50 protein-coding genes and 1 tRNA gene (2 of these 51 running past the window's edge) are annotated in these 57,671 nt (G+C 65.7%); 26 read left to right on the top strand and 25 right to left on the bottom strand.

All coding sequences use genetic code 11. The features are described from left to right. The 3 genes from KF715_01950 to KF715_01940 all read right to left on the bottom strand — a co-directional run. Positions 1-120, bottom strand: the beginning of a protein-coding gene (locus KF715_01950; GenBank protein ID MBX3735426.1) for a hypothetical protein. 519 nt of this gene lie to the left of the window's left edge; the window shows 120 of its 639 coding nt (coding positions 1-120); it begins with the start codon at positions 118-120; its stop codon lies beyond the left edge, outside the window. Between the two features lie 126 nt (positions 121-246). Continuing rightward, positions 247-912 carry a response regulator transcription factor gene (locus KF715_01945; protein ID MBX3735425.1) on the bottom strand — a complete coding sequence of 222 codons (666 nt, stop codon included), beginning with the start codon at positions 910-912 and terminating at the stop codon, positions 247-249. Further along, entirely contained in the window at positions 909-2,144 is a 1,236-nt protein-coding gene (locus KF715_01940; protein ID MBX3735424.1) for a sensor histidine kinase, read from the bottom strand. Before KF715_01940 ends, KF715_01945 begins: the two co-directional genes overlap by 4 nt. 93 nt (positions 2,145-2,237) lie before the next feature. Here KF715_01940 and metG point away from each other — a divergent pair, with 93 nt between their 5' ends. The 3 genes from metG to menD all read left to right on the top strand — a co-directional run bounded on the left by metG (position 2,238) and on the right by menD (position 7,131). Next, a complete protein-coding gene (gene metG / locus KF715_01935; GenBank protein MBX3735423.1) occupies positions 2,238-3,767 on the top strand; it encodes a methionine--tRNA ligase in 1,530 nt (509 codons plus the stop codon). 134 nt (positions 3,768-3,901) lie between these two features. Beyond that, positions 3,902-5,326: an isochorismate synthase gene (locus tag KF715_01930; protein ID MBX3735422.1), complete on the top strand. Its 1,425-nt coding sequence runs from the start codon at positions 3,902-3,904 to the stop codon at positions 5,324-5,326. A 26-nt stretch (positions 5,327-5,352) separates the two neighbouring features. After that, positions 5,353-7,131 (top strand): 2-succinyl-5-enolpyruvyl-6-hydroxy-3-cyclohexene-1-carboxylic-acid synthase, encoded by a 1,779-nt coding sequence (gene menD, locus KF715_01925; GenBank protein MBX3735421.1) that lies wholly within the window; start codon positions 5,353-5,355, stop codon positions 7,129-7,131. 210 nt (positions 7,132-7,341) lie between these two features. On the opposite strand, the gene KF715_01920 is transcribed toward menD, so the two are convergent. Further along, a complete protein-coding gene (locus KF715_01920; protein MBX3735420.1) occupies positions 7,342-8,610 on the bottom strand; it encodes a Glu/Leu/Phe/Val dehydrogenase in 1,269 nt (422 codons plus the stop codon). Positions 8,611-8,783: 173 nt separating this feature from the next. Between KF715_01920 and KF715_01915 the strand changes: the two genes are divergently transcribed. After that, positions 8,784-10,163 (top strand): hypothetical protein, encoded by a 1,380-nt coding sequence (locus KF715_01915; GenBank protein ID MBX3735419.1) that lies wholly within the window; start codon positions 8,784-8,786, stop codon positions 10,161-10,163. Between the two features lie 39 nt (positions 10,164-10,202). Beyond that, positions 10,203-12,230, top strand: coding sequence for an excinuclease ABC subunit UvrB (gene uvrB, locus KF715_01910; protein ID MBX3735418.1), 2,028 nt, complete (start codon positions 10,203-10,205; stop codon positions 12,228-12,230). 231 nt (positions 12,231-12,461) lie between these two features. Here uvrB and KF715_01905 read toward each other — a convergent pair whose 3' ends face one another. Further along, positions 12,462-13,133 (bottom strand): hypothetical protein, encoded by a 672-nt coding sequence (locus KF715_01905; GenBank protein MBX3735417.1) that lies wholly within the window; start codon positions 13,131-13,133, stop codon positions 12,462-12,464. Positions 13,134-13,262: 129 nt separating this feature from the next. Here KF715_01905 and KF715_01900 point away from each other — a divergent pair, with 129 nt between their 5' ends. The 6 genes from KF715_01900 to KF715_01875 all read left to right on the top strand — a co-directional run bounded on the left by KF715_01900 (position 13,263) and on the right by KF715_01875 (position 17,244). Beyond that, on the top strand, positions 13,263-13,538 hold the full coding sequence (locus KF715_01900; protein ID MBX3735416.1) for an acylphosphatase: 276 nt from the start codon (positions 13,263-13,265) through the stop codon (positions 13,536-13,538). Between the two features lie 2 nt (positions 13,539-13,540). Beyond that, positions 13,541-14,278, top strand: coding sequence for an ABC transporter ATP-binding protein (locus KF715_01895; GenBank protein MBX3735415.1), 738 nt, complete (start codon positions 13,541-13,543; stop codon positions 14,276-14,278). Positions 14,279-14,376: 98 nt separating this feature from the next. Next, the gene (locus KF715_01890) at positions 14,377-15,018 is read left to right on the top strand and encodes a hypothetical protein (protein MBX3735414.1); all 642 of its coding nucleotides are present in this window, start codon (positions 14,377-14,379) and stop codon (positions 15,016-15,018) included. Then, complete coding sequence (locus KF715_01885; protein ID MBX3735413.1) at positions 15,008-15,664, top strand: hypothetical protein; 657 nt, start codon at positions 15,008-15,010, stop codon at positions 15,662-15,664. Before KF715_01890 ends, KF715_01885 begins: the two co-directional genes overlap by 11 nt. A gap of 49 nt (positions 15,665-15,713) precedes the next feature. After that, positions 15,714-16,355 carry a hypothetical protein gene (locus tag KF715_01880; protein ID MBX3735412.1) on the top strand — a complete coding sequence of 214 codons (642 nt, stop codon included), beginning with the start codon at positions 15,714-15,716 and terminating at the stop codon, positions 16,353-16,355. Between the two features lies 1 nt (position 16,356). After that, complete coding sequence (locus KF715_01875) at positions 16,357-17,244, top strand: 1,4-dihydroxy-2-naphthoate polyprenyltransferase (GenBank protein MBX3735411.1); 888 nt, start codon at positions 16,357-16,359, stop codon at positions 17,242-17,244. A gap of 3 nt (positions 17,245-17,247) precedes the next feature. On the opposite strand, the gene KF715_01870 is transcribed toward KF715_01875, so the two are convergent. The 10 genes from KF715_01870 to KF715_01825 all read right to left on the bottom strand — a co-directional run bounded on the left by KF715_01870 (position 17,248) and on the right by KF715_01825 (position 29,859). Continuing rightward, positions 17,248-19,539 (bottom strand): xanthine dehydrogenase family protein molybdopterin-binding subunit, encoded by a 2,292-nt coding sequence (locus tag KF715_01870; GenBank protein MBX3735410.1) that lies wholly within the window; start codon positions 19,537-19,539, stop codon positions 17,248-17,250. After that, entirely contained in the window at positions 19,536-20,012 is a 477-nt protein-coding gene (locus tag KF715_01865) for a (2Fe-2S)-binding protein (protein MBX3735409.1), read from the bottom strand. The genes KF715_01870 and KF715_01865 overlap by 4 nt, the downstream gene beginning before the upstream one ends. Positions 20,013-20,166: 154 nt before the next feature. After that, positions 20,167-20,694 carry a DUF5069 domain-containing protein gene (locus KF715_01860; protein MBX3735408.1) on the bottom strand — a complete coding sequence of 176 codons (528 nt, stop codon included), beginning with the start codon at positions 20,692-20,694 and terminating at the stop codon, positions 20,167-20,169. A gap of 21 nt (positions 20,695-20,715) precedes the next feature. Then, the gene (locus tag KF715_01855) at positions 20,716-22,095 is read right to left on the bottom strand and encodes a sensor histidine kinase (GenBank protein MBX3735407.1); all 1,380 of its coding nucleotides are present in this window, start codon (positions 22,093-22,095) and stop codon (positions 20,716-20,718) included. Next, positions 22,092-23,618 carry a hypothetical protein gene (locus tag KF715_01850; protein MBX3735406.1) on the bottom strand — a complete coding sequence of 509 codons (1,527 nt, stop codon included), beginning with the start codon at positions 23,616-23,618 and terminating at the stop codon, positions 22,092-22,094. Before KF715_01850 ends, KF715_01855 begins: the two co-directional genes overlap by 4 nt. Positions 23,619-23,762: 144 nt before the next feature. Further along, entirely contained in the window at positions 23,763-24,404 is a 642-nt protein-coding gene (locus KF715_01845) for an outer membrane beta-barrel protein (GenBank protein MBX3735405.1), read from the bottom strand. A 292-nt stretch (positions 24,405-24,696) separates the two neighbouring features. Continuing rightward, on the bottom strand, positions 24,697-25,338 hold the full coding sequence (locus tag KF715_01840) for an outer membrane beta-barrel protein (GenBank protein MBX3735404.1): 642 nt from the start codon (positions 25,336-25,338) through the stop codon (positions 24,697-24,699). Positions 25,339-25,528: 190 nt separating this feature from the next. Beyond that, the gene (locus KF715_01835; GenBank protein ID MBX3735403.1) at positions 25,529-26,965 is read right to left on the bottom strand and encodes a sigma-54-dependent Fis family transcriptional regulator; all 1,437 of its coding nucleotides are present in this window, start codon (positions 26,963-26,965) and stop codon (positions 25,529-25,531) included. Positions 26,966-27,019: 54 nt separating this feature from the next. Continuing rightward, a complete protein-coding gene (locus KF715_01830) occupies positions 27,020-27,550 on the bottom strand; it encodes a hypothetical protein (protein ID MBX3735402.1) in 531 nt (176 codons plus the stop codon). Positions 27,551-27,609: 59 nt separating this feature from the next. Beyond that, positions 27,610-29,859: an RNB domain-containing ribonuclease gene (locus tag KF715_01825; protein ID MBX3735401.1), complete on the bottom strand. Its 2,250-nt coding sequence runs from the start codon at positions 29,857-29,859 to the stop codon at positions 27,610-27,612. A 150-nt stretch (positions 29,860-30,009) separates the two neighbouring features. On the opposite strand from KF715_01825, the gene KF715_01820 reads away from it, so the two are divergent. The 3 genes from KF715_01820 (at position 30,010) to KF715_01810 (ending at position 32,093) form a co-directional block, all read left to right on the top strand. Then, positions 30,010-31,449 carry a deoxyribodipyrimidine photo-lyase gene (locus tag KF715_01820; protein MBX3735400.1) on the top strand — a complete coding sequence of 480 codons (1,440 nt, stop codon included), beginning with the start codon at positions 30,010-30,012 and terminating at the stop codon, positions 31,447-31,449. 82 nt (positions 31,450-31,531) lie between these two features. Continuing rightward, positions 31,532-31,948 carry a nucleoside-diphosphate kinase gene (ndk, locus tag KF715_01815; GenBank protein MBX3735399.1) on the top strand — a complete coding sequence of 139 codons (417 nt, stop codon included), beginning with the start codon at positions 31,532-31,534 and terminating at the stop codon, positions 31,946-31,948. Between the two features lie 70 nt (positions 31,949-32,018). Next, positions 32,019-32,093 (top strand) — tRNA-Glu (locus tag KF715_01810). A 35-nt stretch (positions 32,094-32,128) separates the two neighbouring features. Here the strand turns inward: KF715_01810 and KF715_01805 are convergent. Then, entirely contained in the window at positions 32,129-34,375 is a 2,247-nt protein-coding gene (locus KF715_01805) for a hypothetical protein (protein ID MBX3735398.1), read from the bottom strand. A gap of 100 nt (positions 34,376-34,475) precedes the next feature. Between KF715_01805 and KF715_01800 the strand changes: the two genes are divergently transcribed. Further along, positions 34,476-35,285, top strand: coding sequence for a hypothetical protein (locus tag KF715_01800; GenBank protein ID MBX3735397.1), 810 nt, complete (start codon positions 34,476-34,478; stop codon positions 35,283-35,285). A 24-nt stretch (positions 35,286-35,309) separates the two neighbouring features. Here the strand turns inward: KF715_01800 and KF715_01795 are convergent, their stop codons facing one another. The 4 genes from KF715_01795 to KF715_01780 are packed head-to-tail and all read right to left on the bottom strand — an operon-like array spanning position 35,310 to position 39,169. Then, on the bottom strand, positions 35,310-36,338 hold the full coding sequence (locus KF715_01795) for a hypothetical protein (GenBank protein MBX3735396.1): 1,029 nt from the start codon (positions 36,336-36,338) through the stop codon (positions 35,310-35,312). Between the two features lie 43 nt (positions 36,339-36,381). After that, positions 36,382-36,729, bottom strand: a complete 348-nt coding sequence (locus KF715_01790; protein MBX3735395.1) for a hypothetical protein — start codon at positions 36,727-36,729, stop codon at positions 36,382-36,384. A 24-nt stretch (positions 36,730-36,753) separates the two neighbouring features. Then, a complete protein-coding gene (locus KF715_01785) occupies positions 36,754-38,286 on the bottom strand; it encodes a YifB family Mg chelatase-like AAA ATPase (GenBank protein MBX3735394.1) in 1,533 nt (510 codons plus the stop codon). A gap of 22 nt (positions 38,287-38,308) precedes the next feature. Next, positions 38,309-39,169, bottom strand: coding sequence for a hypothetical protein (locus tag KF715_01780; GenBank protein MBX3735393.1), 861 nt, complete (start codon positions 39,167-39,169; stop codon positions 38,309-38,311). Positions 39,170-39,251: 82 nt separating this feature from the next. Between KF715_01780 and coaE the strand changes: the two genes are divergently transcribed. The 6 genes from coaE to KF715_01750 are packed head-to-tail and all read left to right on the top strand — an operon-like array spanning position 39,252 to position 47,676. Further along, a complete protein-coding gene (gene coaE / locus KF715_01775; protein MBX3735392.1) occupies positions 39,252-39,842 on the top strand; it encodes a dephospho-CoA kinase in 591 nt (196 codons plus the stop codon). Between the two features lie 14 nt (positions 39,843-39,856). Next, positions 39,857-41,803 carry a transcription termination factor Rho gene (gene rho / locus KF715_01770; GenBank protein MBX3735391.1) on the top strand — a complete coding sequence of 649 codons (1,947 nt, stop codon included), beginning with the start codon at positions 39,857-39,859 and terminating at the stop codon, positions 41,801-41,803. Between the two features lie 30 nt (positions 41,804-41,833). Next, complete coding sequence (tadA, locus tag KF715_01765) at positions 41,834-43,549, top strand: Flp pilus assembly complex ATPase component TadA (protein ID MBX3735390.1); 1,716 nt, start codon at positions 41,834-41,836, stop codon at positions 43,547-43,549. A gap of 15 nt (positions 43,550-43,564) precedes the next feature. Further along, on the top strand, positions 43,565-44,647 hold the full coding sequence (locus KF715_01760; protein MBX3735389.1) for a type IV pilus twitching motility protein PilT: 1,083 nt from the start codon (positions 43,565-43,567) through the stop codon (positions 44,645-44,647). A 13-nt stretch (positions 44,648-44,660) separates the two neighbouring features. Then, complete coding sequence (gene gspE, locus KF715_01755) at positions 44,661-46,358, top strand: type II secretion system ATPase GspE (GenBank protein MBX3735388.1); 1,698 nt, start codon at positions 44,661-44,663, stop codon at positions 46,356-46,358. A gap of 1 nt (position 46,359) precedes the next feature. Next, positions 46,360-47,676 carry a type II secretion system F family protein gene (locus KF715_01750; GenBank protein ID MBX3735387.1) on the top strand — a complete coding sequence of 439 codons (1,317 nt, stop codon included), beginning with the start codon at positions 46,360-46,362 and terminating at the stop codon, positions 47,674-47,676. A gap of 22 nt (positions 47,677-47,698) precedes the next feature. On the opposite strand, the gene KF715_01745 is transcribed toward KF715_01750, so the two are convergent. Together KF715_01745 and KF715_01740 are read right to left on the bottom strand one after the other, a co-directional pair. Next, the gene (locus KF715_01745) at positions 47,699-48,343 is read right to left on the bottom strand and encodes a PEP-CTERM sorting domain-containing protein (GenBank protein ID MBX3735386.1); all 645 of its coding nucleotides are present in this window, start codon (positions 48,341-48,343) and stop codon (positions 47,699-47,701) included. Between the two features lie 109 nt (positions 48,344-48,452). Next, a complete protein-coding gene (locus KF715_01740) occupies positions 48,453-49,448 on the bottom strand; it encodes an HD domain-containing protein (GenBank protein MBX3735385.1) in 996 nt (331 codons plus the stop codon). 111 nt (positions 49,449-49,559) lie between these two features. Here KF715_01740 and KF715_01735 point away from each other — a divergent pair, with 111 nt between their 5' ends. Then, complete coding sequence (locus KF715_01735; protein ID MBX3735384.1) at positions 49,560-50,135, top strand: hypothetical protein; 576 nt, start codon at positions 49,560-49,562, stop codon at positions 50,133-50,135. Between the two features lie 45 nt (positions 50,136-50,180). On the opposite strand, the gene KF715_01730 is transcribed toward KF715_01735, so the two are convergent. The 3 genes from KF715_01730 to rho (KF715_01720) form a co-directional block, all read right to left on the bottom strand. Further along, positions 50,181-50,870: a trypsin-like peptidase domain-containing protein gene (locus KF715_01730; protein MBX3735383.1), complete on the bottom strand. Its 690-nt coding sequence runs from the start codon at positions 50,868-50,870 to the stop codon at positions 50,181-50,183. Between the two features lie 202 nt (positions 50,871-51,072). Continuing rightward, the gene (locus KF715_01725; GenBank protein ID MBX3735382.1) at positions 51,073-52,803 is read right to left on the bottom strand and encodes a hypothetical protein; all 1,731 of its coding nucleotides are present in this window, start codon (positions 52,801-52,803) and stop codon (positions 51,073-51,075) included. A 109-nt stretch (positions 52,804-52,912) separates the two neighbouring features. Beyond that, positions 52,913-54,100, bottom strand: a complete 1,188-nt coding sequence (gene rho, locus KF715_01720; GenBank protein ID MBX3735381.1) for a transcription termination factor Rho — start codon at positions 54,098-54,100, stop codon at positions 52,913-52,915. Between the two features lie 98 nt (positions 54,101-54,198). Between rho (KF715_01720) and acs the strand changes: the two genes are divergently transcribed. The 4 genes from acs to KF715_01700 form a co-directional block, all read left to right on the top strand. Next, positions 54,199-56,160 (top strand): acetate--CoA ligase, encoded by a 1,962-nt coding sequence (gene acs, locus KF715_01715; protein MBX3735380.1) that lies wholly within the window; start codon positions 54,199-54,201, stop codon positions 56,158-56,160. Positions 56,161-56,281: 121 nt separating this feature from the next. Next, positions 56,282-56,938 (top strand): type II secretion system protein GspG, encoded by a 657-nt coding sequence (locus KF715_01710; protein ID MBX3735379.1) that lies wholly within the window; start codon positions 56,282-56,284, stop codon positions 56,936-56,938. Beyond that, entirely contained in the window at positions 56,938-57,618 is a 681-nt protein-coding gene (locus KF715_01705; protein MBX3735378.1) for a prepilin-type N-terminal cleavage/methylation domain-containing protein, read from the top strand. The genes KF715_01710 and KF715_01705 overlap by 1 nt, the downstream gene beginning before the upstream one ends. Then, on the top strand, positions 57,615-57,671 hold the 5' end (the start) of the coding sequence (locus KF715_01700; protein ID MBX3735377.1) for a prepilin-type N-terminal cleavage/methylation domain-containing protein. 639 nt of this gene lie beyond the right edge of the window; 57 of the gene's 696 nt are visible here — the first part of the coding sequence; its start codon is at positions 57,615-57,617; the stop codon falls past the right edge of the window. Before KF715_01705 ends, KF715_01700 begins: the two co-directional genes overlap by 4 nt.

The following is a 57,671-nucleotide window of genomic DNA, read 5'->3' as shown; positions in this document are numbered from 1 at the left end:
GAACGCCCCGAGAAAGCCGAGAAGCGTGGTGGCCATGAGAGTCATGGCGAACATCGTCTCAACCAGCGTCAGGCCGCGGCGGCTGCGGTGGCGGGCGACGGACAAAGGCTTTGTTGGCATGCGGCCATTATGCCTGCACCGGCATGAAGCCGATATGGCCTTAGGCTCACGGCAGAAGACTCCCGTCCGGCTAGAGGCTAACGCCTCTCTGGGTGTAAAATGCCTGCTGCCGTGGGCAGCGACAGGTCAGAGCTGCTCGCGCTGCGCTTCGGTAAAAAGCGCGGCGGCTTGCGCGCGGCGCTGGATGCCGAGCTTGTCGAAAATCGTTGCGAGGTAGTTCTTCACGGTCTTCTCCGTGAGATTGAGGGCGTCGCCGATTTCCTTGTTGGTTTTGCCTTCGGTGAGGAGGGCCACGACTCGCTGCTCCTGGAACGAGAGCAACTTGATCTTGTCGGCGGCGCTGAGCTCGGGGCCGCGGCGCACGAGGCTCACGACTTGGCCCGCGAGGGTCGGGTCGAGGACGGAGCGACCGGAGGCGACTTGGAGAATTGCGGCCGCGAGCGTGGCGCTGTCGTTGTCCTTGAGCAGGTAACCGTAGGCGCCCGCCGCGATGGCTTGCTGGACGTTTCGCTCATCGGTCGCGGAGGTAAGGATGAGCACGCGCACGGTCGGCAGGCGGTCGGAAATCTCGCGACAGGCGGCGAAGCCCGGTTTGTCGGGCAGGCGCAAGTCGAGCAGCACGAGGTCGGGCTTCAGCCGCTCGGCGGCGGCGACCCCGGCGGTGGCCGTGCCTTCCTCGCCCACGATCTCGATGTCGGCACGGTCTTCGAGCGCGGCGCGCAGGCCGAGGCGAATCAACGGGCTGTCGTCGACGAGCAGGACGCGGATGCGGCGGACAGGGGCGGCGTTCATGCGGAGGGAGGGGAGGCGAGGGGCAACGTGAGGAGGACGCGAGTGCCTTTTCCGGGAGCGGACTCGACGTGCAACGTGCCGCCGAGCGCGGCGGCGCGCGCGCGCATGTTGGCGAGGCCGTGGCCGCCGGAGCCGGTTTGGCTGGCGGCGAAGCCGGCGCCGTCATCGGCGATTGCGAGGGCGAGCGCTCCGGCGTCGTGCGCGGCGCGGAGGGTGATGCGCTGAGCGCGGCCGTGGCGCACGCTGTTGCTCACGGCTTCGCGGACGATGTTGACGAGTTCAGAGGCGTGCTCGGCGGGGATCAGTTCGAGCGCCGCGGGATCAAAGCGCTGCTCGACCGAGACATGGTCGGGCACGATGCCTTTGAGCGTGGAGGCGAGCGCGATCGGGAAAGACTCGCGGCGGAGATTGTCCGGCTCGAGCTCGCGGATGTAGGCGCGGACTTCCTGATTCAGCCGGCGCAACTCGACGACGCACTGATCGAGCCGCTCTTCGATGGCGGGGGCCGCGGTCATTTTCTTGCGCACGCTTTCGAGGGCGAGACTCACGGCGTAGAGCGTCTGGCTCATGTTGTCGTGGAGTTCGCGGCCGAGTTTGATGCGCTCCTCGAGCGAGCGGTCGAGCAGCGTGCGGCTGACTTGCAGGTCCTCCTCGGCGCGCCGGCGGGCGTCGTGCTCCTTTTCCAGAGCCGTGCCGCGCTCGACGGTGAGACGGGCGAATTGCTCGAGGCCCGCCGCGTCGCGGCGCCACGGCGCGCGGGTGTCGCGCTCGGGTGACTGTCGCGAGTTCAGCACAGCCAGCGCGAGCGGGATCGAGCCGAGGAGCAAGGCCAGCAGGATCGTGGTCGCCAGAATCCAACGGTGAAAGCGGCGGAGTTTCTCAAATGCCGGCGGACTGCCAGTCGCACTCACGTGCCAGCCTGGATAGGCACCGAGGCTCGTGGAGTAGAAAGGCACATCACGCCCGACGGGCGGTCCGATCGGGCGCTGGTGCAGTTGGACGTCTGCCTGCACCAGTGCGCTGAGATTCTTGCGATAGACTTCATCCCATTGTTCCGGCGGACGTGGCGATAGGCTCAGCACTGAAATCAATGCGGTGCCCAGTCGATCACCTGCCTCACTTCTCGCAGCAGCTTCTTCTCGCAGCCACCACGCCTGCAACGAAAACGCCGCGACGAGGAACACTCCGACGAGGGTGATTGAAAGCAGCAGCGCGCGGGCGAGGGGACTCATGAAGGCGTTTGCGAAGCTGTCTTAGCCCGGTCCGCGAGTCCCGTCAAAATCTTCGACAAACGGGTCCCGACCACTACTTTGACCGTTCTTTGCATGAAGTCGTTCTACCTGACCACCGCCATTGACTACGTCAACGGCTCGCCGCATCTCGGCCACGCCTACGAAAAGGTGCTGTCCGACGTCATCGCGCGCACCAAGCGAATGCAGGGTCAGGACGTCTTCTTCCTCACCGGCACCGACGAACACGGCCAAAAAATCCAGCAAAGCGCACGCGCCAAGGGCGTGCCGACGCAGCAGTTCGTCGACGAGACCGCGGCGGAATTCGTCCAGCTCGCGAAGCTTCTCAATCTCTCCAACAACGACTTCATCCGCACCACCGAACCGCGCCACAAGCAGGTCGTGCGCGATTGCCTGCAGCAGCTCTTCGACAAGGGCGAGATCTACAAACACGAATACCAGGGCTTCTATTCGACCCGTCAGGAGCAGTTCCTGCAAGAGAAGGACCGCGGCCCCGACGGCAAGTGGCCGGAAATTTTCGGGGAAGTCACCGAGATCACCGAGAGCAATTACTTCTTCAAGCTGCGCTCCTATCAGCAGTGGCTGATCGACTACATCACGGCGCACGAGGACTTCGTGTTCCCGGCGCACCGTCGCAAGTCGCTCCTCGAGTTCCTCAGCGAGCCGCTGAACGACCTCTGCATCTCGCGCCCGAAGGAACGCCTCGAGTGGGGCATCCCGCTGCCGTTCGACGAGAACTACGTCACCTACGTGTGGTTCGACGCTCTGCTCAACTACTACACCGCGGTGAAGGACAACGGTCACTGGCCCGCCGACTACAACGTCATCGGCAAGGACATCCTCATCCCGGCCCACGGCATCTACTGGCCGATCATGCTGCACGCGCTCGGCCTGCCGCCGCCGAAGGGCCTGCTAGTGCACGGCTGGTGGTCGATCAATGGCGCCAAGATGTCCAAGAGCACCGGCAATTTCGTCGACCCGGTCGAGTTCACCAAAGCCTGGAACGTCGACTCGCTCCGCTACTTCCTCGTGCGCGAGATGACGGTCGGCATGGATGCGGACTTCTCGCAGGAGCAATTTCTCGTCCGCTACAACAGCGAGCTCGCGAACAGTCTCGGCAATCTCGTCAACCGCACGCTGAACATGACGACGCGCTTCGCCGCGGGCGTCGTGCCGACATTCGAAGTCACCGAGGACCCCGAGCGCGAGTTGCAGGCGCTGTGGCCGAAGACGCGCGACGAGTTCCTCACGCTGTGCGACGGCTTCCAGTTCCATATCGCTCTGGAACGCGCGATGCAGTTCATCACCGCGACGAATGCCTACATCGAGAAGCGCGCGCCGTGGAAGCTCGCCAAGGATCCGTCGCCTGCGGCGCAAGCGCAGCTCCGCACGACGCTCGCGACCATCGCCGAGGCGCTCCGCCTCGGCTCGGCGCTGCTCTGGCCGGTGATGCCGTCCGCGGTCGACAAGATCCGCACCGGTCTTGCCCTGCCGCCGCTCGCGCAGTGGGAAGGTGAACTGGAGTGGGGCGGTCGCCTCGCCGGCGCGAAGCTCGGTGCGGTGGACATCCTGTTCCCGAAGCCGGCGACAGAGAAGAAGGGCTGACACGTTCGCATGAATGTCGATCGCGCGCGCGTGAGGTGGTCGCCGTCGTCCCCGACGGCGACTTGCAGCGCGAATGATGGCCGCAACGTGTCGTCGCCGGGGACGTCGACGACCACCTCGGAATTAGCGGCGTCATGACTATTCTCCCGATTAACCCCACGACGAACTCCACCCCGGAGGCGCTGCGGGCTTTCTTGGGCGACTGTGCCGAGCGCGCGCGCGTCGCCGGTCGGCCGCAGCTCGTGAGCATCAGCGTGGCGGTCGAGAGCCTCGATCCGCTCGCTGTGCTCGAATCGATCTTCGAGGAGAGCGAGCCGCATTTCTACATCGAGCGCCCCGGCTCGGGTTTCGCCGTGGCCGGTGCGGAGGCGGTGCTGTCGTTCGAAGCGCACGGCCCGTCGCGTTTCGCGGCGGCCAAGGAATTCATTGCGCAAACGCTCTCGCAGACGATTGCCGTTGGCCCGCTCGATGAGGTGTTCGCGGGACCGCATTTCTTCGTCGCGGCCGGTTTCGCCGACGAGGCGGCGGGCGGGGCGCCGTTTCCGGCCTTGCGGGTGTTCGTGCCGCGCTGGCAGGTGTCGCGGCGTGGGGATGGCTCGGTCGCGGTGGCCAACCTCGTCATCACACCCGAGCTGCCGCTCGACCTCGTCACGGCCAAGGTTGCGAAGGCGCACGCGAAGTTCCGGTCGTTCGACTATTCCTCGGCCCGCAACCGCGAACGTCCGTCCGCGCCGAAACAGATCGAGGAAATTGGCGGCGCCGGCGCTTATCAGCGCGCGGTCGCGGCCGGGCTCGAAGGCATCGCGCGCGGCGACTACGAGAAGATCGTGCTGGCGCGCGCGCAGCGGCTGACGACCGCCGAGCCGTTTCATCCGCTCGGCGTATTGAATCATCTGCGCCAGCGTTATGCGGGCTGCTACGCCTTCTCGGTCGCGAATGGCCGTGGGCAAAGTTTCATCGGCGCCTCGCCGGAGCGGCTCGTGCGCGTGACCGAGGGCCGCATGCACACCGAAGCGCTCGCGGGCTCGGCACCGCGCGGTAAATCCGCCAGCGAAGATGCCGCGCTGGCCCGGGCGCTGGCGCAGGACGACAAGGAGCTGCGCGAGCACCGCTTCGTCATCGCCGCGATCGGACGCCGCTTGGCCGACCTTGGCATCCAGCTGGAACATGCCGCGCAGCCGCGCCTGCTCGGCCTGGCCAACGTCCAGCACCTGCACACGCCGATCAGCGCGACGCTGCCCGCAGAGGTGCACATTCTCGATCTCGTGGCTCGCCTGCATCCGACGCCGGCGGTCGGAGGCACGCCGCGCGAGCGCGCCGTGCCGGCCATCGCGCAGCTGGAGCCGTTCGCGCGCGGGCTCTACGCGGGCACCTGCGGCTGGGTCGATCATCGCGGCGGCGGCGAGTTCTTCGTCGGCCTGCGCTCGGCGCTGGTCGATGGCTGCACAGCGACGGCTTATGCCGGTGCCGGCATCGTGGCTGGTTCCGATCCGGAGAAGGAGTTCGCCGAAACCGAGCTGAAGTTCCGCGCCCTGATCGAGGCTCTGACGGAAAGTTAACCACGAATGAACACGAATAGACACGAATGCTCGGCCTCGTGAATTATTGGTGTTCATTCGTGTCCATTCGTGGTTTCAAAACAGTCGTGCAGAAGCTCGCTCTCGATTTCCGCAATGTGAATTCGCTCTGGGGCAGCGTGCTGGTCGAGACGCTGGCGCGGCTCGGCGTGCGGCAGGCGGTGATCTCGCCCGGCTCGCGCTCGACGCCGCTTACGGTGCAATTCGCGGCGCATCCCGCGTTCGAGGCGATCCCGGTGCTCGACGAGCGCTCGGCGGCGTTCTTCGCCCTGGGGCTGGCGCGGCAATCGCATCGTCCGGTCGTGCTCCTGTGCACGAGCGGCACGGCGGGCGCCAACTACTTCCCGGCGATCATCGAGGCGCGCGAGAGCGGCGTGCCACTCATCGTGATCACGGCGGATCGTCCGCCGGAGATGCGCGAGTGTCGCTCAGGGCAGACGATTGACCAGCAGAAGTTGTTCGGCGGCTACGTGAATTTCTACCACGAGCTGTGCGTGCCGGAGGCGAGCGTGGCGATGCTGCGCTACTTGCGGCAGACGGTGACGCACGCTGTCGAACGTTCGCAGTGGCCGGTAGGTGGGCCGGTGCACTTGAACGCGCCGTTCCGCGATCCGTTGCCGCCGGTCAAGGATGAAAGCGCGGAAGCACTGAAGGGCGGAATCGGGGAGAAGTTTTTCGCGCATCTCGAGGCGCCGGCGGCAGCCGCGACGGCCGACAAGGCGGTCTCGCTTGGTGGACGCGGCGTGATCGTCGCCGGGCAGTTGCGTGTGACGGACGCGGCGGCTTACGCGCGAGTGGTCGGCAAGCTGGCGAAGCGACTGGGCTGGCCGGTGCTGGCGGACGCGCTGTCGCCGCTGCGGAATTTCGCGGCGCTGGTGCCCGGATTGATCACGCGCTACGACGTCATCGCGCGCTCGGCGGAATGGGCGAAGGAATTGCAACCATCGCACGTGGTCTGCCTGCACGACTGGCCGACGAGCAAACCGCTGCGGCAATGGCTGCAGGCGGGCGATGTGCCCGTGACCTTCGTGACGACGCGCACCGACAATCCCGATGCTCTGCACAGTGCGACCCGCGTGGTTCGCTCGGACGTGGCGAGCTTCGTGGCGAAGGTGCGGGCTCGGCCGGCGTCGCGCGATTGGGCGCGCCGTTGGAGCGAGCTCGAGCGTCGGGTCGAGGGTCGGTTGCGTCGCGGTCTGGCGGAGGCCGAGGGGATTTTTGAAGGGCAGGCGATGGCGCTGTTGCCGCGCGCGCTGCCGAAGGACGCGACGGTGATGTTTGCCAATTCGATGCCGGTGCGTGATGCGGAATATCTCTGGCCGGCCAACGATTGCGGCCACGCTGTGCACTGCAATCGCGGCGCGAATGGAATCGACGGCACGCTGTCGACGGCGATTGGCCTGGCGCATCGTGGCGCGCCGACCGTGCTCGTGACGGGCGATCTCGCGCTGTTGCACGACACGAACGGCTTTCTGCTCGCGCGTGAGCTGCGCGGCAGCCTGACGGTGGTGCTGATCAACAACGACGGCGGTGGCATTTTCGGACATTTGCCGGTGGCGCAATTCGAGCCGCCGTTCGAGCGGTTCTTCGCGACGCCGCAGTCGGTCGATTTCGCCAAGCTGTGTGCGACGTATGGTGTCGGTCACACGCTGGTGCGCGACTGGCGGCATTTCGAACGGTTGCTTGCGAAGCTGCCGTCGCGCGGCGTGCGCGTGCTCGAGGTGCGCACGGACCGGAAGCGGGACGCGGCGACGCGCAAGGCGCTGTTCGCGGCGGCGGCGCGGTGAGGGCGCGGCTTTGCTTTGCTGTGGGAGCCTGCTTGCAGGCGATAGGCACGTGAACGGTTGGCGGGCGTCTCGAATCGCCTGCCAGGAGGTTCCCACAGCTGGGGCGCGCGCAAGCGCGCTGCCTACAGATCATGAAAAGCCCGCGGCTTTTGACCGCGGGCGGAATGGCTTTCGCCGGTCGGAGACCGGCGCTACTTGGCGAACGGCTGCTTACGGGAACAGGCCGCGCTTGGCCTTGGCTTCGGCGACGCGGGCGATGCCGAGCACGAGGGCGGCGGTGCGGCGCGAGCACTTGTATTTGGCCTTCGTCTCGTCGACGGACGCCTTCGCCTTGGCGAGCATGCGGTGGAGTTTCTCGAAGACTTCCTCCTTCGACCAGTAATAGGCGGACTGGTTTTGCAGCCACTCGAAGTAGGAGACGATGACACCGCCGGAGTTGCAGAGCACGTCGGGGATGAGCTCGATGTCGCCGCGCTCGGCGAGGATCTTGTCGGCTTCGTTGGTCGTCGGGCCGTTGGCGCCTTCGGCGATGACGCGGCACTTGAGCTGGCCGGCGTTCTTTTCGGTGATGACGCGTTCGAGGGCGGCGGGGATGAGGACGGTGCAGGGCTGCACGAGGAGTTCGTCGTTCGTGAGCGAGGCGCCGCCCTTGTAGCCTTGGAGGGATTTGTTGGTGGCGGCGTAGGCGAGGGCGTCCTTCAGGTTGATGCCGGCCTGGTTGTAGATGCCGCCGGTGAAGTCGGAGATGCCGATGACTTTCGCACCCCATGCGGCGAGGGCGAGGGCGGTCTCGCTGCCGACGTTGCCGAAGCCCTGGATGATCACGGTGGTGTCGGCGGGCTTGATGCCGAGGTCGGTGAGGTAGGCCTTGGTGAACCAGGCGACGCCTTCGCCGGTGGCCTCGCGCCGGCCGAGGGAGCCGCCGAGCGCGATGGGTTTGCCGGTGATGACGCCCGGGTCGTAGTGGCCGACGTGGTTGGAATAGGTGTCCATCATCCACGCCATGACCTGTTCGTTGGTGCCGACGTCGGGTGCCGGGATGTCGAGGTTCGGTCCGATGAAGGTCGCGATTTCCTGCATGTAACGGCGGGACAGGCGCTCGAGTTCGCCGGTGGACATGTCGCGGGCATTGACGACCACGCCGCCCTTGGCGCCGCCGAAGGGCAGGCCGACGAGGGAGCATTTCCAGCTCATCCACATGGCGAGGGCGGCGACTTCGCCGAGCGAGACGTCCTGGTGGAAGCGGATGCCGCCTTTGGCGGGACCGGTGGAGATGTTGTGCTGCACGCGGTAACCTTCGAAGGTCATCACGCGGCCGTCGTCCATGCGGACGGGGAGGCTGACGGTCAGCGTGCGGCGCGGCACTTTGGTGCGCTCGCGCACGCCCGCTTCCATGCCGAGGATGTCGGCGGCAGCGTCGAATTGATTACAGGCCTGGAGAAAGACAGGCGAGGTGTAGATGCTTTTGGCAAGGGACATTGGATAACAGGATTCTGGCCGGAGGGCCGGGGTTCGAATGGACGAGACAATGGTCGGCGGGGTTCCCTTTAGCAATTGGCTTCCCGCCGGGCGGCCCCTTCAATGAAAAGGCCTTATTACGAGAGTAATGGCCGTGATTTATGGGAGCGCTGGCGAGATTTTTGTCGTGGTGCGTGCAGAAGCTGACCTTCGGCTTGCTGCTGTTGGTGCTTGGCCTGACGGGGTTTGGGTTGTGGCTCTACCTGCGGGACAACGTCGATTTCGATCTGCGCCGGCAGGACCTCATCCGGGTGTTGACCGGTGAGGCCGGCAAGCTGCGCGAGGCTCTCCACGATGTGCAGGTGCGCACGGATGGCATGAAAGCCGACGTGGCGCGCAACGAGCAACGGGCCGCCGAAGCGAGCCGTCTTGCGGCCGAACTCGACGCGCTGAACAGCGGCTTCGCGCGGCTGGGCACTTCCACCGAGCAGGTGAAGCTCAACGACGAACGTCTCGCCCGCCTCCGCCAGACCGAGAAGGAGGCGCGCGATCAGGTCGCGGCGCTGCGCGAGGCGCTGAAGCGCGCGCAATGGGAAAAGGACGGCCTCGAAATCGCGCTCGGCAAACTCGAGGTGCAGCGGCAGGCGGCGGAGCGTCAGAAGTCGCGCGTGATGCACTACGCGCACGCGGCGTGGGATCGGTTCGGCAAACATGTGCTGCTGGTCATCGCGATTTGGTTTTTCGGACCGCCGCTGGGGCGGGCGGTGGCATATTTCGTGGTCGCGCCGTTCATTTCCAGCCGGGCGCCGGTGCGGCTCGGCGAGCCGGCGGCGGAGGCGGTCGTCGTGCGTGGCAGCGACGCATCGATCGATGTCGTGCTGGAACCGGGCGACGTGTTGTGGGTGAAGGAGAAATTCCTCCAGGCCTCCGACGAAGGACTGCTCAAGCGCACGCGCTGGCTGCTCGACTGGAGCATGCCGTTCACTTGTCTCGCGGCGGGGTTGAAGGAATTGATCGAGATGCGCAATGCCGCGCCCGAGGCCAAGCTGCGCGCGACGTTTTCGAGTCAGGACGACGCGCATGTGGAGCTCGCGGTCGTCACCGTGCCGGCGGGGGCAAGCCTGGTTCTGCGACCGAGCTATCTTGCCGGCTTGATCGGACCGCTCGGGCGCAAGGCGACGGCGATTCGGCGGCACTGGCGGTTGTTCACGCTGCAATCGTGGGCGACTGGCCAGTTTCGGTATTTCGAGTTCGTCGGCCCGTGCACGTTGCTGCTCGCCGGCAGTCGCGGCGTGCGCGCGGAAGCGCTCGCGGCGCAACCCGGGATGCCGGTGCCGGGACGGCGGGCGAATCAGGACGCGACGATCGGTTTCACGCCGGGGCTGGCCTACCGGCCGGTGCGCGCGGAGACGTTTTGGGCGTATTTCCGCGGTCAGAATCCGCTGTTCGACGACCTCTTCGAGGGGACCGGCGTGTTCCTCTGCCAGCAAACTTCCGCCAAGGGCGAGGCGGCGGAACAACGGAAGTGGATGGCGAGCCTGCGCGATGGACTGTTGCGCATCTTCGGTCTTTGAGCGTTTGCCGCGCGCCTGAGTTTGGTTAGCCCTGTTCCGATGCCCTTGTTCAAACTGCACGCCGAATACCAACCGACCGGCGACCAGCCGCAGGCGATCGAGAAGCTCGTCGCGTCGCTGCGCGCGGGCAATCGCGATCAGACGCTGCTCGGCGTCACGGGCTCGGGCAAGACGTTCACGATGGCGAACGTCATCGCGCAGCTCGACCGACCGACACTGATCATCTCGCACAACAAGACGCTGGCGGCGCAGCTCTACTCGGAATTCAAGAATTTCTTCCCGGAGAACGCGGTCGAATACTTCGTCAGCTACTACGATTACTACCAGCCCGAGGCCTACGTGCCGTCGAGCGACACCTACATCGAAAAGGATTCGTCGATCAACGAGGAGATCGAGCGCATGCGCATCGCGACGACGAGTTCGCTCGTGAGCCGGCGCGATGTGATCGTGGTGGCGAGCGTCTCGTGCATCTACGGCCTCGGTTCGCCCGAGGAGTTTTCGGAGATGCGCATCCAGATCCGGCGCGGCGAGGAAATGGGGCGGCAGAAATTCCTCGAGCGACTGGTGGACAATCTCTACGAGCGGAACGACTACGAGCTGAAGCGCGGCATGTTTCGCGTGCGCGGCGACGTGGTGGACGTCATGCCCGCCTATCTCGAGCACGGTTTGCGCGTGGAGTTCTTCGGCGACGAGATCGAGGCGCTGACGGAATTCGAGCCGGTGAGCGGCGCCGTGCTGCGCAAGATCGACCAATTCGATCTCTACCCGGCCAACCAATACGTCACCTCGCGCGGCCGGCTCGAGGGCGCGATCAGCGGCATCAAGCGCGAGCTGACGGAGCGCGTGGCGCTCTTCGAGCGCGAACAGAAATTCCTCGAGGCGCAGCGCATCAAGATGCGCACGACCTACGACCTCGAGATGCTGCAGGAAATGGGGTTTTGCAACGGCATCGAAAACTACTCGCTGCACCTCACCGGCCGAAAGCCCGGCGAGCGGCCGTTCTGCCTGATCGACTTTTTCCCGAAGGATTTTCTGACGTTCATCGACGAGAGCCACGTGACCGTCTCACAGATCGGCGGCATGTATGCGGGTGACATCGCGCGCAAGCAGACGCTGGTGAACTTCGGTTTCCGCCTGCCATCGGCCCTCGACAACCGGCCGCAGGCTTTCCCGGAGTTTCAGCAGATCACCGGGCAGACGCTCTACGTGTCGGCGACGCCGGCGAAGTTTGAGATGGAGCGCTCCGCGGTCGTCGCGGAGCAGGTGATTCGTCCGACCGGCCTGCTCGATCCGGAAATTTCGCTCCGCTCGACGAAAGGGCAGGTCGAGGACCTGATCGGCGAAATCCGCCGCGCGGTGGAGCAGGGTGAGCGCGTGCTCGTCACCACGCTGACCAAGCGGCTCTCCGAGGACATCACGAGCTACCTGCGCGATGCGAAGATCCGCGTGGAGTATCTGCACTCCGACATCGACGCCCTCGAACGCGTGGAAATCCTGCGCAATCTCCGCCAGGGCAACTTCGACGTGCTCGTCGGCATCAATTTGCTCCGCGAGGGGCTCGACCTCCCGGAGGTCGCGCTGGTCGCGATCCTCGACGCCGACAAGGAAGGCTTCCTGCGCAGCGAAACGAGCCTGCTCCAAACCGCCGGCCGTGCCGCGCGCCACGAGAAGGGGCGGGTGATCTTCTACGCCGACGTCATCACGGAATCGATTCGCCGCACGATCGACGAGACGAAGCGCCGCCGCGAAAAACAGATGGCCTACAACGCCGTGCACGGCATCACGCCGCGCAGCGTGAAACGCGCCGCGCAGGCCAGTTTGCACGTCTACGACGGCACTGGAGCGGATCGCAACGCGGCCGCCGTGGCCGAGAGCGTCGACGATGTCGCGGCGGTCATCGCGGAGCTCGAGGACGAGATGCAGGAAGCGGCGAACCGACTCGAGTTCGAGCGGGCGGCGTTGCTGCGCGATCAGATCGCGACGTTGAAGTCGGGCGGCGCGGTGAAGGTTGCGCCGTCATCAACGCGCGGTGGCTACGGAAAACCGAAGAGGAAGTCGCTGCGCTAGGGTGGGCCATGGCGCGCGTCTGGGACAGGACGGTGCGCGTCGCGCGCCTCGGCACGTTCGCGGTTTCTTAGGCTGAGGAGTCCGGCTTCGGTCGAGCCGAAGAAATTCATCGCGCAAGCGAGTCTCCCGGCGCGGCGGTAGCCGCGCCCTCCGGCATTCGAATGCGGTCAATAAAAAGGCCTCACGTGCGGTGAGGCCTGCGGGAAAGATGCGGGCGGAACGGTGGCGCGGTTACTCGCCCTTGTCGGCGTGGCGGCACTCGGCCATGACCCGCAGCCAGATCTCGCGGAGATCGAACAGGCGCGGCATGGCGTATTCGCGGTAACGCTGCAGCAGGCCGCCGTCGGAGTCGGTCGTGACGCCGAGGCGGGCGAGCGTGTCGTTGAGTTCGCGGAGGGCGCGTTTGAAGAAGCAGATGGCGAGCGCGTAGTCGCCCATGTCGAGCGATTGGACCGCCTGCAGTGCGTGCTCGCGGCCGCGGTAGAGCGAGCCGGCCACCGCCAGGCTGACCGCGGGGTGGATGCGCTCGGGGTGGGAGGCGACACGTTCCCAGTTGGCGACGAGGCTCACGTAGATGGCCTTGGTGGCGATGTGCACCGGGTTGCGGTGGACGGTGTAGAGATCGAAATCCTCGTCGAATGCCGGTTCGTCGTTTTCGGTGGCGTTGGCGGCGTCGATCTCGCCCTCGGTCGCTTCCTCCGGCTGCATGTCCCAGCCCATGCGGCGGGCGACTTCATCGATGCGATCCGTGGCGGCGGGCAGTTGCTCGTAGTGTTTCAGGTAGTCGCGCACCGCGGTTTCGTGCTCGGCCAGATACTGTTCCCAATCGGCTTCGGTCCACGAGAGCTCCCGGCGTTCTTCCCAGTCGTTCTCGAACATCCCGTCGGAATCTTGATTGGTCATTGAAAAAAAGGAGCGTCTGGAAGGACGCTGGCGGGAGTGTGCGCAGCGACCTTGCTCGCGCAATTAAAATTCTCGTTCTAAGCCGGTTTCGATTTGCCGGGAATTCGCCGGCGCGGTGTCATCGCGCGAATGGCCGAGGTGCATCACGAGAGCGTCTTCTTTTCCGGTCACGTGCAGGGCGTGGGTTTCCGTTATCAGACCTTGCAGGTGGCCAAGGGATTCGAGGTCTCCGGCTTCGTGCGCAATCTCCCGGACGGTCGCGTGCAGCTCGAGGCCGAGGGGGAAAAGGCGGAGGTGGCCGCGTTCGTCGGCGCCGTGCAGGAGCATCTCGCGGGTTACATCCGGAAGACGGAGCGGACGGCGGGGCGGCGCGTCGCGCAGTTTTCCGGCTTCACGATTCGCTGACGATGTCCTCCCTCGCGCCCGCCGTGCGGATCGAGCGGCTGACCAAAAGCTACGCCGGGGATTGGCGCGGCCGGACACAGCGGGCGCTCGACAGCGTGACGCTGCACGTGGCGCGCGGCACGATCTGTGCGCTGGTCGGCGCGAACGGCTCGGGCAAGAGCACGACGCTGAAGATTTGCGCGGGTCTGGCCCACGCGACGAGCGGCAGTTGCGAGGTCGATGGGCGCAAGCCCGCCGTGGCCGCGCGCGAGGGACGTGTCGCCTATTTGCCGGAGGAAACGATTTTGCCGGACTTCGTCGCGGCGTCGGAGTTCCTCGCGAGCTTGGCAATGATCGGCGGTTGCAGTCGGCGCGAGGCGAGAGAGGCGGCGGCACGTGCGCTCGCGCAAGTGGGACTGTCCGCGCTGGCCGAGCGCGCGGCGGCGCAACTTTCCAAGGGACAGCGCCAGCGGCTCGGACTTGCGCAGGCGCTGCTGCGCGATCCGGCGGTGCTGCTGCTCGACGAGCCGACGTCGGGCTTGGATGTGCGGGCGCAAGTCGAGGTGCGATCCCTGCTCGTCGCGCAGCGGGCGGCCGGGCGCACGGTCGTGCTGAGCTCGCACGACGCGCCGCACTTGGAGGAGCTGTGCGACCGATTCGTCGTGTTGGAGCGCGGACGGCTCGTGTTTGAGGGAGACCGTGCGGCGGTGGCGGCGCGCGGCGGACTGGAGCAAATCCAACTGGAGGCGAGCGAAGCATGAGGGCGGGGCGTCGCTTCTGGGTTTTGGTCCAGTTCTGGCTCGCGCTGGCGCTGCGCTTGCGCGTCGCGTGGGGACTGGGCGCGGCTGCGGTGGCGTTCATGGTCGGCGGCGCCGTGTTGCGCGAATTTCATTTCGGCTCCGCAGAGCAGGTTTTCCTGATCGATTACGGCACCGCGGTCTTCGCGCTCAGTGGGAGCGTGCTGGCGGCGCTGGCGGGACCGGCGCTGTTTTTCTCTGGCCTCGAGTCGCGCGTGACATCGATCGTGCTGATGCATGGCGGTGCACGCGGGGCGGTGATTGCCGCCCAGGCGATCGCGGTCGCGATCGTCCTCGGTTGGCTCGCGGTGCTGTGCGGTGGGGCGAGTGCGGGACTCTTTTCATTGCTCGGTCATGCGGCGGCGACGGGGACGGCGCTGCGTGCGTTGGCGATGGAATTGGCGCCGCTGCTCGTGACGGCGGCGATGAGCCTGTTTTTCGCGACGATCAGTCGGACTCCGCTGCTCGCGGCGGTTCTGACGCTGGCCGCTGCGCTGGCGGGACGGTTGGCGCCGGTGATCGCGTTCGCGGCCGCGAAAGCGACCGGCGCGGCGAAGGGAGCTTGGTTGTTGTTGGGCTGGCTGGTGCCTGACCTCGCGATCGGCGAATCCGCCGCGCTGACTTCCGCGTTGGGATATCTGGCCGCGTATGCCGCGCTCTACATTTTTTTGGCCGGCTGGTGTTTTTCGCGCCGTGATCTCTGAACGGCACGTTCCGCTGCTGGCGTTCGCGGCGCTCGCGGTTTTCGGGGCGGCGACGGGAGCGTGGCGCGATGCGCATGAGCCGGTGGCGATCGCGTGGCCGGCCGCCGCGGATTGGTGCTGGTTGAAGGCGAATCTCGCCTGGGAAAAACGCGACGAGGCGCGGACGCGCGAGCTGACGACGCTCGCGGTGGCGCTGGCTCCGATGACGGATTATTTCCGGGTGAACGCCGCGCGGATGCGCGCCTTCGATTTTCCCGAGTGGCGGGAGCGAGAGCAGCCGACGGCACCGTCGGCGCTGAAGGCGGCGTGGCGCGCCGAACTCGCGGGCGAGGCGCTGGCCGTGCTGGAGCACGCGCCGGGGCGTTCGCCGGAGTTGTGGATCGAGGCGGGCAACATCGCGCTCTACGCGCGCCGCGACAGCCGCGAAGCCGCGGCCTATTACCGCCGCGCCGCCGAGATGGTCGGAGCGCCGTGGCATGCCGGCCGGATTTGCGGCGAGCTGCTGTGGCGAAGCGGACAGCGGCGCGAGGCCGTGGAATGGCTGCGCGCGTGGGGCGGGCGTTTGCCGGCGGACGAGCCGGAGGCGCAGCGCGAGCTCGTCCTCGCGCGCTGCGCCGAGTGGGAGCGCGAACTTCAGCGGGAGTGAGTTTGACAACGCGACAGCGCGGAGGCTCCATCCGGTTCGACCACGCCGCATGACCATCCACTGGCCGTATCTCCTTCTTGCTCTGCTGACGCTCTGGTTTCCTCGTCAATGGATGCGCCTGGGCAAGCTCTGGCGCAACAAACGCAAGGAGCGCGAGACGATGGAGCGCTTCGCGCAGGACGGCGCGAACGATCCGGACGACAAGTCGGTCCGCTTGGGACGGGAACTGCGGAATCACCGCAACTACCTCGATTTGCTGCGCGGCTTCATGGGCGCGGTGGCACTGTGGCGATTCAGTTTCGAGGCCGAGCCGGAGCAGGCGATGCTGGTCTTCGCGATTTGCGCCGCGGTCACGTTTGTCGGGGTGCTGATCCAGTCGCTGCGCTGGCGCGCGCGCATCACGTTTTTCGCCGCCATTTTCTTCTACGCCGGTCTGAGCAGCGGCATGGGCAACGGCTATCCCGGGGTGCTGGCCTTCCTGCTGGTGTGTGCGGTGAACCCGGTGATTCCGACGCCGCGGATGTTCGTGGCCGCGTATGCGCTGACTTTGCTGCCGTTCAATTTCTTCCTCGGCGACGATCAACGGCTCGCCGCCTTCAATACGATCATCCTGCTCGTGCCGGTGATTTGGAGCCTGATGGTCAAGCGGCCGATGGTTGTTTTCACGCGCCGGCGCAACCTCACTTGGTGAGATGGCCGTGGCCGCGAAAGTCTGGCTCGAAGCGGCGCGCCCGAAAACCCTGCCGGCGGCCGTGATTCCGGTGCTCGTCGGCACGGCGTTCGCTGCGGCCGCGCACACGGCGAGCGTCGGGCGGGCAGCGATCTGCCTCGTGTTTTCGCTCCTCGTGCAGATCGGCACGAACTTCGCGAACGACTACTTCGATTTCGTGCAAGGCGCCGACACGCACGAGCGCGTCGGTCCGCGCCGCGCCGTGGCGGCGGGTCTGGTGTCGCCGCGCACGATGCTGCTCGCGACCACGATCGTGCTGGCGGCGGCGTTCGCCGTCGGGCTGCTGCTCGTGGCGGAAGGCGGCTGGATTCTTTTGCCGATCGGCATCGTGAGCATCGTCTGCGCGATCGCCTATACGGGCGGGCCGTATCCGCTCGGCTACAACGGACTCGGCGATCTGTTCGTGTTCATCTTCTTCGGTCTCGTGGCGGTCGGTGCGACGTTCTACGTGCAGGCCCACACGATCACGGCGCCGGTGATGCTGGCGGCTGGAGCGGTCGGTTTGCTGGCGGCGAACATTCTCGTCGCGAACAATTATCGCGACGTCGAAACCGACGCGAAGGCGGGCAAGCGCACGCTGGTCGTGCGTTTCGGCCGGAAGTTCGCGTTCTGGCAATACGCGCTGTCGGCGCTCGCGGCCTTGTTGAGCGCGCCAGCGTTGATGTGGGTCGGCTGGCGCTGGCCGGTGCTGCTGCCATTGGTGCTCGCGCCCTGGGCGATGCGGTTGACGCATCGGCTCGGGAGTTCGGGCGATCCGCACGAACAGATCGCGGTGCTCGCGGATACGGCGAAATTCCTCGCGGCCTTCGGCGTGCTGCTGAGCATCGGTGTCGTCTGGGGCGCGCCCTGAGGGTCAGCTCCAGCGCAAATCCTGCTTCGTGAGCGGGAGCGAGCGGACGCGTTTGCCGGTGGCGGCGAAGATCGCGTTGCACACGGCGGGCGGGAGCGGCGGGTAGCCGGGCTCGCCGAGGCCGGTGGGCGGATTCTTGCTCTGGATGAAATGCACGTCGACGGCGGTCGGCGCATCGTTGACCCGCAGCAACGGGTAAGTGTCGAAGTTCGCCTGCGTGATGCGGCCGCGATCGAGCGTGACTTCCTGGAGCCAGGCGGCGCCGAGCGCGTCGATGACGGAGCCCTGCACCTGGTTTTCGGCGCCGCTCAGATTCATGATCGGGCCGACATCGCCGACGACGGTGACGCGCGGGACCTTGAGTGTGCCGTCGGGTGCGACCGTGACTTCGGCGACCTCGGCAAAATAGCCGCGGTGACTGAAGAAGAACGCCACGCCCTGGCCCGTGCCGCGCGGGAGTTTTTTGCCCCAGCCGGCTTTCTCGGCGACCGTGCGGAGGACGTGGGCCATGCGCGGGGCGTCGTAGGGGAGGCTGCGGGCGTCGAGGCCGGGTTGGATCTTGTCGCCGAGCAAATCGAGGCGGAACTGGACTTGATCGCGGCCGGCGGCGTGGGCGAGTTCGTCGATGAAGCACTGGATGACGAAGCCGAGTGCGTTGCTGCCGGGCGCGCGGAGCGGTCCGGTGGGGACGTTCGTGTTCACGATCGCCTGCTCGAGGCGGAAGTTCGGCACGAAGCGGCTCGGAAATTCCGACGGGCTCATGCGCGCGCTGCTGCCGGGCTCCTTGTCGGAGTTGAGTCCGACGGTGACGAAACGATCCTGCCACGCCACGAGCTTGCCCTGCGCGTCGACGGCACCCTTGAAATGGTGCCAGCCGCACGGCCGGTAGAGGCCGTGTTGCGTGTCCTGCTCGCGGGTCCAGGTGAGTTTCACAGGCGCGCCGGCCTTCTGGGCAATGGCGGCTGCTTCGACGACGTAGTCGTTGGCGAGGCGACGGCCGAAGCCGCCGCCGATGCGCGTGAAGCGGACTTTGATTTTTTCCTTCGGAATCTTGAGCGTGTTCGCCACGAGATCCTGCGCGCCGCCGGGGGTCTGCGTCGGGGCGAGAATCTCCATGCCTCCGTCCGGGGTCGGCCACGCCATGGCGTTCATCGGCTCGAGCGTCGCGTGGTGGAGGTAGGGATAGACGTATTTCGCTTCCACGACCTTGGCGGCGCCCGCGAACGCCGCGGCGACGTCGCCTTCGTTGCGGAGAACCTGCCCGGGTTGTGCGGCGAGTTCGGCCGCGCGGGCATCGAATGCGTTGGAGCTTTGGTTGGCGCCGGAGCCTTCGTCCCACGTCACGCGCAAGGCGGTGCGGGCCTTGAAGGCGGCCCACGTCGAGTCGGCGAGAATGGCGACGCCGGAGAGCAACCCGGCGTAGTTGCCGCCGCCCTCGAGCACGAACGCGTCGCGCACGCCCGGCATGGCTTTGATCTGGTCGAGGTTGGCGGAGACGACTTTGCCGCCGAAAACGGGGCATTTCTCGAAGACGGCGTAGCGCATGCCGGCGACTTTCTGGTCGAGGCCGAAGAGCGGCTGGCCGGTGACGATCGCGGGATTATCGACGCCGCCGACGCGCGAACCGAGCAGCGTGAATTCGTCGGGCTCCTTCAGTTTGATCGTGCCCTCGTCGGGGAGCGGGAGCGTGGCGGCTTTGGTGGCGAGCTCGCCGTAGGTGAGGCGACGACCGGACGCGCGGTGGACGACGGTGCCTTTCTCCGCGGTGAGTTCGGAAGCGGGAACGTTCCACGTCTGCGCGGCGGCCTCGATGAGCATCGTGCGCGCGGTGGCGCCGGCTTTGCGGAGGAGGTCGTAATTCTGCGGCGTGGAGAGCGAGCCGCCGGCGAATTGTGCGCCGAGCTGCGGATTGAGCGGCGCCTGCTCGATGACGATTTTGCTGAAGTCGACCTCGAGTTCCTCCGCCACGATCATCGGCAGCGAGGTCTTGATGCCTTGGCCGATCTCGGGGTTCTTCGCGACGATGGTGATGACGTTGTCCGGCGTGATGCGGATGAACGGATTCGGCGTGAAGGCGCGCGCGGTATTGTCGAGCGCCTGCGCGGGCTGGGCGAGGACGTCGGGCACGAAGGAGAGTCCGAGGGCGAAGCCGCCGCCGGCGAGCGCGGTGACACGGAGGAAGTCGCGACGCGTGAATTCGGTGGGTAGCCCGGCCGCACCGCGGACGGGTTCACCCGCGCCCGGAGGACGCGGGCTACCATCGTTGGACGAGGACTGAGTCGGGTGAGGTTTCATTTCGCACCGCCTTTCACGTTGCCGGCCGCGGCGTCCTTGATCGCGGCGCGGATGCGCAGGTAGGTGCCGCAACGGCAGAGATTGCCCGACATCGTGCCGTCGATGTCCTCGTCGGACGGATGCGGGTTGTTCTTCAGGAGCGCGGCGGCGGTCATGATCTGGCCGGACTGACAGTAGCCGCATTGCGGGACGTCGTGATCGATCCACGCCTTTTGCAGCGGATGCGAGCCGTCGGGTGACAGCCCTTCGATCGTCGTGATCGGCATGCCGACGACGGTGGAAACGGGAAACTGGCACGAGCGGACCGGCGTGCCGGCGAGGTGCACGGTGCACGCGCCGCATTGGCCGATGCCGCAGCCGTATTTTGTGCCGACCAATTCCAGATTATCGCGCAGGACCCAGAGCAGCGGAGTATCCGCCGGCACATCCACGGTGCGGGCCTGCCCATTCACGTTCAGGGTAAACTTGGGCATGGGAGGAAAGCGGCTCTCACCGTGCCGAAGCCAGTCGCGCCGTCAAGCGGCCGCGCATCGCCGGGTGTCCCTCGAAAGAGGGGGCTCCCAGCGACATGTGGGCGCTCGAAAAAAGGGCGCAGTGTGACTGCGCCCCGGGAAACTCAGGCTTGCGTCAGCGCGCCTTGCTGCGCTGCACGACCCACGCGACGATCGCGGCGTCGTCGTTCTCGTGGCGCCAGACGAGGCTGAGGAATTCGGCGGGATGGATGTCGTGTTCCTTGAAGAAGCGGCGATCGCCGCCGCACGAATACATCAGCGCGGGCGGCAGCTCGCCGCGGAGCTTGGCCTTCGTCTTCGGGATGATGCGCGGCAGCCAGGAGATGCCTTGCACGGCGGCGTCTTTCGGTGGCAGCGATGATTCGTCGAGCACGCGCGCCGAGGCCTGTCCGTGCTGGGCGTTCAGGAAGTAGTCGCGGCGGATCGACTCGATCGCGAGGGCGCGGTCGTAGCCGGGCTCGCCGCCGTTGTGGTGATCCTCGGCGTAATCATACATGTGCTGCGCGTTGATGCCGTTGGCGGCGAGGAACGCCTGCTCGGTGGCATCGAAGAAGGTCGCGGCGCCGCGCTGGCCGGCGGCGTATTGCCGCACGGCCTTGTCGTAGAGCGCGCGGAAGTGGTTGGCGAAATCGTAGTGCTTCATCGCCGCGAAGAGGAATCGGGTTCAGGCGATTTGCAAACGCCCGATGGCGATGCGCGCGCGAAACACCGTGCCGGTCGTTCCGGTCGAGACCAGTTCGAGATCGCCTTCCATCTGCCGGGCGAGGAGCCGGCTGATCGACAGGCCGAGCCCGGTGCCTTGCGTGCCGCTGGCGCCGGGCGTGAAGAGTCGCGGCCGCAGCTCGGGCGCGATGCCGCCGCCTTGGTCGGATACGGTCAACCGCACCTGCCCGGCGGATTCGGTCAGCTCGACCACGACCGCTTGGCCGGCGGAGGAGGCGCGGACGGCGTTGTGCACGAGGTTGGTCGCGATCAGGCAAAGCAGGCTGCCGCGATGGTTGTCGAGGGCGCGGTGCGTGCGGTTGACGACGTCGAGCTGCACGCCGCGCGGATTGGCGTGGGCTTCGCCGCGCTGGCGGATGAGCGTGGCGAGTTCTTCGGTGGAAATCTCGTAGGTCGCGCCCGTGCGCATGTCGCCGAGCAACGCGACGACCTCGGTGATGAGCGCCTGCATGCGCTCGGTGTGGAAGGCGACCGACTGCAAATCGGGCTCCTGCGCGGGCGCCACCGCGGAGCGCAGGCTGGCGACGGAGCCCTGGAGGCCGTGGATGAGGTGCGAGGTGATCTGGCCGAGCGCGGAGGCTTTCGTGGCGAGCGTGAGCTCAAGGTTGGCGTGGGCGAGCCGCTCGTTGCGTTCGGCGACGAGACGCTGTGCGCGCAGCAAGGCGAAGCATGCACCGCCGAGCACCAGCGCCGCGGCGATGACGCCGGCGGCGAGGATCGACCATGTGTGGCCATCGAGCCGGTCCTCGATGGCGGCGAGTTCGCCGGCGAGGCCGCGGGCATCGATGTAGTATTGCGCGAAGCCGGTCGGTTGCGTGCGCCCCGGTTCGACGAGCGGCAGCAGCACCTCGAGCACGGGAGCGGTGGTGTTCGGCTGCGCGCCGCGGAAATAGCGGTCGAGGGGGAATTCCGGGTGGTAGCGGCTGATCGGCGCGTTGCCGAGGAGCGTGACGTAGTCGGTCGTCGCGAGTTCGGCGAAGAGCAGCGAGTCGGGCACGGCGCGCAGCAGGTCGCCTTGCTCGTTGAACACGGCGACGGCGAGCATGCCGTCCTGTTGCGCGGCGGGGAGGACGGCATCGAGCAGCTCCGGGGCGCGCAGCGCGCGCGGGGCGGCGCGCTTGCTGGCGGCGGCGATCTGCTGTCGCGTGACGGGCGACAGGACGGCGGTGTCGCGGTTGATGACGGTGCGGCGGACCTCGCGATGCAGGCCGTCGCGGAAATAGAGCAGCAAGGTCCCGAAGATCGCGAGCAGCAGCGCACCGGCACCGAGCGTGGCGGCGAGCAGCGTGGTGCGGGCGGGCAGTTCGCGGCGGAACATCACTCGGGAACCGCCTGCCAGTCCTTCAAGCCGGTGAGGTCGAGCGCGGCGACGGCGGCGTTGAACAGCAGCTCGCGTTGCGCGTGGGTGAGCCCCGGATGGAGCACCGCGGCGCGGTAGTCCTGATAGAGCGCCTGCAACTGCTGTTGCTTGAACGCGGCGGCGAAATCCGCGAGCAGGGCGTCGACCGATTTGGTCGCGCCGGCGGGGGAATGCGCGGCGACGCGGGCGACCTCCTCGCGCAAGGCGCGCGCCTCGGCGGCGAGCGCGGCGATGCGGGTGCGGTTGTCGGCCTCGAAGGCGGCGAGCGCGGCGCGTGCGGCTTCGGCCGACGGCTCTTTCTTCGCGCCACCTTTGGCGGCTTCCGGTTGGGCTTGCTGGCGCGCGACGCGCTGGAGGCTGGCCTTGTTGCGCAGATAGGTTTCGAGGCGTTGCTCGAGTTCGGGCGGGAGAGTGGAGCGCGGGGCGACCGGATGCGCGGACGAGACGGCGGCGAGCTCGCGCCGGATGGTCTCGGCGGCGACCTCGAGTGCGCGGAAGTGCGGTTCCTGCTGCGCGGCGAGGTCGCGGAGGGCGCGCTCGCGTTTCGACTCGCTCTCGCGGTCGAGCGTGAAGAGCGCGTCGCGCAGCTCGCGCTTGAGGGCGCGTTTTTCGGTCGTGAGGGCGTCGATGCGGTCGGCGAGCGACGCCGGAAGGTCGACGGGCAGGCGGATGCGCGAGCCGTGCGGCAGGAAAAAGACCGTCTCGTCCGGCGCGAAGTCGGAGGCGGCGCCGGAGTCGCTGTCGCCGAGCGCGGCGGCGAGTTCGATCACGATCTCGCGGAGCAACTGGCGCTGCGGGGCGGAAAGACCTTCCTGATAATAGGTCGCGGCGCGCAGGACGGCGAGTTCGTCGGCGAGGAGTTCCTGTGCGGTGCGTTTCGTGCCGGGATCGCCGAGGCGCCAGTTGCGGTGCTGGTTCCAGTCGGCATCGGCGACGAGGAAGCCGCCGCGGTAGAGGTCGCGGCGGAGTCCGTCGGCCAGCGTGGTGAGTTCGTCGAGCGCGGCGGCAGCGACGGTGGCGGCGGGGGCGCTCGGCGCGGTGAGTGCGGCGCGGGCGTCGGCGAGCGCCGCGGTGCGTTTGCGGCGATAGAGTTCAAGGCGCTCGCGTTGGCGGCGGTCGAGGCCGCCCTTGGCGAGGCGCGAGCTGAGCGGCGCGAAGAAGAGCTCGTTGGCTTCGCCGGCGAGTTCGTTCCAGATCGGATCGCGGACAGCGGGCGCGGACGGGAGCTCGGTTTCGAGCGCGGGCACGGTCGCCGGAAAATAGACCGGCATCAGCTCGGTGAGCGACGTTTGGTTGGCGAGGCCGGGGAAGTGTTGGGCGTCGCGGAGAAAATTGGGATCGCGCGGCGTGGGGCGGGCTTGTCCGGCGCTGCCGGTCCCGCCCGGCAAGACAGTCACGCCGGCGTCAGCCTGCCCACGGACGAGCGGTGCGGCGCCCAGCAGGACGAGGGCGGCGAGGGCGGAGGATTTGAGCGTGGCGGACACGGCGGGAGAATTCAGAGTGGAGGCGGGCGCAAGTCGAGCGCGCAGAGGTCGCCCCGGGCGCCCGCCGCCTGTGATGTGCCGACCCGATGGACACACGTAGCGGCACACCGACGAAGCGGCGGGCGGGACTCCCGGGACTAAAACTCAGAACCGGTAGGTGAGGCCGGCGCCGATCAGGTGCGCGCCATAGGCTTGGAGGTTGGAATAGCTGTAGCTCACGTCGGCCGTGAGGTTTTGGTTGATGCGATAGGCCGCGCTCACCTCGCCGCCGGCGCGCAGCGATTGGCGGGTGCGGCTGAGGAGGACTGTGGACGGGCCCGTCGGCACCGGCATATCCACGCCGGCGTCGGCGATGGTGTATCGCGAATGCTCGAGGTGCGCCAGCGGACTGACCGAGAGGGAGAACGCGCCGCGTTTGAACGCCTGGACCGGGAGCGCGAGCGTGTAGAGTTTCGTCGCCTGCCGATAGCTGTAGAAAAGCGTTGGGGACGGGAACTCGATGTCGACAGGCACGAGCGGGACCGCCTTGCGGATCCGGATATCTCCGATGCGAGTGAAGCGGGCCTCGAGGGAGACGCGCGCGTTGAGCGTGTAGCCGAACGCGATCGTGAATGCGTTGGACGGCAGGTCGTCGCTGATCTTTTGGCCGTCGTCACCGATCGATGGCGTGCCGGAGACGGCGAGTTTCGCGGCGCGCACATCGAGGTAGACGCCGGCGGAGGTCGCCGGAGCGACGACGCTGGATAGAGCGAGAACGAGAGCGGACAGGAGGGATTTGATGATCATAGCGCCTTTCGCTTTGCCGCGTGCGTGCCAAGGCGGAGCGCCGCGGGCTTAAGTGCACGCATCGGAGATGGATAGAACAGAAACCGACCAGATGAGCGCTGAACCCGTCGCGCGCGAATGGCTGGAGGCAGCCGGAATCCGGGAACGATCAAGAGTCATCATGGCTGAATGCGGCCAAGCGGATGTCGCCCCGGGCGCCCGCCGCCTGTGATGTGCGCCGACCAGACCTGACCAGACACACACAATGGCGACACACCGACGAAGCGGCGGGCGTTTTCCCCGGGGCTGAAACTCAGAAGTGGAATTCGAGGCCGGCGCCGATCAGGTGGGCGTCGTAGGCTTCGAGGGCGGAGTAGCTGTAGGTGACGGAGGCGCCGACATTGGCGTTGAAGCGATATGCGAACTTCAGCTCGCCGCCGAGATGCAGCTCGTTGCGGGTCTCGCGGTGGATGACCGGAAGCGGTCCGGGCAGCAGCGTGTTCACCCCTGCGTTGGTGAACACGAATTTCGAGTGCTCGAGGTGAAGCAGCGGTGCAACCGAGACGCAGAACGCGCCGCGATTGACGACTTTGAACGGGAGCGCGACGGTGTAGAGGTCGGTCGCCTGGTCCATGAAGTAGTAAGTCATGACGGGCAGGTCGACGCCACCGGAGGGCGGGAAGATCGAGGAGGACGGTGCGACCTTGTAGGTGCGTCCGTCGCCGATGTGCGTGTAGCGCGCCTCCAGCGCGAGGCGTGGCGAGATTTCGTAGCCGACGGCGAAGGTGAAGGCGCTGGATGGCAGGTCGTCGTTGAGCTTCGCGCCGCGGTCGCCGCTCGCCGGCGTGCCGGAGATCTCGAGCTTCGAGACTTGGGCGTCGACATAGACGGCGGCACTGGTCGCGGTCGCGGCGGCGACAGCGAGAACGGAGAGGAGGACAGGTTTGATTGTCATGGCGCGCGTCTCTTCGCCATCCGCGTGCCAGCAATTCTTGAGGTTAGTTCAAGTGCGGCTGGGCGAGGCGATTAGCCATGAAAGCGCGCTGAGGCGGTATTTTTGCGCGACGGGATGATGGCTGATTGTAGCCACGTTTTAAGGGGGACGCCGGCACGGGGTTGGCTGAATGCAGCCAACGTGGCCACTGCTACTCGGCGCTCGCGGCGCTGGCGTCGGTATCCGCGCCGGTTTCGAGGCGGTAGCGGAGGAACTGGCGAGTGACGCCGAGGCGGCGCGCGGCGGCGGAGACGTTGCCACCGGTTTCTCGGAGCGCGTCGTCGATGAGCGCCTGTGTGACCGCGTCGAGGGAGAAACCGGATTCGGGGAGACGCCAGGCGGGGTTGCGCCAGTCGTGGAGCGACATGCTGGCGGCGGAGTCGGAAGAGTTCGGCGCAGCGAGGTGGGCGAAGTCGAGCGGGGCGCCGGTTTGGCCGAAGATCACGGCGCGCTCAATCTCGTGGGCGAGCTCGCGGACGTTGCCGGGCCAGCGCTGGGTTTGGAGACGGCGCGCGCCGTCGTCGGAAATCGTGAGCGGCCGGAGGCGGTGGCGTTTCGCGGTGGCGGCGAGGAGCTGGCGTGCGAGGGCGATGATGTCGGCGCCGCGGTCGCGCAGCGGCGGCAGCGTGACGTGCAGGAGATTGAGGCGCTGATAGAGGTCTTCGCGGAACGCGCCGGTTTCGGCGAGGGCGCGCAACGGGCGGTTGCTGGCGGCGATGAGGCGCGCGTCGATGGCGATTTCCTTGTTCGAGCCGAGGCGGCGGATGCGGCCGTCTTCGATCGCGACGAGGACCTTGGCCTGGATGGCGGGCGAGAGGGACGCGATCTCGTCGAGAAAAAGCGTGCCGCCGTCGGCGGCCTCGAACAAGCCCGTGCGTGCGGTGCGGGCGTCGGTGAACGCGCCGCGCTCGTGACCGAAGAGCTCGGACTCGGCGAGTTGCTCAGGCAGCGCGGCGCAGTTGACGGCGATGAAGGGCTCGGCGGCGCGCGGGCCGTGGCGGTGGAGCCAGCGGGCGAGGGCGGTCTTGCCGGTGCCGGTTTCGCCTTCGATGAGCACGGGCGGCAGGCGGCGCTCGAGGCGGCGCTCGGCGGCGAGGATCGTGTCGAGCTGGCGACGCACGGCGTCGAGGCTGTGACCGAAGAAGAGTTCCGCGCCGTCGGCGCCGGTGGCGTTCTGGTGCTCGGTGCGGCGCGCGGCGGTGCGCTGCTGGCGGCAGCGCAGGAAGGCGACGGGCAGCGCCTCGGGCTCGAACGGTTTCGTGAGGTAGTCGCCCGCCCCGAGGCGCATTGCCTCGACGGCTTGCGGGATGCCGCCGAACGCGGTCATGACGACGACGCCGGTGTTTTCCGAAAACGCACCTTCGCGCAGCAGCATGAGCGCGTCGCCGTCGGGCAGGTGCAGGTCGACGAGCGCGAAGTCGAAGCTCAGGTCGCGCAGGAGGCGGCGCGCCTCGGCGAGGTTGGTCGCTTCGGAGACTTCGCCGCCGAGTGCACGCAGCGTCGCGACGAGCCGGCGGCGGAGCGCGGGATCGTCTTCGAGGAGCAGGATCTCGCGGCGGGCGAGGGGGATCATATTCGAGGCGCTCATGCTTGGGCACACCTTCTGGTCAGCGTGGAAAACAGGAAAGCGCGATCTGTCGGCTCAGCCTGGAGACGTCGAAGTGTTAGGCCGCGATGAACTGATTGCGGCCATTCTCTGTCGGTATGTGCGCGCGATTGAATTGACGATAAAGACGGCGGAGATCGCAGAAACTAAAATGAGGATTTTATCTAGGACCGAACGAACGCCGGTGCGTTGGAAATAGTCGAAAAGCAGGGCCGCGGGAATTAGCGTAAAGGCGACAATGGTCGAAATGACCCTGTAGTTCATTGAAGGAGCCAAGATTCCCGAGAGAGAATCAGAGTCGTCCCACAGTTTGATTCCCGGTTCCGCTCGTTCGTTCTGCCGCGAGAGCTTCTTCACATATTCAGATAGCGCAGCGATCAGCAGTTCCTCTTTCTGATACAGGGAGAAAAATAGGAGCGAGATCGGAAACGCGAACAGCGCGATGTGGATCACGGGGGCGTCCGCCTTGGTTCCAGCGATCTGCATCCCAGAGCCGAGGCCATAGATTACGGCGAACGACAGCAGGCATTGGCGAAGGTGCGTATCTCGGTATTCGACGCGCTTCATCAACTCGTCTCGCGCAGATTTAAAGGCATCTTGAACTAGCATAAAGTGAGACCGGCCGTTCACGGCACCGTGAAATCCAGCAAGCGCTTCTGGCGGTCCACGCGGAGGATCGTGACTTCGATGGTGCGGCCGAGTTCGAATTTGCGCTTCGTCTTGCGGCCGATGAAGGCCGTGCCGCTCGGGTTGAGTTGGTAGAAATCGTCCTGCAGCGACGAGATCGGCACGAGGCCGAAGGCGCCGGCGGCGGCGAGCTCGACGAAGAAGCCGTGGTTGCGGACGTCGGTGATGACGGCCTTGAAGCGTGTTTTCTTTTTCTTCTCCACCTCGCGCTCGAAGAACTCGGCGAGCTTCACCTTCACGGAGTCGCGCTCGGCTTCGGTGCTGTTGATTTCGGTGAGCGAGAGGTGTTCGCCGAGCGCCTCGGCGCGGGCGATGTTGTAGCCGGCGCTGTTCGGGCCGGCGGGGTAGCCCTCGAATTTCACGAGGTAGTGCTCGAAGACGCGGTGGACGACGAGGTCGGAGTAGCGGCGGATCGGCGAGGTGAAGTGCGTGTAGTCCTGCTTCGCGAGGCCGAAGTGGCCGTCGGGCTTGGCGCGGTAACAGGCTTTGCGCATCGAGCGGAGGACCTGGACGCGGAGCAGGTGGCCTTGCGGGTGATGCTTCAGAAGGGCGAGGAGCTTCACGAGTTCTTCCCGCTTGGTGAGGTCGCCGACCTTGATGCCTTGCGCGGCGAGTTCGCGGCGGAGGTCATCGAGGCGTTGCTCATCAGGGTCGTCGTGCACGCGGTAGAGCGAGGGAAGGTTTTGCGTGCGCGTGAGGCGGGCGACGGCTTCGTTGGCGAGGAGCATGAACTCCTCGATGAGCTGGTGGCTCTCGTCGTTCTCGATTTTCTCGATGCGATCGGCGTAGCCCTGCTCGTCGACGAAGATTTTCGTCTCGGGCATGTCGAGGTCGAGCGAGCCGTGGCGGAAGCGGTCGGTGCGGAGTTTGCGCGCGATGGCCCAGAGCTGGCGCGTCCATTTCTGGAGGTTGCGCAGTTCGTCGTCGGTGAGGGAGCTGAGGAGGCGGCCGGTGGAGCCGGTCTGGTGCTTCGGCGGGACGGGCAGGCGGCGGAGGGCGTCGAGGCTGTCCTCGAACATCAGCGCGTAGGCTTGCTTGTAGGTGAGGCGCTTGAAGGAGCGGATGACGGTGTTGGCGAAATCCGTCTGCTTGAGGCGGCCGTTGGGCGCGAAGGTGAAGATGGCGGCCTTGGTGAGGCGGTCCTGTGCTTCGACGAGCGAGCAGAGGCCGTTGGAAAGTTTTTCCGGGAGCATCGGCACGACGGAGCCGACTAGGTAGGTGGAGTTGCCGCGTTGCTGCGCCTCGCGGTCGAGAGCGGAGCCGGAGCGGACGTAGGTGCTGACGTCGGCGATGTGCACGCCGACGCGGAGGTCGCCGTTGGGGAGATACTCGAGCGAGAGCGCGTCGTCGAAGTCCTTGGCGTCGTCGGGGTCGATGGTGAACGTGGGGATGGAGCGGAAATCGATGCGCCCGCGCAGCTCCTGGAGGCGCACTTCGGGCGGGATGGCGGCGGCTTCGCGGACGACGTCGGGCGGGAAGACCGGCGAGAGGTTGTATTTGTGGTAGATGGCGGCGAGTTCGGCGCGCGGCTCGAAGGCGCGGCCGAGTTTTTCCACGATTTCGCCGGCGGGGCTGCGGTCGCGCTCCTTCCACTCGGCGATGCGGACGACGACTTTGTCGCCGACGGTGGGCATGGGCCGGAGCTTCGATTGGAGCGGGTCGCCGACGATGATGTCGTGCGGGATGCGCGGATCGTCGGGCAGGACGTAGAAATACGTGCGGCCGCGATGGAGCGTGCCGGTGGTGGTGTCGTTGGCGCGCGAGAGGATTTCGATGACGCGGCCGGCGCGTTCGTCGGGTTTGAGGAAGCGGTATTGGTCGCGCTCGCGGCCGGTGATGAGGCGCACGACGACGGTGTCGCCGTGGAGCGCGACGCCGGTGTTTTCGGCGGCGACCTGGATGGCGGGCTCGCGCTCGGGCGAGTTGACCTTGCCCTCGGGGAGGACGATGGCGGAGCCGGTTTGGCGGAAGCTGATGCGGCCGGTGATGAGATCGGCCTCCTGCGGCAGGCAGAGGCGGTCGCCTTTGACGAGGACGATGCGGCCGGTGCGGATGAGGTCGCGCGCGGCGTGGGCGAACTTGCGGCGGTCCTTCGTGTTGAAGTGAAGTTCGCGGCCGAGGCGTTCGAGGGAGGTCGGCACGTAGTTACGGTGACCGAGGTGGGAGAGGAGGATTTCCCGGAAATTCATAAGGAGGAGGCGAGGTCCGGCGCGCAGGTAAGCGGCGCATCGCGGACTCGCAAACGAGGAACAACGTGCGGGAGACGCGTGTGGATGCAACCGGGTAATTTTTCCGGGTGACGCCTTTACTCGAACACGGTTCGTGCTACGGCTCCGCTCGTGGCTCTCACGATTGTCTGGTTCCGTCAGGATCTGCGGTTGCAGGACAACCCGGCGTTGCTCGCGGCGGTGCAGCGCGGCGCGGTGCTGCCCGTCTACATCCTCGACGACGCGGGCGAGGAGCGTTGGCCGATGGGCGGGGCTTCGCGGTGGTGGCTGCATCACTCGCTGGCGGCGCTCGGGGCGGCGTTGCGGGAGCGCGGGGCGTCGCTCGTGCTCGCGCGCGGCGAGAGCGGTGCGGTGCTGCGGACATTGATCAAGGAGAGCGGCGCGGATGCGGTTTACTGGAATCGCCGCTACGAACCCGCGGCAATCGCGCGCGATGCGGCGGTCAAGGCGGAGCTGGGCGCCACCGGTGTGGACGCGAAGAGCTTCGCGGCCTCGGTGTTGTTCGAGCCGCACACGGTGAAAAACAAGAGCGGCGGGCCGTTTCAGGTTTTCACTCCCTTCTGGAAACACTGTCTGACTCTCGACGTGGCGGAGCCGGTGAAGTTGCCCGCCGCGAAAATCATCGGCGCGACGAAGGCGACGAGATCGCTTGAGTTGGGCGAACTCGGCTTGCGGCCGACGATCCCGTGGGATGCGGGATTCCGCGACGCGTGGGAGCCGGGCGAGGCCGGCGCGGCGAAGCGGCTGAGGAAATTCGTGGGCGGCGCGATTGAGCACTATGCCGACGAGCGCAATCTGCCGGATCGCGATGGCACGTCGGCGCTGTCGCCGCATCTGCATTTTGGCGAGATCAGTCCGCGGCAGGTCTGGTGTGCGGTGCGCGCGTTGAGCAAGGAGAGCGGCGTATTCCCCGCGAGCCGTGGCGCGCAGGTTTTCCTGAGCGAGGTGGGTTGGCGCGAGTTCGCGTATCACCTGCTGTTTCATTTTCCGCACACGCCGGAGGCGCCGTTGCGGACGGAGTTCGCGGCGTTTCCGTGGCGGAAGGACGAGGCGCAGCTCCGCGTGTGGCAGCGAGGACAGACGGGTTACCCGATCGTCGATGCGGGCATGCGGCAGCTGTGGGCGACGGGGTGGATGCACAATCGCGTGCGGATGATCGTGGCGTCGTTCCTCGTGAAGCACCTGCGGCTCTCGTGGCAGGAGGGCGCGGCGTGGTTCTGGGACACGCTGGTCGATGCCGATCTCGCGGCGAACACGCTCGGCTGGCAGTGGACGGCGGGCTGTGGCGCGGACGCGGCGCCGTATTTCCGTATTTTCAATCCGATTTTGCAGGGCGCGAAGTTCGACCCGGACGGCGATTACGTGCGGCGCTGGGTGCCGGAGCTGGCGTGTTTGCCGTCCGAGTGCATTCATGCGCCGTGGACGGTGACGCCGTTGGAGCTCAGCGCGGCGGGCGTGGTTCTGGGGCAAACCTATCCGCATCCGATCGTCGATCACGGCGAGGCGCGCGGCGCGGCGCTGGCGGCGTTGCAGACGATTCGGAAGGGTTGAACGGGTCGCGCCGTGCCCGCGGGAAGCGAAAAAATCCGGGCTTCCCAAGCACCCCCGGAGATGTATGGTGTCGACCTTTTATATGCAGAAGACCCTCATCATCTTTAAGCCGGATTGCATGGAAAAGCGCCTCGTCGGCACCGTGCTCCAGCGTTTCGAAGCGGCTGGCTTCGAGATCATCGGCGCCAAGCTCACGCGCCTCACCCCGGCGCAGTTGCGCGAGCATTACGCGCACGTCGCGAGCAAGCCGTTCTATCCGGAGATCGAGCAGTTCATGAGCTCGCGCCCCGTCATCGTCATGGCGCTGAAGGGCGAGAACATCGTCGCGCGCGTGCGCGACCTGCTCGGGCCGACCGACTCGCGCAAGGCCGCCAAGGGCACGATCCGCGGCGACTTCGGCACGGAGATGATGAAGAACGTCGTGCATGCGTCGGACTCCGAGGAGAACGGCCGCATCGAGATCGCGCGCTTCTTCCAGTCCGAGGAAATCCTCGGCTGAACGCGGTCGCGAATCTGAATACTTGACGACTGCGGGACGGGTCCGCTTAGTTCGCCCCTCTCGCAGTTCCGCCCTCATCGTCTAGCGGCTAGGACGGGGCCCTCTCAAGGCCCAAACCGGGGTTCGATTCCCCGTGAGGGCGCCAATTTTCCAAGGCGCGCATCTTCACCGGTGCGCGCCTTACTTTTGGACGGTTGCGGTCTTGGCGGTCACGCCAGCGGACGGGTGATTGCGCGAGGGCGCCGGTTTGATCACGAATTTCTCGATGCGAAAGCCGCGTTTTCGGCGGTCTTTGCCAGGAGGAATGATTCCCGGGCGGTCCGAGCGAAATTCGACGACGTTGCGGCCGGGCTGGATAACAAACTCCGGGATGTCCCAAACTTGCGATCCGCGAGCCGTGGCGACGCGCAGTAGAATTGTGTCCCCAAGGGCGATTTCCAGTGGCCGGGCGTCGACGGTTGAGGCGCGCACTCGTCCGACGACGCGACGCGCCTCGCGAGATGGGTTGTCGATGACCAGGGTGGCATTGCCAGTTGTCCAACGAGCCTTGGCGAGGGTGCGATAGTCGCTTTCGAGATCATGCCAGCCATCGCCGATCGTCACACGGAGAAAACCGGGGGCGCGGGTATTTTGGAGCAGGAGGAACGGCCATTCTCCGCCACCTAACGATTGCAGGCCCGGCGCTTCGAAGCGGCAGACGCTGCCGACGAGGTCGAAGCTGCCGCGCAAGGGGGTGGCTTTTCGTCCCTCATAGGTGTCGTAGCGGAAGAATTGCGGTTTGCGCAGCAGCATCGAATTGGCCCACAGCCGAGACCAGACATCGCCGGTCAAGACGTTTATCGATTCGACCTGTGATTCGCCTTCGAGGCCACGCAAGCGAATCAGGGGATCGTTTACGATCAGGCTCGGTGTGCGCATCCGCTGCCACATGCTCGCATTGGCGAATAGGTTGCCGACCAAGATCGTCACCACCGCGCCGTAAACGACTGGTCTCCAAAATCCGACTGACCCCGGCCTGAGGAGCCGAAGCCACATCGTGAAGGTGGCGAGCATGCCGGGATAAAAGACGGCGAAGAGCTTGTAGGCGTCGTAGCTGGCGTTGGTGCCATGAACCGCCGCTCGCCAGTGGAGATAGGCATATCCGACCAGAGTAGGGGCAACCAAGCAGAACGACGCCAGCCGCCAGGGCCTTTGTCGGCCGGGATTGCTCCAGATGGTCCAGATACACAGTGCGACGAACATCGTGCCCAGGAGGAGGCGAAACCAGAGGTCGTGTGGACCCAATGTGCGACTGGCGACGATTCCCAGCCAGCCTTCCGGCGTGAGCAGAGGGATCTTCCAGCCGAAATCGATTTCGCGAAACAGCCGCATGCGTTCCACCAAGCCCAAGACACGTCCGAGATACAGTCCGGCCGCGGCAAGCAGCGGTGCGGTCATGAGCGCCGACCAGCGCGCGAGCAGACCGACGTCGCGCCGGGCGAACGCTTGCAGGGCGGCATACCCCGCCGCCGGTGCGAGGCAAACGACGACAATGAAGTGATAGCTTCCCAGCACGAGACAGAAGCCGACGAAGGCCAGCAGCCCGAGCCCGCAGCAGGTCCGCGGCGGAAGCCGGTGTGCCCGTGCCGCGACGAACCCGATCCAGGTCAGGAGCGCGATCGCCTGCGCCGCCAGGAGCTGGCCGATCGCCACGTGATAGACAGCGTAGAGCAATAACGGGCTGAATCCGTAGAAAACCGAAACGAGAAACGCGCCGCCGGGACCGTGGCGTGCACCCGAACGGGCGAGCCAGAAAACCAGCGGCAGTGAAAGCGCCAGCAGCCCCGCCGTGAATACGTTGATGATTTCGAACCCGCGCAGGCCGAAAATCCCGGCATGGTGGGCGATCAGGGCGGATGGGGCGAAGTGGTTCAGCCGGATCCAGTGATCGAAGAAGTTGTCCACCGAATGCAGCTCCACCACCTCCCGCAGACCCATGAAACCGATGCGGTCGTCCTTTGAAAACTCGCGCAACACGCGGGCCCCCGCGGCATAGTCGGCGGCGTCGCAGCTGCCCATCGACGAACTCGTCAGGCGGTTCGATGCGGCGGCAAACGGCCAGACCGCGATCGCCAGCAACACGCACATCGCAAGTCCGAGCCAGCCGAAGCGGGCGAGATCGGCGCCGATCCGACCGCGGCGGCGCCAGACGCCAAGCACGAGAAGAACCGCTGGCAGAGCCTCGCTCGCCCACGCGTAGGAGTTGGTGCCAGGCAACCCGCAGTTTGCACCGATCCAAACTGCCGTCGATTGGAGCATCAGTCCACACACGGGAACGAATACCGGCCAATAGCGCCTCCAAGGTCGCGGTGTCGCGATCAGCGCCAAACCTGCGCCCCAAAATAGGGTGTGCAGGATGATCGCACTGGCGACAGTGAAGAACAGCATGGGGCGAGAGGCGCTCCCCAATCGGTAGGGGCGGCGGGGCGGGAGGAGCGCTTTGGAGGTGTAGGGTAACGCCCTACCTGTCAATCCGCTGATTTTCTTTTTGGCGTTCCGACCGTCGAAGCCCCACGCGCATCGGCGTCGCTTTGTCCGGAGGCGGGATTTCCGATCCGGCGAAACATGTGGGATGCGCCATCGGATCACGACGGCGCTGAACAGGAGCGAATTCGAACCGCTTGCCAGGCAGGTCGCCGTCGAACAAAACCCGCCAGCCTCATCGCGACGACGAGGCTGGCGCTTGCCAGGCTGCGCGTTCCGCGACTGTCTCCAGGCGATGCGACGGGTGTTTCTCTTTTGTGTCCTGACGGCGCTAGCCTCGGCGGCGGATTTCCAGCCGGTAGTGCTCGGCCACGCGAAGCGCTACCCGCGGTGGGAACCGCAGGATTGTTACAAGCTCCTGTTTCAAGCGGTGCTCGGCGCCGAACATGCGGTCAGCGACGAAGCGGGAGCGCGCAAATGGATGGAGAACGAGGTTGCCGCGCTCGGCGACGGGCCGGCGGAGCCGCTGGTCGACCCGATCTCGGCGGACGGCGCGCTCGTGCGCGTGCATTTGCGGACGTTCGTGGCGCGCGGCGGCGATCCGGCGAAGCTCGTGCGCACCTTCGTGGCCACGGGGCAGCGGAAGTTCGGCACGCGCGAGCAACTGGCCGACGCCTGGGCGCAGGTCGTGGCGTTGGCGGAGGCGCGCCGATTGCCGTTCACGGCGGCGGCCGCGCTGGAGTTTGGCGAAAAGATGCGCGCGGCCGGCTGGCCGGCGGTGCATCACTCGAAGGCGTTCGGTGCGGCGTATCGGCCGGCTTATCGCGTGATCGCGCGCGAATTCCTGAGCGACGTCCTGCCGGCGGAGCGCTGAGGTCCACAGGTCGGCGCGGGGGGATCACTCGCGGCTCTTGAACCAGACGTAGGTCGTGGAACTGATACCCATCAGTGCGAAGGTCTGCGGGTCGAACGTGGGCAATTTCAGCGATGTCCACGTATCGAAGACGTAGATCGCCGCCAGCACGAGAGTCCACATGACCATCTGCACGCGGTGGAGATTCGCGCCGTTCTGATCGCTGATGAGGTCGGTGATCAAGCCGACGTGCTGTTGCGGGGACGGTGCGCCGGCCGCGGCGGCCGCAGCGACGGCGGGCGCGGGAGGCGTCGGTTTCGGGTCGCCGGCGGCGGCGGATGCGAGCGTGGTCACGCTGCTGATGCCGAGCAACGCGACGGCGGTGCCGTTGAGCACGCCGTTGGTCTGGCCGGTGATCAGGTAAAGCAGGATGAAGCTGATGCCGATCAGCACCATCCAGAGTGCGAGCTGAACCCGGGCGAGGCTGAAGGGGCGAATGGTCGGCGCGAGGGTCGGCTCGTTGTCGCGCAGGACGCCGGTTTTCCAACCCGTGAACCACACGCCGACGATGACGATGAGCGCGATGATCCCGAACGCGATGAGGCGGAACGGATGCACGAGGCCGAAGAGCAACAGCGCCGGCTTGCGACCGACGGTGGTGAGCGGCTGGCCGGAGAATTCGAGCGAGAGCGCGGCCTCGGCTGCGGCGAAGCGGTCGGGTGCGAGCGCGGCGACGGCGATGCTGTCGAGCTCGCCGGGCCCCGCGGGCTTGGCGGCCGGACGGATGATCGCGAAGCGATAGCGACCGGCTTCGGCGGCCGGATAGATGCGGTCGATGCCAACGGGGACGCCGTTGATGCGCAGGGTCCATTTTGACGTGTCGAGCCAATCGGCATTGGCCGGGCCGCCGAGCTGGACGTCGATGAAATCACCCCAGCTTCGCATGGCGGAGGTGTCATGGGCGGCGAGCGTGAATTCGCCCACGCCGGGTTGGACGGCGGGTGCGGCAGCGCGCGCCACGAGAGCGAGCGCAAAGGCAAATGCGAGCAGGCTGATTTTTTGCAGGGTATTCATGGCGGGGATCGGGGACTGGAACGGGGAAAGCCGGAGCGAACTTTCAGCGATGCGGCATGGCATGCGCGCGATCGCACAGCCACCAGAGCAGGAAGAGCAGCGCGGTCGCCGCCAGGGCGCAGAAAGGACGGAGCGTCAGCGCCCATGCTGCGCCAGCGTCACCGCGTCGCCCGGCTCGAAGGGCTTTGCGCGCACAGACTGCGTAGATGAGAGGATAGGTCAGCGCGAGCAGCTGAGCGGAGCCGGCGAGGAAGATGAGCGCGACGGTTCGCGGCGAAAAGGCAACAATGTTGCCGAGGCTGACGCACCAAAAGAGTGCGGCCACGAGCACAAAAGGCCAAGCGAGGAGCGGCAGGCCAGCGAGGACGAGGAGAACGTGGATGGGGTTCATCTCGTTTGGGTGCGGAGAGGATTCTCAATAGAACACGTTGCGGTCGAGGGAGCGGTATTGGATCGCTTCGAGGAGGTGCGGCGCGGCGATTTGCTCGGCGCCGGCGAGGTCGGCGATGGTGCGGGCGACCTTGAGGATGCGGTCGTAGGCGCGGGCGCTGAGGGCGAGTTGCTCCATCGCTTGCTGCAGCAGATCGCCGAGCGACGAATCAAGGTGGCAGTGGCGCTTGATGTGCGTCTGCGACATGCGGGCGTTGGCGGTGACGCGGGAGCCGTGGAAACGCGCGCGTTGCACGGCGCGGGCGGCTTCGACCCGCGCACGGAGGTCGGTCGAGGTTTCGCCGGGCTGGTCGTTGCGCAATTCGGTGAGCGACAGCGCGGGCGCCTCGATATGGATGTCGATGCGGTCGAGCAACGGACCGCTGACGCGGTTGCGGTAACGTTGAATCTGCGAGGGAGCGCAGCGGCACTCGTGTTTCGGGTCGCCGAGATAGCCGCAAGGGCAGGGGTTCATCGCGGCGACGAGCATGAAGTGGCAGGGCAGGGTGATCTTGCCGGCGCTGCGAGAGATTTGGACGGTGCCGTCCTCGAGCGGCTGACGGAGCACTTCGAGGGCGGAGCGTTTGAACTCGGGCAACTCGTCGAGGAAGAGCACGCCGTGGTGCGCGAGGGAAATCTCGCCGGGGCCAGGCACGGCGCCGCCGCCGAGCAGGCCGACATCGGAGATGGTGTGGTGCGGAGCGCGGGCGGGACGCTCGAGGAAGCGCACCTCGCCGTTGAGCGTGGCGCCGGCGGCGCTGTGGATGCGGAGGATCTCGAGGTATTCGTCGAGCGTGGGCTGCGGCATGATCGTGGGCACGCGTTTCGCGATCATGGATTTGCCGGAGCCGGGCGGTCCGATCATCAGGAGATTGTGCCCGCCGGCGACGGCGACTTCGACGGCGCGGCGGACGGCGTGCTGGCCTTTGATTTCGGAAAAGTCGACGTGCGCGTCGGCGTTCGCGGCGCGGCTCGGCTGGCGCGGCGCGCCGGGGCGGAGTTTCGCTTCGCCCGCGAGGAAACGGGCGGCTTCGTCGAGGGATTTGACGGCGTAGACTTCGACGCCTTCGACGAGGGCGGCTTCGTCGGCGGAGATTGGCGGCAGGAGCAGGGCGCGTTTGCCGGATTGACGGGCCAGCACGGCGAGGGCGAGGCCGCCGCGCACGGCGCGCGTGGCGCCGGAGAGGCTGAGTTCGCCGGCGATGAGGAACTCGTCGAGGCGGTCGTTCTTGAGTTTGCCGTCGGCGACGAGGATGCCGAGGGCGATGGGGAGATCGTAGAGGGCGCCTTCCTTGCGCAGGCCGCCGGGCGCGAGGTTGATCGTGGTGCGCGTGCGCGGCATGCGGAAGCCGGAGTTGCTGAGCGCGGAGAAGACGCGGTCGTCCGACTCCTTGACGGCGGCGTCGGGCAGGCCGACGAGGATGAGTTTGGGTTCACCGGTTTCGCCGGTGTTGACCTCGACGGACACGGGCACGGCATCGATGCCGACCAGGGCGGCCGAGCAAATCGTAGCGAGCATTCTGCGGGCGTGGGAAGTGGAGCTAGGTAGTCACCAATCCTTCCTGGGCGCGGCGGCGGACTTCAGCGATGTTGTCCTCGATGGCCTGCAGGTAGGGGTTGGTTTGGCCCGTGAATGTAAGGTAGCGATGAACGGCGTCGGTCTCGGTGTCGAGCATCGGGCGCACGAATTTTTCCCAGAAGTCCGGTGTCTTCGTCTTCAAATCGACGACGGTGCGATAGGGACGTCGCTCGGGCGGCACGCCTTCGTGATCGAAGGCTTCGGTGAACTCGGCGAAAAGGTAGTCGAGCTTGTCCGCGTAGTCGGGCGCGCACATTTGCGAGAGGTAGTCGGCGGTGACGAGCAAGCAGGCCATGCGGCGCGCGGTGGCGTGGCGGAATTTTTGTTCGCTGATGCGGTTGCGCGGACCGGTGCAGCCGATGGCGGCGCAGACATCGGCGAGTTCATCGGGTTGCACGCCGAGGTCGGGCAGGTAGACGCGGGCGAAGTCGCAGCTGCGCCGCTCGTGCACCATGGTGTATTTCGCGCCGGTGCCGGCAGTGTCGCCGGCGAGCTTGAGGAAGCCGCTGTCGTGCAGCAGGGCGGCGACAACTGTGAGCTCGGCGGCGCGCTGGCCGAAATCGGGCAGATCGCCCTGACGGCGTTGACCCGCGATGAGGTCGGCGACGCACACGGTGGCTTGCAGGGTGTGCCCGAGATCGTGGTAGCGCATGTCGTTCGCCAGATAGCCGGGGCGGTTGCCCCAGAAGGCGGCGGTGACGTCGGCGAGGACGCGCTCGATCAACGCATGACTCGAATTCCAGCGTAGTGCCGAGAAGACTGCCTTCAAGTGGGTAGCGGTCGCGCCGGGCTCTTTGGCGACGATGGCGGTGGGGAGGGCCATGCGGGTGAACTCGAAATAGGGTTTGCCCCTCATGCAGCAAGCGCATTTGTTTGCGTGTTCACGCATGGCCCAACGTGGGAATTTGATCGTCGGCCTGACCGGCGGGATGGGGTGCGGCAAATCCACCGCCGCGGCATTGTTCGCCGAGCTCGGCTTCCGCCGGCTCGATGCGGATCGGACCGTGCACGAAGTGCTTTTGCCGAGCGCGGAGGTCATCACCGCCATTCGCGCGCGGCTAGGCGATCAGGTGCTCGGGGCGGACGGCAAGGTGGACCGGACGAAACTCGGTGCCGTCGTCTTCGCCGACGCGGAAGCGCTGGCCTGGCTGGAAAACCTGCTGCATCCGCGCTTGCGGGCGCATTGGGACGAGATTTACGCCGCGGCACAGGACGAGAAGTTCATTGTCGAAGTGCCGTTGCTCTTCGAGAAACAGCTCCAGAATAGATTTGATTTCACGGTCTGCGTAACCACATCCTCCGACCTGCAACTTAGGCGGCTGGAGCAACGTGGTGTCTCCCCTGAGATCGCCCGCCAGCGCCTCGCCAAGCAGCTGCCCCTGGCCCGAAAATGCGAGTTGGCTGACTTCGTTCTCCTCAACGACGGCACCCTTTCATTTTTGCGCGAGCAAGTCAGCGAACTGGCCCGTCGCCTTTCCCTCATCCACTCTCACTGACCCGCCATAACACGATGGCCCTTCCCCCGAAGTCCGACGAGGACACTCCCAGCTCCGCGCCCGAAAGCGGCGAAGCTCCCAAGAAACGCACGCGCACCCGTTCGCGCCTCTATCGCTCGAAGAAAGGTGCGAACGCCAGCGCCGACGCCGGTGAAGCTCCGGCGGCCCCGACAGCGGAGAAATCTGCTCCCGCTCCCGCGCCGGTGCAAACCGAGTTCGCGGCTGAATCGCGCCGCGAGGAACCGCCGCCGGCACCCGCGCCGGAACGCCGCGAGCGCGCCGAAGAGCGTCCCGCAGCAAAGGAGGCCGCGCGCGAGACTCCGCCTTCGGCCGATGCTGCTCCTGCGCCGACGGGCGGAAGCGATGCGGGTGCCAGCCCGGCACCTGCGCCAGCGCCCGCTGACGGCGGCGGTGGCGGCAACGAAGGCTACAACGGCGACCAGCAAGGCGGTCAGCAGCAAGGCGGAGGTGGCGGCGGCGGAAAGTTCAACCGCTGGCGCGACAAGAAATTCCGTGGCGGCAAATGGGAAAAGCACCGCGGTGGTGGCGGACAGGGCGGCGGCAACGGCGGCCAGCCCAAGCATCCGCAGCAACCGCCCCCGCCGAAGGGAGAAATTTATTACGGCGAGCTGCCCGATCCGGCGCGCTTCGCCGACCTCGCCGCGCTCGACACGCTGGCGGACGATATCGCGGCGAAGAAAACCGATCCGCTCTGGATCAACGAACTCTACGCGCTCGGCCACGCCGAGTTGACTGCGAAAGCCCGCGAGCTCGGCGCGAAGCTCGAAGGCGTGCCGAACCGCAAACAGCTGCTCAGCGCGGTCTTCGTGGCTGCGGCCGAGCAGAAGATTCCGTTGCTCGACCAAGGCTGGATCGATCTCACGGATCGCGGCTTCGGCTTCGTCGTCCACGATTTCGTCAACTACCGGCTGTATCCGGAAAACTCGTTCCTGCCGGACGGCTTCGTGAAGAAGCTCGGCCTCAAGCGCGGCCACCACGTCGAGGTGCAGGTCCAGGCGCCGCAGGGCAACGACCGTTGCCCGAGTGTCGTGCGCATCCGCAAGGTCATGGGCGGGAAACCCGAGGATATTTCGGCGATCAAGCCCTTCGAGGAGCTCACTCCGTATTATCCGCTCCAACGCATCTGGCTTGAGTCGCAGACCGCGAAGGACGTTTCGATGCGCATGGTCGACATCATCACGCCCGTCGGCTTCGGTCAGCGCGGCTTGATCGTCGCGCCGCCGCGCACCGGCAAGACCGTCCTGATGCAGAACATGGCGAACTCGATCGCGGCAAACTCGCCCGAGGCGAAGCTCATCATTCTGCTCATCGACGAGCGCCCCGAGGAAGTCACCGATTTCCGCCGCCACTGCAAAGGCGAGGTCGTCAGCTCGACTTTCGACGAGACGCCCGAGAACCACGTGCACTGCGCCGAGATGGTGATCGAGAAGGCGCGCCGCCTCGTGGAGCACGGCGAACACGTCGTCATCCTGCTCGATTCGATCACGCGCCTCGCGCGCGCCTACAACGCGCTCGCGTCGAACTCCGGCAAAATCATGTCCGGCGGTCTCGAGGCCACGGCGCTGCAGAAGCCGAAACGCTTCTTCGGCTCCGCGCGCAACATCGAGGGTGCCGGCTCGCTCACGATTCTCGGCACCGCGCTCGTCGACACCGGTTCGCGCATGGACGAGATCATCTTCGAGGAGTTCAAGGGCACCGGCAACATGGAGCTCCACCTCGACCGCGATCTCGTCAACAAACGCATCTTCCCCGCGCTCAACATCGACAAATCCGGCACGCGCAAGGAAGAGCTCATCTATCACCCGGACGAGCTCGCGCGCATCTACTCGCTGCGCCGCGCCATGCAAGGCGTGCCCGCCGCCGACTCGATCGAGATGCTCATCCAGCGCCTCAAGAAGACGAAGACCAACGCCGAGTTCCTGATGAGCTTGAATCGCTGACGCGCCTCCGCGCCGGTCAGCCCGCTCCGCTTGACCACCGCCGACGACTTCGTCCTGCAACTCGCCATCGATCGCGGCCTCGTGACCGCGGCAGCGGTCGAGTCGGCGCGGCGTCTCGCGGCGGAGCACACCGACCTGACGACCGCCGCGCCGGATGTGCTCGAATCGCTCTTCGCGAGCGGCGCGCTCGATCGTCGTGCGCTGGCCGAAGCCACGGCCCACGCGCTCGGCATGCCGTTTGTCGTGGTCGGCGAACATCAGATTCCGGGTGACGTGCTCGCGACGATTCCGCGGTCGTTCGTGATGCGTCACGGTGTTTGCGCCGTCGCGTTCGATGGCGACGCCGTGCAGGTCGCCGTGCCTGATCCTTTAGACGCCGATGTGTTGGACGGGCTCGCGCATGTCTGCGAGCGACGCGTCATTCCGGCGGTTGCGGCGAGCGACGACTTGCAGCGCACCATCGCGCGCCACTACGGCCGCGAGTCCGACGAATTGGAGGACCTGACCGGTGGCGCGGGTGTTTCGGACGCAGGCGGAGATGCGGTTTCCGCCGTCGATCCGACAGCGAAAGACAACGATGCACCCATCATTCGCCTCGTCCATTCGATCATTCACGAAGCCGTGCGGCGTCGCGCCTCGGATATCCATCTCGAGCCGCTCGAGCGCCGTTTCCGCGTGCGCTACCGCATCGACGGCGTGCTCGTGGAAGTCGATTCGCCCGCGAAACGCCTGCAGCTCGCGCTCATTTCGCGTGTGAAGATCATGGCGAACATCAGCATCGCCGAGAAGCGGGTGCCGCAGGACGGACGCATCCAAATCATTCTCGGCGGCAAGCAGCTCGATTTGCGCGTTTCGTCGCTGCCGACGGCGCACGGCGAGAGCATTGTCATGCGCATCCTCGACAAGGAGGGTTTGCGCCTCGGTCTGCCGGAACTCGGCTTCTACGGCGACGACGAGACGGATTTTTCGAAGCTCATCTCGTCGCCCGATGGCATCCTGCTCGTGACCGGGCCGACCGGCTCCGGCAAGACGACCACGCTCTACGCGTGTCTGCACCACCTCAACAAGTCCGACCGCAAGATCATCACCGTCGAGGACCCCGTCGAGTATCAGCTCACCGGCATCAATCAGGTGCCGGTGCGGGCGGAAATCGGCATGACCTTCGCGTCCGCACTGCGCGCGATGCTGCGCCAGGCACCCAACATCGTGATGGTCGGCGAAATTCGCGATGCGGAGACCGCCGACATCGCGATCAACGCCTCGCTGACCGGCCATCTCGTGTTCAGCACGCTGCACACGAACGATGCGCCGAGCGCCGTCACACGCCTGATCGACATCGGCGCCAAGCCGTTTCTTGTCGCCGCCTCGCTGCGCGCGACGATGGCGCAGCGCCTCGTGCGGCGCGTCTGCCGCAACTGCGCGCGCGACTACACGCCGACCGCGCGCGAGCTGCTCGCACTCGGCGCGAAACCGGAGCAGTTGAAGAGCGCGCGTTTCATGCGCGGCGTTGGCTGCGCCGAGTGCAACGGCACCGGCTATCGTGGACGCATGGGGATTTTTGAGATCTTTTTGATCTCGGACGACATTCGCGCGATGATCTATGCGAATGCGAGTGCCACGCAGTTGCGCGCCCGCGCCCGGCGAGACGGCATGCGCACCATGCGCGAGGACGGCGTCCGAAAAGTGCTCGCCGGTCTCACCACAATCGAGGAAGTTGTCTCCGTCACCGTCGGCGATCTCGACTGACCGTCCCTTCACGCCATGCCCTACGAAATGAATGACCTCCTGGAGCTGGTCGTTGATCAGAAATGCTCCGATCTCCATCTCCAAGTCGGCACGCCACCCACGCTGCGCATGCGCGGCAGCATGACGCCGATCGACGGCCCCGCGCTCACGCCCGCCGACACCGAAGGCCTGATGCTCTCCATCACGCCGGACAACCACGTGCAAAACGTGAAGCTGAATGGCGGCACCGATTTCGGCTTCGCGTATCTCGACAAGGCGCGTTTCCGCGTCTCCGTGCTCAAGGCCAAGGGCAACTACGGCATGGTGCTGCGCCAAATCCCGAACCAGCTCTTCGACCTCCGGCAAATCGGCCTACCCGACAAGATCAAGGAGCTGCTCTACCGCCCGCGCGGCCTTTTCCTCGTCACCGGTCCGACCGGCTCCGGCAAGTCCACCACGCTCGCCTCGATGGTGAATTACATCAACGAGAACCGCGACGGCCACATCATCACCATCGAGGATCCGATCGAATACTACCACCCGCACAAGCGCTGCGTCGTCACCCAGCGTGAGATCGGGCAGGACGTCCCGAGCTTCTCCGAGGCGATCCGCCGCGCGCTGCGTCAGGATCCGGACGTGATTCTCGTCGGTGAGTTGCGCGACCTCGAGACGATCGAGGCCGCGATCTCCGCCGCCGAGACGGGCCACCTGGTCTTCGGCACGCTGCACACGAACAGCGCCGCGAAGACCGTTGACCGCATCGTCGACGCGTTCCCGGCGAACATGAAGGAGATGATTCGCACGCAGCTCTCGACCTCGATCATCGGCGTCATCTCCCAGTCGCTCTGCAAAAAGAACGGCGGCGGACGCATCGCGGCCTACGAAATCATGGTCAACACGTCGTCGATCGCGTCGCTCATCCGCGACAACAAAACGTTCCGCATCACCTCGGATATCCAGACCGGTGCCGCGCTCGGCATGATCACGCTCGACACGCACCTGCTCAGCCTGGTCAACCGCGAGCTGATCGATCCCGATGAGGCGGTCGAGAAGGCGCAGGACCCCGAGGCGATGAAGAACAAGCTCGTCAGCATGGGCGTGAAACTGCGCGCGGTGTAACTGCAGCCGCGCGATGTTCGAGGGCCACGACCAGTCCGTCTTCGATCTGCTCAGCGAGCAAAAGCTTGTCGAACGCTCCCAGCTCGACCTCGCGTTCGAGGAGCATCGTGCGAGCGGCAAACCGCTCGCGAATGTCCTGCTCGAGCTGAACCTCGTGGAGCGCCCCGCGCTCCTCGGTGCCGTGGCCGAACACCTCGGGGCGGATTGCGCGCAGGAGCTGCCGGCGACTTTGCCGGGCGAGGCACTCGCTCTCGTCGACGGCACGCTCGCGCGCAGCTACGGCGTCGCGCCGTTGACCGCGGATGTGACGTCGGTGTCGTTGCTCGCCGTCGATCCTTTCAACCCGCAACTCGTCAACGACCTCACCTTCGCGCTCGAGCGTGACGTGCGTCTCGTGGTGGCTGATCCCGAGCGCATCGCCTCGCTCATCCAGCAGCATTACGGCGACGAAGACGCATCGCTCGATCAGGTCATCGGCGAAATGCAATCGCAGCTCGACGGCACGGCGGCCGACGATGCCGACATCTCCGACGCCGACCTCGAGGAAATGGCCGGCCAGACGCCGATCATCCGTTTCGTGAACTTGGTGCTCAGCCAGGCGATTCGCGACAAGGCGTCCGACATCCACTTCGAGCCGTTCGAGCACGAATTCAAGATCCGCTATCGCATCGACGGTGCGCTCTACGAGATGGCGCCGCCGCCCAAGGCGCTCGCGATGCCGATCATCTCGCGCGTGAAGGTCCTCGCGAACCTCAACATCGCCGAGCGCCGCGTGCCGCAAGACGGACGCATCAAGCTCACGGTCGCTGGACGCGCCGTGGATTTGCGCGTCTCCACGCTGCCGACCCAATTCGGCGAGAGCGTCGTGTTGCGTGTGCTCGACCAATCCGCGGTGCAGCTGAATCTCACGCAGCTCACGATGCCCGCGCCAATCGAGGAGTCGGTGCGCGAAATCATCCAACGGCCGAATGGCATCTTCGTTGTCACGGGTCCGACCGGCTCGGGCAAGACGACGACGCTCTACAGCTGTCTGAAGGAACTGAATTCGCCCGACGTGAAGATCCTCACGGTCGAAGATCCCGTCGAATACGAGATCGACGGCATCATGCAGGTGCCGGTGAACTATTCCGCCGATCTCACCTTTGCGCGCGCGTTGCGCGCGTTCCTGCGCCAGGACCCGGACATCGTGATGGTCGGCGAAATTCGCGATCTCGAGACGGCGCAGATCGCGATTCAGGCGTCGCTCACGGGGCACCTCGTGCTGTCGACGCTGCACACGAACGACGCGCCGGGCGCCGTGACGCGCCTCGTCGACATGGGCATCGAGCCATTCCTGCTCGCCTCGACGCTGGAAGCCGTGCTCGCGCAACGCCTCGTGCGCCGCATTTGTCCGGATTGCCGGACGCCTTACGAGCCGAGCGACGCGGTGCTCCGGCAGGCCGGCATCGATCGTGCGCAACTTGGCGGACGACCTTTCTACGAAGGCAAGGGGTGTGTCGCATGCCATCACGGTGGCTACCGCGGGCGCTTGGGAATTTTCGAAATGCTCAAGATGAACGATGCGATGCGAGATCTCGTCGTCGCGGGCGCTTCGCTGGTGGCTTTGCGCCAGAAGGCGATCGAGCAGGGCATGCGACCGTTGCGCGAGGCGGGCTTGCAGGCGATGCTCGCGGGCGAGACTTCGCTCGAAGAAGTTCTGAAATACATGTGACATGCCGCGCTTCGCCTACACCGCCCTCGATCATCGCGGCGACGAAAAGACCGGCCAACTGGACGCGGCGTCGTTGGAGAGTGCGACAGCGGCTTTGAAGTCGAAGGGACTCTTCCCGATGGAAGTCAGTGCTGCCGCCGCTCCCGCGGGAGTGGCGAAGATCGAAGTGACTGCTGCGTCGCGCAAGGCGACACCATCGAAACCGCCGCCCGTCGCCACTCCGGCGAAGAAGCCCGCGCGCGCCCTCGACATGGAGATCAAGCTGCCGTTCGTGCGTCCGGTGGCGGCGAAGGAACTCTCGGTGTTCACGCGCCAACTGGGCACGCTGCTGAAGGCGGGCATGCCGCTGTTGCGCGGACTTGAAGTGCTCGGTCGGGCCGAAAAGAACCGCGCCTTCCGCAAGATCATCGAAGCGCTGGCCGAGGATATCCGCTCCGGCGGCACGCTGTCGGAGGCGATGGCGCGGCACGCCCAGGTTTTCGACCGGCTCTATGTGAACATGATCAAGGCCGGCGAGGCCGGCGGCGTGCTCGACGTGGTGCTCGATCGTCTGGCGAAGTTTCAGGAGAAGAGCCTGCAACTCCGCGGCAAGGTGAAGGCGGCGATGGTTTACCCGCTGATCGTGATGACCGTCGCCGTGTTGATCCTGGCGGGCCTGCTCGTGTTCGTGGTGCCGAAGTTCAAGCAGATCTTCGCCGACCTGCTGAAGGGCGCGCCGCTCCCGCCGCTGACGCAGGCGGTGCTCGCGGCGAGCGAGGCCGTGCGTTCGCACTATCTGGTCGCCGCCGGCGTGCTCGTCGGCCTGTGGCTGGCATTCAAGGCGTTTAAAAAGACGCCGCAGGGCGCCCGGCTCATCGACGGTTGGGTGGTGCGGGCGCCGATCTTCGGCGAACTGATCATGAAGTCGCTCGTGGCGCGCTTCACGCGCACGCTCGGCACACTGCTTTCCAGTGGGGTTCCGATCCTGCAGGCGATCACGATCACGCGCGACACGACGGGCAATGCGCGGGTGGCTGCGGCGCTCGATGTGGTCCACGATCGCGTGAAGGAAGGCGACCCGGTGGCGAAGCCGCTCGAGAGCACGGAGGTCTTTCCGCCGATGGTGGCGAGCATGATCGAGGTCGGCGAACACACGGGCCAGTTGCCCGATATGCTCAACAAGGTCGCAGATATCTACGACGAGGAGGTCGACACGGCGGTGGCCGGGCTCAGCTCGTTGATCGAGCCGCTGCTGATCGTATTCCTCGCGCTCGTCGTCGGCACGATCGTGATCGCGCTTTTCCTGCCGATCATCCGGATCGTGCAGTTGCTGACGTGAGGAGCGAAAAAGAGAAACAGCGTCAGAGCACGCGCGACCGGACCGCTGACAGCGCATGCTTCCGGCGCCAAATGATGAAACCGAGGGCACTGCAACCGAAGAGCAGCGCGTAGACCGACGGTTCGGGAACGGCCGAGCCTTGGCCGGTGACGGTCCATGTGCCGATGACTTGATCGCGAAAGAGAATATTTCCCGAAGCTCCGAGCGCCGGCAGGTAATTCGCGACGGCGCCGTGCGTGAAGGTGGCGCTGGAGAGGTCCCAGACCGAGGCGCCAGTGAAGGCGGCGGCCGACGTGCTGAAATCCACAGTAGCCTCATCGGCAGAGCTGTTGATCAACAGGTCAACGTAGGAGGCACTGGTGATCTGGTCAAAAACCTGCAGGAGGTTATACGTTCCTTGTTGGTTGTGGTCACCGAGCGTGGCTGGGTTGGCGAAATCGCCAAAGCCGACGTTCGAGTCGGTGTCGTGCGAGAAGAAGCCGACGAGGATGATGGTATCGAGGTTGGAGCCGGTTTGGTTGACTAGTGCGTTGCTGCCGGTGCCGGAGAAGGTGACGGCGGACAGATTCGACCAGTCGATATTGATTTGGGCTTGGGCGTTCGCCTTGGCGAATCCGAGGAGGGCAAGCGTCAACCCGAATAGGGTGCGCAGTGACGTGGAGGTCATGATGCGGGTGCGTGGGATGCGGCGGGGACGTGAAACTGGCGGCGGAAACTGCCGCGGGGCTCGATTCTTGCAAGCCCTTTAACCTCGCCTGTCCCGCACGGAAACGACGCTACAACGAGGGCTTTGTCAGCAGCAGCTGCGAGTTCAGGCCGAAGTGGCGCTCGGAAAATTCCTCGGCGGGATTCTCGCCGGCGTGGCGGAGGAGGCGCTGCACCATGCCCATCTTCGCGTCGAGGTCGTCGACTTTCGCGACGAAGACGGCTTCAGGCGTGGCGGCGATGACGGCGGCGCCCCACTCGAGTTCGCCTTGGTGCGAGAGGACGATGTGTTCGAGGCGTTCGAGGAGATCGGAGGCGAGTTTCACCTTCATGCCGGCTTTGCGGACGAGTTGATAACCGAGGACGACGTGACCTTGAAGGAGGCCGCGGCGGCTCTTGGAGGTGACGAGGTCGCCTTGGTATTCGATGACTTTGCCCGTGTCGTGCACGAGCACACCGGCCATCGCGAGATCGGCGTTCACCTCGGGATAGAGCGGCAGGAGTGCGCGGGCGGCACGGGCCATGTGTGTCGTGTGCTCGAGCAGCCCGTGGCGGTAGGCGTGGTGCATCGCGACGGCGGCGGGCGCGATGCGGAATTGTTCGCCGATGTCGTCGAAGACGGCCTGCACGGTGGCGCGGATCTCCGGGTGTTGGATCGATGCGATGTGTTGCTGGAACTCGGTCCAGAGCGCGTCGGCGTCTTCGGGCGCGGTCTCGACGAGATTGGCGAGGACGGTCGAGCCGGCGAGTTGCTCGGTCGAGATGGACTCGGCGCGGAGCAGTTTCGGCGAGAAGGCGTCGCGGTAGTAGTCCACCTCGGCTTCGATGCGGACGACGCCACCGTCGCGGGTCGTGGAGAAAAGTTCGAACGCCGGCGCGTCGCCCCAGACGTTGACGGAGAAGCTGCCGGTCTTGTCGCCGAGTTCGACGGAGAGGAAGGGGTTGCCGTTCTTGGCGGTCTTGGTCGTCACGCGGCGCACGAGCAGAACGCTGGCGAAGGTGTCGGAGCCGTTTTTGTCGAGCGCCTTGATGTCGCGCACACAGAGCAGGGAAGAGAGGTCGGCCATGTGCGCGAGTTCAGCGGATGCGGTGGCGTTGGCCAACAAAAGAATCACTGCGGCTGAGGGGCGATTTGGGCTAGCTTTCACTCGGGGCGCACGTAGACAGATGGTTCCCGCATGGAGCTGAATCTTCATCCTCTCGCCACAAAGTGCTATGTGTCCGGCCGCGAATTCGCGGAGGGCGAGCGTGTCGTGTGCTATCTGGTGCGCGAGGCCGACGGGTTGACGGGGCGTCGGGACGTGCTCGAGAGCGAGGCAGCGAACATGCAGGCGCCGGCGGAGATTTTTTGCCGCTGGGTCATCAGCTACAAACCGCGCAAGGCGGGCGAGAACGCCGATCGCAACTTGAAGATGACGGCGGAGAATCTGTTCGTGACGCTGGCCGACCCGACGAATCCGCCGGACGAGACGAACACGCCGCTGCTGCAGTTCCTCGCGCTCATGCTGGAGCGGAAGAAGATTTTGAAGCCGCGCGGAAAGACGCCGGAAGGCGCGCGCAACATTTTCGAACACGCACGCTCGCACCAAATGTATGAGATTCCGGTCGGCGACCTGAATGCGGAGTTCTTCGTGAAGATCCAAGGTCAACTGGACGTGCTCGTGGGCGCGCCGAAGAAGAAGGCCGAAGAACCCAAGGCGTCGCCGGCGAATGTCGACGTGGCTAGTGGCCCAGAAGCGACGCCGGCCAGCTAAGCGCTGAGGCGGTGTTTCGCGCTGGTCCGACTCTGGCGAGGCATTCTATTGGGCATTTGAAAGGAGTGCGACAAACGACGTCGACGGATTGCCAAATCCAAAGACCTTTCCTTTTAGGTCTCCGCCACCGAGGTTTATCGCGACGACCTCTCCCTTATCGTTCAAAATCGGGGCTCCGCTCGTGCCTGCCAAATTCATCCCTGATTGGTCGTAGGAATACTCGATGGACGCTTTGCCGACCCGCGAGACTACGGCACTGAGCAGCCGCAATTCCTGTTCGCCGCGTGGCCGAGCGAGGAGATACACCTTTTCTCCGACCTTTGGCGAAACTGCTGAGATGACCAGCGTAGCGCCGTGGTAGTTCGAAAGGCGAAAAGCGGCGATGTCGTGCGCGGCGTCGCGTTGATCGAAAGCCTTCGCCGCCGGAATGAACATCATCTCTGACGAAACCAAGATGAGCGACGGGTGATCCATAGATGAAGCGGCGAGTGCAGACACAAAATTTTTCGCTTCAGTCGGTGAGAGATCGCGTTCGAGGCCTGCTGCGGGGCCGAACAAGTGATGTGCGGTCACGAACACCGGAGCGCCGTCGATGCGCACAAGAAAACCGGTCCCGGCTGTCAGGGAATCGTAGCCTGTCAGAAACGTGGGTTTGAACACCACGTCGCCCGGCGGATTTGGCGCGGCGCAGAGTGAGCACGCCACAAGAAGGAATGCAGATACGGAGAGTTTCATCGGCAAACGGCGATAGATAGCGGAGAGCGAGTCAGTCACTCTCCCGTCGGCTCGTGCGGAGGAGAAGATGGCAACGTGGCGGTATCAAGCACTGACTCGTCAAAAGCCGTGTGTGGGGATTGCCTGCAAAACGAAAAAAGCCCGCGGGTTGTGCGGGCTTTGAGTGTGAGACGGAGCAGAGCAGGCGGGGCGCCCGCGCAACTCAGGCGCCGACGAGCGTGACGTCGGGCTCGAAGGCGACTTGCAGCCGGTAGATCTGGCCGGGGCGCATGATCAGCGGGTGGTCGCGCACGAAGTTCTGCACGTAGTGGAGCTTGCCGTAGTTGGTCTTGAACTTCGGATCGGCGGTCACGACCTCGGTCTCCTGCCACGCCGCGTGGAAGTCGTCCTTGATGACCTGGCAACGATGGCCGTTGGCACCGAGGATCGGCGAGGTGTCGAGGCGATACTTCGAGTGCGGCGTGCCGATGACGAGGCAGAGGCGGAATTTGTCGAGCTGCACCTGGTTCTTCACCGTGTAGGCGAACTCGGCACTGATCTTGTTGCCGGAGAAATTCCACTGCACCTTCACGCTGCCGATGCCTCGGACGAGTTCTTCCTTCGTGTTGATCAGCTCGGGCTGTTCGTAGCGGAAGAAGAACGAGTTCTTCAGGCCGAGGCCGGTGACGCATTTCTGGCCGTAGAACGAAGGGAGGGTGACGTTCTCGCCGAAGGTCAGCTCGGGCTGCATGATCGGCAGGTAAACGTTGTTCGGCCAATCGAAGACGCCGGGCGAGTGCGGGAAGGCGAGGCTGTCGGCCGTGGCGCTGCCGCCGGAGCTGACGAGCGGGAGCTGGAAGTGCAGCCCGGATTCTGCGTCGCGGTAGAGGAAGAGGCCCTGTTCCTTGCGGTTCGATTTGTCGAAGATGACGAAGCGGCCAGTGGTCTTCACGGGCTCGGCTTTGCCGGCTTCCATCGTCATGTTGACGACCTTCGCGAGGCGCGACCACTGGCAGAGGTAGCGCGCGGCGTCGAAGTTGGCCATGCGCGTGGTGTGCGTGGCGTAGGTGGTGCGCTCTTCGTCGCGGACGTCGAGGAAGCCGTGTTCCTGGTCGAGATAGGTCTGGAAGAAGAAGTAGAAGAGGCGGCGCAGGATGTCGTAATACTTCGGCTTCTGGTCGTCGGGGATCCAGCCGTCGCGCAGGCCCTGGAGGAGGAGGCTGATGCAGTGCATCTGGCCGTAGGCACCGGCGGCTTTGCCGTAAGCCCAGCCGAGGCCGTCCGCGCGGACGAGGTCGGGCATGAGCTTGATGTATTTCTCGGCGTAGGTGCGGAGGGTGGGGAGCTTGCGCTCGCGGAGGGCGGAGTTGGCGTGGAGTTGGAGCGCGGAGCGCACGAACACCAGCGTCATGACGCCGTAGAGATTGAAGTGGCCGCCGATGCCGGGCTCCGCGTCGTCGAAGAAGCCGTTGGAGCTGGTCTGCTCGATGCGCTCGACCATGCGCTCGATGAGGCGCGAGGTTTCGTCCTTCTTGGAGAGGCCGAGGGAGAAGCGGCAGACGGCTTTGGCGACGTTGAAGGCCTGCCAGTAGTTGTCGTAGTCGCTGCGGTGGAGGAGCTGCTTGTCGAGGCGCTGGCGGGTCTCGTCGACGAGGCGTTCCCAGACGGGATTGCGCTCCTTGGAGGGGCCGAAGCAGAGGAGGCCGAGGGCGGCGTAGGCGAGGCCGTTTTCGCCGGAGGGCTCGGTGAAGGCCTGCGCAGTGATGCAGCGGGCGGCGAGGTCGATGAGGTCGTGGCCCTTGAGGGTGGTCTCGCCGGTGGCGCGATAATACTCGCCGAGGGCGTAGGCCACGTGGCCGGGTTCGTCGGAGCGGGGATTCTCGCCGGAGATCGGAGTGACGGTGCCGTCGGCGTTGATCGAGTCGAGGTTATGGCCGAGCATCGAGCGGGCCATGTCGAGACATTGCTCGGAGAAGCTATTCATTCAGGAGGGCGGGCAGATTGGTTGGGTTGGGAGAGGTGCGGCAAGGTCGGATTTGCGTCGTGACGTGAACGTCGCGGGCTTACCGGGCGATGAGCTTGAGGAATTCCGCGTTGTTCTTCGTCTTCGAAAGGCGAGTGACCATCGTGTCGGTGGCTTCCTCGATCTTTTGCTGGACGAGCGCGCGGCGGAAGAAGTGGATGCCTTCGAGGTTCTTGGCGTCGAGGAGAAGCTCTTCCTTTCGTGTGCCGGAGGATTGGACGTTCACGGCGGGCCAGATGCGCATCTCGGCGGCCTTGCGGTCGAGGACGAGCTCCATGTTGCCGGTGCCCTTGAATTCCTGGAAAATCACGTCGTCCATGCGCGAGCCGGTTTCGACGAGAATGGAGGCGATGATGGTGAGTGAGCCGCCGTCTTCGGTGTTGCGGGCGGAGGCGAAGAGCTGGCGCGGTTTCTCCAGCGCGCGGACATCCAAGCCGCCCGAGCCGGTGCGGCCGGAGTTGCGCTGGGTGTTGTAGGCGCGGGAGAGGCGGGTGAGGGAGTCGACGAAGAGCACGACGTCCTTGCCGGCTTCGACGAGGCGCTTGGCGCGTTCGATGCAGAGCTCGGCAATGCGGATGTGGTTCTCGACGGACTCGTCGTTGGACGACGCCCAGACTTCGGCTGGGACGCTGCGCTTGAAGTCAGTGACTTCCTCGGGACGCTCGTCGACGAGGAGGATCATGACGTGGCACTCGGGGTGATTCTCAAGGACGCCCAGCGCCATGTCGCGGAGAAAGGTCGTCTTGCCGGTGCGTGGCGGGGCGACGATGAGGCCGCGCGTGCCCTTGCCGATGGGGCAGAAGAGGTCGACGACGCGGGTGGTCATGCGGCCGTCCTTCAGCTCGAGCTTGAGGTGCTCGTTGGGCGTGATCGTGAGGAGATTGGCGAACTCGACGACGCGGCGACGCGCCTCGAGGTCCATGCCGTCGACCTTTTCAATGAAGCGGACCTTCGGATTGGGGAAGCGCTGATCGGGTGTCGCCTGAGCGGTGATCATCGAGCCCTGGCCGAGCTTGAAGCGGCGGATCAGCTCACGCGGCACGAACGGGTCGGTCGGACGCCGCTTGCCGAAGCGCGAGAGGTCGAGCAGCTGGCCGTTGCGGCTGTTGTCGAGGTCGAGGATGCCTTCGACGCGAATTGAGTTGTCCGGCTGTTGCGGGGGTTGCGCGGCCGGATTCTGTTCGGAAGCCTGCGACGCGGGGGCGTCGGGCTGTTGGTCTTTTTCCATAGCAAAACGGGAGTTCGGAGCTGCCGAGACTTGACCGCTAAATCCGTGGGAGCCATTTACTCCCTTCGTCGCTTCAACCCCAAAAAGAGGAGAAACAAGTGTCGGACCAAACGATTACCTCAGTGTCCCGGGAGAGTAGAGTTTTCAAACCCTCAGCCGAGTTCAAGGGCCAGGCAAACCTTGGCAGCTTCGAAAGTTACCGTAAGCTCTACACCGAGTCTGTCAACGCCCCAGATAAATTCTGGGCCAAACAGGCCAACACGCAGCTCGTGTGGCGCAAGCCTTTCAAGCAGGTTCTGCAATGGAAACCACCGTTCGCCAAGTGGTTCGTGGGCGGTAAGTTAAGCGTCGCCGAAAACTGCCTCGATCGCCACCTCGGCACCGTTCGCGAGAACAAGGCCGCAATCATCTTCGAAGGTGAGCCGGGCGACGTCCGGACGATCACTTATCGCCAGCTTTACTTCCACGTCTGCCGCTTCGCACACGTGCTGGAAAACATGGGCATCAAGCCCGGTGACCGCATCGCGATCTACATGCCGATGATTCCCGAAGCGGTCATCGCGATGCTCGCCTGCGCGCGCGTCGGCGCGGTGCACACGGTCGTCTTTGGCGGTTTCTCGCCCGAAGCGCTCAAGGACCGCATCAACGACTGCAAAGCCAAGGTCGTCATCACCGCCGACGGCGGCTGGCGTCGCGGCAAGATCGTCGAACTCAAGGCCAACGTCGACAAGGCCCTCGAGGGCGCGCCGACCGTCCAATCCGTCCTCGTCGTCAAGCGCACCGGCCACGACGTCAACATCGTCGAAGGCCGCGACACGTGGTGGCGCGAAGCCTGGCAGGGCGCGCCGAATTTCCACGACGCGAAGGCCTTCGATTCCGAGCACCCGCTCTTCATCCTCTACACCTCCGGCTCGACCGGAAAACCCAAGGGCGTGCTCCACACTTCCGCCGGCTACCTGCTCGGCGCGAAGCTCAGCTCGCAATACGTCTTCGATCTCAAGGACAGCGATCGCTACTTCTGCTCGGCCGACATCGGCTGGATCACCGGCCACAGCTACGTCGTCTACGGCCTGCTCTCGAACGGCTCGACCGTCTTCCTCTACGAAGGCGCGCCCAACCAGCCCGAGCCGGACCGTTTCTGGCAGATGATCGACCGCCACGGCATCACGATCCTCTACACCGCGCCGACAGCCATCCGCGCGTTCATGCGCTGGGGCGACAACTACGTTCTCCGCCACCGTCTCGACTCGCTGCGCCTGCTCGGCTCCGTGGGCGAGCCGATCAATCCCGAGGCGTGGATGTGGTATCACAAGATGATCGGCAAAAAGAAGTGCCCGATCGTCGACACGTGGTGGCAGACCGAAACCGGCTCCATCATGATCACGCCGCTGCCCGGCGTCACTCCGACCAAGCCCGGCTCGGCCACGCTGCCGTTCTTCGGCGTCGCGCCGAAGGTCGTCGACAACGACGGCAAGGAAGTCCCGCGCAACAGCGGCGGCAAACTCGTCATCACCAAGCCGTGGCCCTCGATGCTTCGCACGCTCTGGGGCGACGACGAACGTTTCAAAAAAGCCTACTTCTCCGAGTTCCCGAACAACCCCGACTTCTACTTCACTGGCGACGGTGCCCGGCAGGACAAGGACGGCTACTTCTGGATCGTCGGCCGCATCGACGACGTCCTCAACGTCTCCGGCCACCGCATCGGCACCGCGGAAGTTGAGAGCGCGCTCGTCTCGCATCCGTTCGTTGCCGAAGCCGCCGCCGTGGGACGCCCCGACGAACTCAAGGGCCAATCGCTCGTCGTGTTCGTCACGCTGAAGACCGGCCACGAAGCCACCGACGAACTCAAGGAAGCTCTCCGCGCGCACGTCGCGAAGGAGATCGGCGCCCTCGCGCGACCCGACCAAGTCCGCTTCGCCGCGGGCCTGCCCAAAACGCGCTCCGGAAAAATCATGCGCCGTCTGCTCAAGGAACTCGCCACCTCCGGCGAGATCAAGGGCGACACGACGACGCTCGAGGACTTCTCCGTCATCGCCGCGCTGAAGTCCGACGACGAGTAAGATAGGGGCCGCTGTCCACAACGGCCCTTCACTCGAACAACACTTCGCCAATCGAGGCGCGCCGCAACCCGGCGCGCCTTTTTTCTGTTCACCCGCGCGACGAACCGCAGAGTAGGGCGCCGTGCCCGAGAAAACTGCAGGAGCGAATTCGCCCCGCGCCTCCGCGTCCCCTGAACGCCCCGCGCTTCTCCATCCTTCCTCCGTGCTCCGCCTTCCGTCCTCAGTCTCCCGTCCTCCGTCTTCCGGCTTCACGCTCCTCGAACTCCTCGCCGTGATCGCGATCATCGCGGTCCTCACCGGCATCGTGATCGGCGTCGGTCGCCGCGCTTCTGAGGCCGGCAAAGTCGCCCGCGCCAAAGCCGAACTCGCCGCACTCTCCGCTGCGCTCGAATCCTACAAGCGCCAATACGGCGACTACCCGCAGACCGACGACAACGCGCAACTGCTCCAAGCGCTCATCGGCAAGCTCGGGCCGACGCGCCTCGCGCTCAGTCCTGCCGGCCGCGCGCAGCTCGAGGCGGCGAAGTTCACCATCGCTCTGACCGCCGCGCCGAACACTCCCGTCGATCCATTTGCGAACGCCTCCGCCGTGCTGCTCGATCCGTGGGAGCAGCCTTATCGCTACGTCTACAAGACCGGCGGCACTTGGACGAATCCGTCGTTCGTGCTCTACAGCATTGGCGCTGACGGACTCGACTCGCCGACGCTCCTGAGCGGCGGGTTCATCGATGTTGCTCCCGCCGCCAACGCCGACAACCTCTACGCCAATCGCAATTGATGAAGCCATCAGCGTTCAGCTTTCAGCGCTCAGCTTGCGGAGCGCGTCGCGCGTTTTCCCTGCTCGAGCTTCTCGCCGTCATCGCAGTCATCGGTATCCTCGCGAGCCTGATATTCCCGAGCATCTCGGGCGCCCGCAAATCGGCCAATCGCGCCAAGACGAAAGTGCAATTCAATCAATGGGCGGCGGCGATTGAATCGTTCCGCAGCGAATACGGATACTATCCGACTTTCGACACCTCGAACCTCGTCAACGGCGGCGCGATGACCGTCGTGTCGGGCGACCATCTCTTCCACGACATCCTTGCGGGCAAGAAGCGCGACGGCAGCGCGCTCACCACCGGCTCGACGATCGCCGCCGGCAGCCAGAACCGCAAACGCATCCCATTCTACTCCTTCTCGGATTCGGACCTCACGCCCGCCGACGCGGCGTTTCCGAACCTTCTCCGCGACGCCTTCGACAACCTCTCCATCGCCGTGCTGGTCGACCGCAACCTCGACGGGAAGATCGACAACAACGACTACGGCACGTTCCCGAATGTTGTTGCCGCCGACGGCTCCTCGATCCGTCCCACCGCGACCGATATTCCCACGACGGGCGTCCGTGCCGGCGTGGTCTTCTACGCCCCCGACCCGAACGCGACCGCCGCCGCACCGGCGTTCATCTTTAGCTGGAAATGATCTCGTCCGCCCCACGCCGAGCCGCGTCGGGTTTCACGCTGCTGGAACTGCTC

Origin of the sequence: Candidatus Didemnitutus sp. (genome assembly GCA_019634575.1) — a bacterium.
Classification (GTDB): domain Bacteria; phylum Verrucomicrobiota; class Verrucomicrobiia; order Opitutales; family Opitutaceae; genus Didemnitutus.
Note: the sequence above shows the minus strand (reverse complement) of the source record. Positions and strands in the feature narration are given on the sequence as shown.

Coding starts and splice junctions, on each gene's coding strand:
- KF715_01920 (MBX3735420.1), bottom strand. CDS start 8,610: ATGTCCCTTGCCAAAAGCATCTACACCTCGCCTGTCTTTCTCCAGGCC.
- KF715_01740 (MBX3735385.1), bottom strand. CDS start 49,448: ATGGCCGACCTCTCTTCCCTGCTCTGTGTGCGCGACATCAAGGCGCTC.
- KF715_01760 (MBX3735389.1), top strand. CDS start 43,565: ATGCCCTACGAAATGAATGACCTCCTGGAGCTGGTCGTTGATCAGAAA.
- KF715_01840 (MBX3735404.1), bottom strand. CDS start 25,338: ATGACAATCAAACCTGTCCTCCTCTCCGTTCTCGCTGTCGCCGCCGCG.
- KF715_01880 (MBX3735412.1), top strand. CDS start 15,714: ATGACCATCCACTGGCCGTATCTCCTTCTTGCTCTGCTGACGCTCTGG.
- rho (MBX3735391.1), top strand. CDS start 39,857: ATGGCCCTTCCCCCGAAGTCCGACGAGGACACTCCCAGCTCCGCGCCC.
- uvrB (MBX3735418.1), top strand. CDS start 10,203: ATGCCCTTGTTCAAACTGCACGCCGAATACCAACCGACCGGCGACCAG.
- KF715_01795 (MBX3735396.1), bottom strand. CDS start 36,338: ATGAATACCCTGCAAAAAATCAGCCTGCTCGCATTTGCCTTTGCGCTC.
- rho (MBX3735381.1), bottom strand. CDS start 54,100: ATGGAAAAAGACCAACAGCCCGACGCCCCCGCGTCGCAGGCTTCCGAA.
- KF715_01830 (MBX3735402.1), bottom strand. CDS start 27,550: ATGAAGCGCGTCGAATACCGAGATACGCACCTTCGCCAATGCCTGCTG.
- KF715_01790 (MBX3735395.1), bottom strand. CDS start 36,729: ATGAACCCCATCCACGTTCTCCTCGTCCTCGCTGGCCTGCCGCTCCTC.
- KF715_01945 (MBX3735425.1), bottom strand. CDS start 912: ATGAACGCCGCCCCTGTCCGCCGCATCCGCGTCCTGCTCGTCGACGAC.
- KF715_01735 (MBX3735384.1), top strand. CDS start 49,560: ATGGAGCTGAATCTTCATCCTCTCGCCACAAAGTGCTATGTGTCCGGC.
- KF715_01865 (MBX3735409.1), bottom strand. CDS start 20,012: ATGCCCAAGTTTACCCTGAACGTGAATGGGCAGGCCCGCACCGTGGAT.
- ndk (MBX3735399.1), top strand. CDS start 31,532: ATGCAGAAGACCCTCATCATCTTTAAGCCGGATTGCATGGAAAAGCGC.
- KF715_01940 (MBX3735424.1), bottom strand. CDS start 2,144: ATGAGTCCCCTCGCCCGCGCGCTGCTGCTTTCAATCACCCTCGTCGGA.
- KF715_01845 (MBX3735405.1), bottom strand. CDS start 24,404: ATGATCATCAAATCCCTCCTGTCCGCTCTCGTTCTCGCTCTATCCAGC.
- KF715_01825 (MBX3735401.1), bottom strand. CDS start 29,859: ATGAATTTCCGGGAAATCCTCCTCTCCCACCTCGGTCACCGTAACTAC.
- gspE (MBX3735388.1), top strand. CDS start 44,661: ATGTTCGAGGGCCACGACCAGTCCGTCTTCGATCTGCTCAGCGAGCAA.
- KF715_01875 (MBX3735411.1), top strand. CDS start 16,357: ATGGCCGTGGCCGCGAAAGTCTGGCTCGAAGCGGCGCGCCCGAAAACC.
- KF715_01930 (MBX3735422.1), top strand. CDS start 3,902: ATGACTATTCTCCCGATTAACCCCACGACGAACTCCACCCCGGAGGCG.
- KF715_01750 (MBX3735387.1), top strand. CDS start 46,360: ATGCCGCGCTTCGCCTACACCGCCCTCGATCATCGCGGCGACGAAAAG.
- KF715_01730 (MBX3735383.1), bottom strand. CDS start 50,870: ATGAAACTCTCCGTATCTGCATTCCTTCTTGTGGCGTGCTCACTCTGC.
- KF715_01835 (MBX3735403.1), bottom strand. CDS start 26,965: ATGAGCGCCTCGAATATGATCCCCCTCGCCCGCCGCGAGATCCTGCTC.
- KF715_01870 (MBX3735410.1), bottom strand. CDS start 19,539: ATGAAACCTCACCCGACTCAGTCCTCGTCCAACGATGGTAGCCCGCGT.
- KF715_01805 (MBX3735398.1), bottom strand. CDS start 34,375: ATGCTGTTCTTCACTGTCGCCAGTGCGATCATCCTGCACACCCTATTT.
- KF715_01725 (MBX3735382.1), bottom strand. CDS start 52,803: ATGGCCCGCTCGATGCTCGGCCATAACCTCGACTCGATCAACGCCGAC.
- KF715_01890 (MBX3735414.1), top strand. CDS start 14,377: ATGGTCGGCGGCGCCGTGTTGCGCGAATTTCATTTCGGCTCCGCAGAG.
- KF715_01745 (MBX3735386.1), bottom strand. CDS start 48,343: ATGACCTCCACGTCACTGCGCACCCTATTCGGGTTGACGCTTGCCCTC.
- KF715_01860 (MBX3735408.1), bottom strand. CDS start 20,694: ATGAAGCACTACGATTTCGCCAACCACTTCCGCGCGCTCTACGACAAG.
- KF715_01785 (MBX3735394.1), bottom strand. CDS start 38,286: ATGCTCGCTACGATTTGCTCGGCCGCCCTGGTCGGCATCGATGCCGTG.
- KF715_01780 (MBX3735393.1), bottom strand. CDS start 39,169: ATGGCCCTCCCCACCGCCATCGTCGCCAAAGAGCCCGGCGCGACCGCT.
- KF715_01895 (MBX3735415.1), top strand. CDS start 13,541: ATGTCCTCCCTCGCGCCCGCCGTGCGGATCGAGCGGCTGACCAAAAGC.
- KF715_01900 (MBX3735416.1), top strand. CDS start 13,263: ATGGCCGAGGTGCATCACGAGAGCGTCTTCTTTTCCGGTCACGTGCAG.
- KF715_01905 (MBX3735417.1), bottom strand. CDS start 13,133: ATGACCAATCAAGATTCCGACGGGATGTTCGAGAACGACTGGGAAGAA.
- metG (MBX3735423.1), top strand. CDS start 2,238: ATGAAGTCGTTCTACCTGACCACCGCCATTGACTACGTCAACGGCTCG.
- KF715_01705 (MBX3735378.1), top strand. CDS start 56,938: ATGAAGCCATCAGCGTTCAGCTTTCAGCGCTCAGCTTGCGGAGCGCGT.
- menD (MBX3735421.1), top strand. CDS start 5,353: ATGCTCGGCCTCGTGAATTATTGGTGTTCATTCGTGTCCATTCGTGGT.